We start from the raw sequence: 57671 nt of genomic DNA on the forward strand, positions 1-57671 counted from the left end.
GCGTACCGTGCAAGCCGCGGTGGCACCCAATGCAAAGCCCTCTGATATCGTTCAGCCAGGCCATATCTTTCCGCTGATGGCCGAGCCGGGCGGCGTGCTGCGCCGTGCCGGGCATACGGAAGCTTCGTGTGATTTGGCGGCACTGGCGGGCTGTGACCCTAGCGGTGTAATCTGTGAGATTATGAACGATGATGGCAGCATGGCGCGCCGCCCCGAGCTTGAAGCCTTCGCCCAGGAGCACGGTATTAAGATCGGTACCATCGCGGATCTGATTCACTACCGTATCGTTAACGAACAGACCATCGATCATCTGGAAGCGTCAACGGTCATGACCTCCCATGGCGAGCTTGAGCTGCACGTGTTCCGTGATCGTATCCAGGGCGCTCACCATTTGGCGTTGGTGAACGGTCAGCCCACGCCGGAACAGGCCACCACGGTGCGCGTGCATCTGACTGATACGCTGCGCGATGTAATGGGCTTGATGAAAGACGAACAGTGCCGCTGGGATGCCCATCGCGCGCTGGAAGAGATTGCCAGTGCCGCGCCAGGCGTGTTTGTGTTGATTGACGACGGCCGCCCGCACCAGGATTTGAAAGACCAGCTGGATATCTTTTTGGATCGCGTGCGCCAGCCGCGTACCAGCGACTCCGACGGTGCCGGTAACTACTTGACCATCGGCACCGGTTCTCAGATTCTGCGCTATTTAGGCGTGGGTAAAATGCGATTACTTAGTTCACCGTGGAAGTTTTCGGCGCTGTCCGGCTTTGACCTCGAAGTCGTAGAGCGTCTGGGCCCTAATGACACGGCGTATGAACCAACTTCTCAGCAGAACTAATTCAGCAGGAATAAATTGATGCACTCCCTCACTCAAGTTGAAGGTACGTTTGTTGATGTCGATGGCCGCTATGTCATCGTGGTCGGCCGTTTTAACCATCACGTGGTCGATAGCCTGGTGGAAGGCGCCGTCGACAGCTTGACCCGTCACGGTGTCGACGCCGAGCATATCCACATTGTTCACGTGCCGGGCGCCTGGGAACTCCCGCTGGCGGTGAAGCGCGTGTTGAAGGTAATGAAACCCGACGCAGTGATTGCCCTGGGCGCGGTCATTCGCGGTGGCACACCGCATTTTGAATACGTGGCGGGCGGCTGTAATACGGCGATTAATCACTTACAGCTTGAGTTTGATACCCCGGTGGCTAATGGTGTGTTAACCGTTGAAACCATTGAGCAAGCGATTGAGCGTGCAGGCACCAAGGCCGGTAACAAAGGCACCGAAGCTGCCATGGCCGCGATGGAAATGGTCTCTCTGCTCCGTGCGCTACCGTCAGGAGATACCCAATGAGCGAGCGTAAACCCTCTGCCGCTCAGCAGGGCCGCCACGCGGCGCGGGAATTAACGGTGCAGGGGCTTTATCAATGGCACATGACGGGTAAATCCATTACCACCATTGAAGCCGAGTTTCGTAGCCAGGTCGCCGACGATGACCTGGAAGATCACGAAAATTGGGTCAAGGTGATGGAGATCGCCGACAAGGCGCTGTTTCACGAGTTACTCCATAATACCGTGCGGTTCAAAGCGGAACTGGATCGTGAAATCTCCCCTGCTAGACCGCCGCTTAGAAGATCTCGATGCGGTAGAGTTGGCCATCCTACGGTTGGGCGCTTACGAGCTTTCCCGCCGCATGGAAGTACCTTATCGTGTCGTCATTAACGAAGGCGTTGAGCTGGCTAAGTCATTTGGCGCCACCGATGGCCATAAATACGTGAACGGCATTCTCGACAAGCTGGCTATTCGCTTGCGCAGTGCCGAGGTCAGCGCTCGTCGTCTCTGAACGCGAGCGGTATGACAATGCGTTTAAGGGGCCTTTGTGCTTGCCGAATTTGATTTGATTCGACGCTACTTTATGTCGTCGCAGGAGGCGTCGGCTGCGTCAAATGGCGTCACACTGGGATGTGGAGACGACGCCACGCTGCTGTTGCCGCAAGCAGGCCAACAGTTGGTCGTGAGCGTTGATACCTCGGTGGTGGATGTACACTTCCCCCGCGAAGCATCAGCATTTGCGGTGGGTCACCGTGCCTTGGCCGTTGCGCTGAGCGATCTGGCCGCCATGGGGGCGACTTCGCGTTGGTGTTTGATGGCGTTAACCCTTGATCAGCGCCAGTTTACCAATGATGAAGCCACCCATGCTTGGCTTACAGACTATGCGCGAGGCTTTCATACGCTTTGTCAGCAGCACGCCACCACGCTGGTGGGGGGCGATGTCACTTCCGGTGCGCTTTCCATAGGCGTTACTGTGATGGGTGAACTCCCGGTGGGCGAAGCCTTGACCCGTAGCGGTGCCCAGGCGGGAGATCTGATCGCTGTCACCGGTGCACTAGGTGGTGGGGCAGGCGGGCTGGCGCTTTGGCAGCAGGGCGAGCGCGATCTGGCGCATCCATTGTTAAGTCGCTACCTATTGCCACAACCGCGCTTAGCGGCGGGCCTGGCGTTGCGCGATTTAGCCACCGCTGCACTGGATATCTCCGATGGGCTACTGGCCGACTTGGCGCATATTCGCGACGCTTCGCAGGTCGGAGCCGTCATCGCGCTAGACGCCTTACCACTGGCGGACGAACTGGAAAGCTCCCTAGGTCGGGAAGCTGCACTAAAGGCGGCACTTTCCGGCGGGGATGATTACGAACTGCTTGTTACCCTCGGCGCTGACGACGTCGCAGAGGCGCAACAACGTTTAGCGCCATTGGGTCTCTCGCTGACCGTCATCGGCCACTGCAGTGAAGCGTTAGGCGTTACTGCCTCTGGCCAGAGTGAACTGAGTCGTTATGTCAGCGGCTATGCCGGCTGGCAGCATTTTAGTGGGGAAGCGCCATGAATCATGCACCGAAAAGTGTCTGGCGTCGCCCAACACATTTTTTTGCCTTCGGCTTGGGTAGCGGTGCTGTCCCTTGGGCGCCGGGTACCTTTGGCACGCTAGCGGCCATTCCGTTCTACTGGATGATGGCGGAACTGCCCCTGGGGTGGTACCTGAGTATTTGTTTTGTTGCCTTTATTGTCGGCGTTTGGCTATGTGATAAAACGTCCCACGATTTAGGGGTACACGATCACTCGGGTATCGTGTGGGACGAGTTTGTGGGTTACTGGCTAACCATGGCGGCGGTGCCTTTTTCGTGGGAGGCTGCGCTATGGGGATTTGTAGTATTTCGCATCTTCGATGTCTTTAAGCCCTGGCCGATTCGCTGGGCTGACCGCCGCGTGGCGGGCGGCTTTGGTATTATGATCGATGACGTGATGGCAGGGGCCTACGCCTGGAGTACTATGCACCTGTGGTTCTGGCTACACTAAACTTGGTAAGTGGTAAGTGGTAAATAGAGATCAGGAGCGGTTGATAACTTTTTTCGAGTGCATTGGCTGCAAGGCGTTGGCTTCAAGGAGGTAGCATGCGCAAGGAACGTCTGATTGTCCCCACGCTGGCGATTATAGCCGTAGTGTGGATGGCAGCGCAGCTACTCTCCAGTGTGCTGTTTGAGCGCAGTCTACGCCAAGCGCTCGAAGATCTGGAGGCGCGGGGCGAGTGGCGCGTCAATCGTACTGAGAGTCATCAAGGGTGGTTAAGCTCCCAAGGCAGGGTGATACTGTCACCGCTTTTGGGTCGACCCTGGCGCCTTGAGCTCACGTATAGCGCGCGGCACGGTATTTTAAGCACGGATGTCGAAGGCACCGTACTACCACGTCTCGATACCGTTCTGCAGCAAGCCGTGGGTGAGGTCACCGCCCCTCTGTGCCGCGTTGGCAGGGGCGCTATCACACCCTTAGCGGTCATAGCGAATTGCGCCTTGCCCTTGCCCCCTTTGTGATTCAACAAAATGGCCGCGATTTAGCCGTCCGCGGTGGTCGGCTGCGCTTGGAAGGCGTGTTTGGCGATTGGCGACTACGCGCGTTATTTGATCAACTTACCCTGACCGACGGTATGGCCCAGCTTGCGATAGGCCCCACGGTGCTCGAAAGCCGCTATACTTATATTGATGATGCTTACCACTTTGCTCAACGCGATCACCTGCATATTGAAACGCTGACGCTCAGCTACCCCTCCTACGATATCCAGTTTTCACCTCTCGATCTAAACAGCCATATGGTGCTGGATGAGAGCGAACTCCGTATCAAAGGCGAGCTTGAAGTGGGCGATGTGATGGTGCCTTCTCAAGCGCCTGATATGCCGCTGCTCAATGGCCGCATAGAGATGGAGCTTTCGCGTTTGAATGCCGATGCGGTTCGCCACTTGATTCGCCGTTTGCGCCAGGAAGCCGCCTGGGGAGACGCTAGTCTACCTATGGCCGAAGGGTTGCTGGCCCGTTTGGAGCCGGATCTGCGCAAAGTGCTTAGCGACTCGCCACGTTTAGATGTCATGACCATCGCCATCGACAGTCCGCTGTTGGGTATTCGCCTGGATGCGGATGGCGCGCTGTTTTTTGATGCCCGCCAGTTGGATGAGCTGAGTGTGGTTAACCTCGACAAAAAGAAAGAGCAGGCGAAATGGCTGGAGCGCATTGATGGCGACTTTACCTGGCACGATGCGCCTACCGTCGCCGCATTATGGTTAGGTCTGCCCCTGGGGACTCGGGAGCTGCAGTTTGATGTGGTGCGTGGCGTTTGGCGTATCAATGGGCGCCCGATGCCCGAGCTTTGGCCTCAATAATTTTAAAAGAAAAGTTTACCTACGGTCGCAGGGAGCGCCGCTAAACTGACTGTTCTACTCGCGAAGGGTTGAAGTTTTGGCCCATTGCCCGCATTCCATGGACAACACTAGGCGGTTCTCACCGCCGGTATCGGTTCATTGGAGGACGCATGAGCGACCAGGATTACGAACACGACGCTGAACATCTTGATTGGCAACTTGATGATGAGCAGTCATCCACTACTGATGACACCCCCGGTAGTGAAGAGAGTAGTGAAGACAGTGGTGCAAACCACTCTAACGAACAGACTGAAAAAAGCTCTCAAGAGCCCGATAGTAAGCAGGGAGGAAGTGAGTACCGCTCAGACGGCGAGCGGGTAAACTCTCTGGTGCCCGCTAGCGAAATGCTGCCCGAACGCATTTATCTCCTGCCTATTCATAACCGGCCGTTCTTCCCCGCCCAGGTACAGCCGCTGGTGATTAATCGTGAGCGCTGGGAAGAGACCATGCGCCGTGTGGGTAACACGCCGCACCACACATTGGGTGTTGCCTTTGTGGGCGAGCAGGGTGTCACCTCCCTGGATCACGAAGGTTTCCCGGAGATCGGTACTGCGGTCAAAGTGCACAAACTTAAGGGCGAAGACGATCAGATTCAGTTTATCGCTCAAGGGCTTCAACGCTTTAAAATTACCCGCTGGCTCTCCAAAGAGCCGCCTTACCTCGTCGAGGTGACCTACCCTAAAGAGCCGGTTGATGCGGAGAACGAAGAGACCCGCGCCTACGCCATGGCGATCATCAACGGCATTAAAGAGCTGCTGCCGATTAACCCGCTGTACGGTGAAGAACTCAAGCACTACCTCAACCGCTTTAGTCCTCATCAGCCGGGGCCGTTGACCGATTTTGCCGCCGCTATTACCTCCGCCAAAGGCCCCGAACTTCAGGATGTGCTGGCAACACTTTCGGTAGAAGAGCGGATGCAGAAAGTGCTGCCGCTGCTGCGAAAAGAGATCGATGTTGCGTTGCTACAGGGCGAGATCAGCGAGCAGGTAAACGCGCAAATGCAGGATCGCCAGCGCGAGTTCTTCCTGCGCGAGCAGCTCAAGGTCATCCAGCGTGAATTGGGTATCTCCAAAGGTGATCGAGAAAACGATGTAGATACCTTTAGAGCGCGTTTGGAGTCACTGGTAGTGCCCGAGCGTGTTCAATCGCGTATTGACGATGAGCTGAATAAGCTCAGCGTGTTGGAAACCGGTTCGCCGGAGTATGGCACCACGCGTAACTACCTGGATTGGTTAACCTCGCTACCCTGGGGAGTGACCAGCCAGGATCAGTTGGATCTACCCCATGCCCGCCAGGTGCTGGATCGCGACCACGACGGTTTGAAAGACGTTAAAGAGCGTATTATCGAATTTCTGGCCGAGGGTACTTTCAAAGGCGACGTAGGCGGCTCGATTGTATTGTTGGTAGGCCCTCCTGGGGTAGGCAAAACCTCCATCGGACGTTCGATCGCCGAAGCCTTAGGGCGCCAGTTTTACCGTTTCTCAGTCGGTGGTATGCGCGATGAAGCGGAAATTAAAGGTCATCGGCGTACCTATGTGGGCTATGCCCGGCAAACTGGTGCAAGCCTTTAAAGAGGTCGAGGTCGAAAACCCCGTTATCATGCTGGATGAAATCGATAAGCTCGGGCAGTCCTTTCAGGGCGATCCAGCATCGGCGCTGCTGGAAGTACTTGATCCCGAACAGAACGTCGATTTCCTTGATCACTATCTTGATGTGCGCATGGACCTCTCCAAGGTGCTGTTTATCTGCACTGCCAACACGCTTGATTCGATTCCAGGGCCGCTGCTTGACCGTATGGAGCAGATCCGCCTCTCCGGTTATATCGCTGAAGAGAAGCTGGCGATTGCCAAGCACCACCTGTGGCCGAAGCTGCTCAAGCGCGACAACCTGACGAAAAAGAGGATCAGCCTCTCCGATGCGGCTTTAAAGCAGGTCATTGAAGGCTACGCCCGGGAAGCCGGAGTGCGCCAGCTGGAGAAGCAACTGCACCGCATTGTGCGTAAATCGGCCGTTAAACTGCTCGAAGAGGAGTCTGAAACGGTCAAGATATCAGTTAAAAACCTGGAGGAGTTCTTAGGTGCGCCGATTTTCCGTAAGGAGAAAGTGCTTACCGGCGAAGGGGTAGTGACCGGCCTGGCGTGGACTTCCATGGGGGGGGCAACATTGCCCATCGAAGCAGGCAAAGTACACTCACTGGATCGTGGTTTTAAACTGACCGGTAAGTTAGGCGAAGTGATGCAGGAGTCCGCCAATATCGCTTACAGCTATACTCTGGGCCACCTGCAGGAGTATGGTGCCGATACCGACTTCTTTGACTCGGCGTTTGTACACTTGCACGTACCCGAGGGCGCCACGCCGAAAGATGGCCCTTCGGCGGGTGTCACCATGACCACGGCGCTGCTCTCGCTGGCCAAGCACCATGCGATCGATAGGCCTTTGGCGATGACCGGCGAACTAACGTTAACCGGCCAAGTGCTCCCCGTTGGCGGTATTCGTGAGAAAGTCATTGCCGCGCGACGCAGCGATATTTTTGAATTGATTTTGCCCGACGCCAACAAGCGCGATTACGAAGAGTTGCCGGACTACCTGAAAGAGGGCATGACGGTGCACTTTGCCAAGCGCTACCGTGATGTGGCAGATGTCGTGTTTGGCCGAAAATAGAGCGTTGATTTTATTTGCAGCAATGGCTATTTAACCTTTTAAAGCGTCTTACGAGAGTAAGGCGCTTTTTTTACATTTGTTCACTGGTTTGCCGAGATGATCTATAGCGATAATGACCTCTGCTTTTATAAAAATTAAGAATATCTAATTCTTGGAGAACTAATGCGCAATAACCAGCCCGTGACGCAGCGTGAGTATGTTCTGAGTGAGGAAGCGGTGCTTATTTCCCGCTCGGATTTAAAGGGCAATGTGACCTACGCCAACCCTACTTTTGTTGAGGTCAGTGGCTATAGCCGTGAAGAACTCATTGGCTCTCCCCATAACCTCCTTCGTCACCCTGATATGCCTGAAGCTGCTTACAAGGATTTCTGGAAAACCATCCAAGCGGGGACAACCTGGCAAGGCGTGGTTAAAAATCGGCGTAAAAATGGCGATCACTACTGGGTGAATGCCACCGTGGCGCCGCTGCGGGACGGTGAGCGCATCGTCGGCTACACTTCCGTGCGCCGCAAAGCGTCAGAAAAAGCCATTAACCAGGCAGAAAAAATCTATGCCGAGATTCGCGAAAAAGGTAAATCCCGCCACTACGCACTAGCCCATGGCACGCTGCGGCGTAAAGGCTTGACCGGAATGCTGTCGCGCTTTCAGTTCACTAGCCTGAAAGCCAAGCTCACCAGTATGGTGGTGGCGTCGCTGCTGCTACTCTGTCTTTCGGGTGGGTTGGGAGTCTCTGCGCTGTTACTCTCCGGCGAGCGGCTGGAAACCATTAATCGCTCAGGGTTGAGCGATGTCGCCTCGCTGCAGAATATCGAACGCTATATTGGTCAAACGGTTGGCACGCTGGAACCTGCGGTACGAAGCCCTCGTCGGGCTGACCTGGAGGCCGTCAACGCAGACATTGGCCAGTATACCGACGCCATGCAGACGCTGTGGGCGGGCTACTATGCGGATGCGACGGTCACTGATGAGACCGCCCAGGCTTTTGATAGTGCTCTGAATACCTGGATTGATGCGGTGCAAACCGCCCTTGTGGCGATTGAAGAGGGTAATGGGTTCGCGGCCTTTGAGGCCTTGAATGACGTGGTGGTGCCGACCACAGAGTCGCTGCGCGAGATGAACAGCACCTTGGTTGAGCAGGTACGTGCCGATGCCGAATTGCTGGTGACCGAGGCACAAAGCGGGCGTCAGCAAATGCTGATAGCGCAGCTGGTGCTACTGGCGGTAGGCTTTTTAGTCATGATCGGCTTGAGTGTAATGATTCTGAAATCCGTGTTTCGCAGCTTGTCGGGCGCGCGGTATATCACTTTCCAAATTGCCGCGGGTAACTTGGCCGCCCGTGAACGTCGTCAAACTAACGACGAGTTGGGCGAGCTGCTCTACTCCCTGGACACCATGCGTTTTAGCCTCTCCAGCATCGTGGGCGATGTAGAGAATCGTGTCTCAGTGGTTACTCCGGCGATTCAGCAGATAGCCGCTGAAAATGAGGAACTCTCTTCGCGCACTGAGCAGCAGGCGTCGTCGCTTCAGCAGACCGCTTCGAGTATGGAGGAGATGACCTCGACGGTTCAGCAGAACACCGATAATGCCCGCCAGGCGACTGATCTGGCAGTGCAGAACGCTGCCAGCACCAAGGAAACCGGTCAGCAAATGCAAAAGCTGGTGGAGCGCATGCAGCGTATCGCCCAGAGTGCTGAAAAGATGACCGAGATGATCAGCGTGATCGACGGCATTGCCTTTCAAACTAATATTTTGGCACTCAACGCCTCGGTTGAGGCTGCGCGTGCTGGTGAACATGGACGCGGCTTTGCGGTAGTCGCCAGCGAAGTGCGCAATCTAGCTGGTCGCAGCGCAGATGCCGCCCAGGAAATTCGCAAGATGATTGATAGCACTACTCAGGAAGTCAGCGGTGGTCGTAGTGCGGTAGAGCAGGCGGAGCGGGCGATTGAGGAAGTCTCTCAGCAGGTGAGTCGAGTCAGTGAGCTGATGGAGTCGATCAGCACTGCGTCCAGCGAGCAGAGCAGTGGGATCGGTCAAATTAACTCGGCGATTGCCGAAATGGATCTTGTGACCCAGCAGAACGCTTCAAAAGTTCAGTCGATTGCGGCGTCAGCGGACAATCTCTCCCTCGAAGCCTTTGAACTCGCTAACGTGGTCGATGCATTCCGTTTGGAAGGCGCTCAAGACGAGAACATCAAAGAGGCGCGGGCGAAGTTACAGCGCGCCAACCAGGCACTCAGTAAAGCAACTCAGCAATTGACAGCCCCTTCAGAGCAGCGTGCTAAGACACCCGCAACACAGCCTCGCGCTGACCAGTGGGAAGCGTTTTAGCCCGGTAGACGACACTGTTAGGTGCTTGATTTCCCTTTATTCGGTTTTATGACATGCCACCCTTCGCGGTGGCATATTTCATGCATTACCTCTAATTGAAAAGGCTTAGCGTTAGGAGCCTGTCTGGCTTGGCCGATCGTCGCGAGAAGCATAGATTCGCAGTAGATCAGTGTTAAGTCGGACAGGCTCCTAGGGAACCGCTAATCCTAAAGATGGCACAAGCCTTCAATAAAAAAGTAGGGGGTCTCAATGCATAATGCCGCACAAGCAGCATCCACTATTTATGAATTAGCCGATGACGAAGTGTTGATCTCACGCTCGGATCTGCAGGGCAGAATCACCTACGCCAACCAAACCTTCGTGGAGGTGAGTGGTTACACGCTGGACGAGATCATGGGTGAACCCCATAGTCTGTTCCGCCACCACAGCATGCCCAAGGCGGTTTTTCAGAACCTGTGGGAAACCATTGAAGCCGGTAAAACCTGGCAGGGGCTGATCAAGAATCGCCGCCAAACGGGAGAAGCGTATTGGATGCATACCACCATCGCGCCGCTGCTCGATGGTAACCGCGTGGTGGGCTATACCTCTATCCGGCGTAAAGCGGCGGATAGAGCCATTGCCCGGGCAGAGCGGGTATACGCTGCAATGCAACAGGGCAAAACACGTGGTTTCAAGCTGCATTATGGTGCAATACGCCACACCGGTCTGCGTGGATGGGTAAAGCGTTTTAGTTTCAGCAGTATGCAGGCCAAACTAATGGGCATGGTGCTGGCTTCGGTGGTTTTGCTAGTCATCGCAGGGGCGGCGGGGGTGTATGGCTTAACCAGTTCCGCTGAACGCTTACGCACTCTCAATCAAACGGGCCTTGAAGGCATTACCGACCTTCAGCAGATAGGCCAGCGGGTTAGCCAAGCCATTCAGGCGTTAGAACCGGCGGTGCGCAACCCGAGGCGGGCGGATCTTGATGCTCTTGAAAGCCAGTTAACCACCATGAGTGCCGACATTGAGCAGTCGTGGCAAGGCTATACTGCAGAGCGCGAAACCGGCGGTGTGCAAGAGGGCCTAGCGGCACATCTCACCACTTTTATTGAAAGTGCCGATACCACCCTGACGGCTATCCGCGATGGTAACGGCTTTGCTGCTTTTGAAGCCTTTAATGACAACGTGCAGCCCACCTCTGAAAGTATTAGTGCCACTATCAATGTATTGGTTGAACAGGAACGCACGGCTGCGCATACGCTGATGGACAATGCCGAACAGCAGCAACAGGTATTATTGTACGGTCAGTTGGGCGTGCTGCTGCTGGGTATTGTGTTAATGGTGGGGCTGAGCATGGCGGTACTCAAATCGCTGATTAAATCACTCAACGAGGCGCGCCGGGTAACGTTCCAAATTGCCGCGGGTAACCTCGCCAACCGAGTGACTTTAAAGCGTAATGACGAGTTAGGCGAGTTGCTGAGTTCGCTGGAAACCATGCGCGCTAGCTTATCGGGGCTGATTACCGAGGTGGGCAACAAAGTTGATGTGGTGACACCTGCGTCCGAACATATCAAACAGCAGAATGAAGACCTGGCATCGCGCACTGAGCAGCAGGCCTCCTCGCTTCAGCAAACTGCCTCTAGCATGGATCAGATGACGGCGACCGTGCAGCAAAACAGCGAAAACGCCCGTCAGGCCAATCAACTGGCCATGCAAAATGCCACCACCAGCCGCGAAACCGGCGAGCGCATGCAGGCGCTAGTCGAACGCATGGAGCGTATCGCTGCCAGCGCCGATAAGATGACCGACATTATTAGCGTCATCGACGGCATCGCTTTTCAAACCAATATTCTGGCGCTGAATGCCTCAGTAGAAGCTGCTCGGGCTGGCGAGCAGGGGCGTGGTTTTGCAGTTGTGGCAAATGAGGTGCGTAGCTTGGCCGGGCGTAGCGCTGATGCGGCTGGCGATATTCGTCGTTTAATCGACTCTTCCTCCCAGGAGATTAGCGGCGGTGCCCAGGCGGTGAAGGAGGCCGAAGCCGCTATCGATCAGGTAGTGACTCAGGTAATGAGAGTCAGCGATATCATGGAAGAGATCAGCACCGCCTCCGATGAGCAGAGCAACGGTATCGCGCAAATCAATACCGCGGTCGCGGAGATGGATCACGTTACCCAGCAGAACGCCTCCAAGGTACAGTCGATTTCCAGCGCTGCTCAAGACCTCACCCGCGAAGCGCTGAGCCTGGCCAACGTTATCGCCGCCTTTCGCTTAGAGGGTGCTGCAGAAGAGAGCAGCGAGACTGCCCGCAAGCGCTTGCTTAAACAAGCAGGGCTTGGCTCCACGCCCCCATTAGCGTCATCTCCCACATTAGCCTCGCCCCAAAACTCCCCGACTCAGCGTACTGCCCAAGCCCAGCCAGCCGAAGAGGCGTGGGCGACCTTCTGATGAATCGGCGCCATGGAGGGCGCTTTACTTCCTATCGGGTCCCGTGATTTAGCCTCTACATCCAGCCTCCACATCTAGTCTCTGCGCATTGCTCATGCCACAATCAAAAGCCACTGATATTTTTCAGAATTAGTCTAGCCTGCAGCCTTGCGTGCTGTGGGCTAATAAAAAATAGAGCCTAGCTATTTATTAGAGAGTAGAGGACACCATGCCAGAGTATCGCTCACGTACCACCACCGCTGGCCGCAATATGGCCGGTGCCCGCGCGCTGTGGCGCGCCACCGGTATGCAGGATGGCGACTTTCAAAAACCGATTATCGCGGTAGCCAACTCCTTTACCCAGTTTGTGCCGGGCCATGTGCATTTAAAGGATATGGGCCAGCTGGTGGCGCGGGAGATTGAGAAAGCCGGGGGCGTCGCCAAAGAGTTCAACACCATTGCGGTGGACGATGGTATCGCCATGGGCCACGACGGCATGCTCTACTCGCTGCCCAGCCGCGACTTGATCGCTGACAGCGTTGAGTATATGTGCAACGCCCACTGCGCCGATGCGCTGGTATGTATTTCCAACTGCGACAAAATCACCCCAGGGATGCTGATGGCCGCTCTACGCCTCAATATTCCGGTTATCTTTGTTTCCGGCGGCCCCATGGAAGCGGGTAAAACCAAGCTTCTCAACCACGGCCTGGATCTCGTCGATGCCATGGTGATGGCCGCCGACGACAGCGTGGATGATGACACCCTGGCAGAAGTAGAGCGCAGCGCCTGCCCCACCTGTGGTAGCTGTTCGGGCATGTTTACCGCCAACTCCATGAACTGCTTAACCGAAGCGCTGGGCCTGGCCTTGCCCGGCAACGGTACCGTCTTGGCGACTCACTCGGATCGTCGTCGCCTGTTTGAAACCGCTGGTCATCGCATTGTCGAGCTGGCCAAGCGCTACTACGAAGGCGAAGAAGCCCACCTGCTGCCACGTGCCATTGCCTCCAAGGCGGCATTCAAAAACGCCATGACCCTGGATATCGCCATGGGCGGCTCTACCAACACCATTTTGCACTTCCTGGCGGCGGCCCAGGAAGCCGAGGTGGACTTCACCATGGCGGATATCGATCGCCTCTCCCGTGAAGTACCCCAACTCTGCAAAGTGGCGCCCAATACCCAGAAGTACCATATCGAAGACGTCCACCGTGCAGGTGGCATTATGGCCATCCTGGGGGAACTGGATCGTGCCGGGGTGCTGGATACCTCGGTGCCCACCGTCTATGGCGACAGCCTGAAAGCGGCGCTGGAAGAGTGGGATATCATGCGCTCGCCAAGCGCGGAAGTGGTTGAGTTCTTTAAAGCCGGGCCGGGTGGCGTCCCTACCCAAGTGGCATTTTCCCAAAGTGCCCGCTGGCCGAGTTTGGATGGTGATCGTGCCACCGGCTGTATTCGCGATCTTGAGCATGCCTTCTCTCAGCAGGGCGGCTTAGCCGTGCTCTATGGCAATATCGCGCTGGATGGCTGCGTGGTCAAAACCGCCGGGGTCGATGACTCGATCCTGGTCTTTGAAGGCCCCCCCATGTGGTGGAGTCTCAGGATCAGGCAGTCGCCGATGTGTTGGCGGATAAGGTCAAAGAGGGTGATGTCGTCGTGATTCGCTACGAAGGCCCGAAAGGCGGCCCCGGCATGCAGGAAATGCTCTACCCAACTTCCTATCTTAAATCCAAAGGGTTAGGCAAGGCCTGCGCGCTACTGACTGACGGGCGCTTCTCTGGCGGCACTTCAGGACTCTCTATTGGCCATGTTTCCCCTGAAGCAGCGGCGGGCGGCGCGATTGGATTGATCGAGCAGGGCGACCTGATCCGCATCGATATCCCCAATCGGGCGATTAACGTCAAACTGACCGATGCCGAGCTGGCGGCCCGCCGCGAGGCAATGGACGCCAAGGGTGCCACTGCCTGGAAGCCTGCCGAGCAGCGTCCCCGCAAGATCACTCCGGCACTTAAAGCCTATGCGCTGTTGGCGACCTCCGCTGACAAAGGGGCTGTTCGGGATCTAAGCAAGCTCGACTGATATACGCAGCTGAAACATGCAGCTGAAACATGCAATAAGCCCGAGTAAGGAATCAAATGAAGGCGATTATAAACGTTGGATTAGTCGGCTACGGTTTCGCTAGCCAAACCTTCCACGCACCGCTGATCCAGGCCACGGAAGGCCTGGATTTGGTCGCGGTCTCTTCAAGCGATGCCGCCAAGGTGCAGGCGTCACTGCCGGATGTTGAGGTAGAGGCTCAGGCATTAGCACTTTGCCAGCGCAGTGATATTGACCTGATCGTTATTCCCACTCCTAACGATACCCACTTTTCCCTCGCCAAAGCCGCTCTCTCGGCGGGTAAGCACGTAGTGGTCGATAAGCCGTTCACGGTGACCCTGTCAGAAGCAAAGCTGCTCAAAAAATTGGCGGATGATAAAGAGCGTCTATTGTCGGTGTTTCACAACCGTCGTTGGGACAGCGATTTCTTGACCGTTAAGGCCCTACTTGAGGCGGGGACGCTAGGGCGACTGGTCAATTTTGAATCCCATTTCGATCGTTTCCGCCCGGAAGTGCGCGATCGCTGGCGCGAGAAGGCTACCCCTGGTGGCGGCATCTGGTTTGATCTGGGGCCGCATTTGCTAGATCAAGCCTGCGAGTTGTTTGGCATGCCCCAGGCTATTCTGCTGGAACTCGGCACGCTGCGAGATGGCGCCCAGGCTGACGATGACTTCCTCGCGCTGCTCGATTACGAAAGCTTTCGCGTTACCTTGGCGGCGGGCACGTGGTAGCCGAACCGACACCGCGCTTCCGGATTAATGGCACCCAAGGCAGCTTCATAAAATACGGCTTAGACCCTCAGGAGGATCGCTTAAAAGCAGGCGAAGTGCCGACACCCCAGTGGGGCGAAGATACTCAACATGGCACCCTGACACTGCGCGAAGGGGAGGGGGATAACGCACCGCTAACGCGTCGTGAACTTGCGACCCTGCCGGGGGACTACCTGGCCTATTACCAAGGCATTGCCGCAGCTATCCGCGATAAAGCACCGCTACCGGTAAGCGTCGACGACGCCCTGCGCTCAATGTCCTTGCTGGAAGCCGGGCTGGATAGCCACCGCCAGCGCCGCTGGATCGCATTGAAAAATCATCTTTAGAGAGAGGGGCGGGGGATTAGTCGCTTTTGCGTGTGAGGAGCCTTCTTATTATGTCATTGCGAGGAGCGTAGCGACGCGGCAATCTCAACCAGCGGCGGCAGTATAACCCCGAGATTGCTTCGCTTCGCTCGCAATGACAAAAATGAGGTAGCTTCGCTCACGATGACATCGACCCACCTTGAGCGAAGCTACTTCCTACTTAGATACTTCAAAGCAAATCCGTCGCACTATTGCGTTTCTCTTCCCGCAACCTATCCCGGGCGATATAGAGCGCGGCGATAGCGCGGGCTTCGTGAAAATCCTCGCGCAGTAGTAGGGCGGGTAGCTCCTCGATGGCGTGGGTTTCCACAATCAATGGCTCTGGCTCATCCCCTGGTAGGCGCTTGGGGTACAGGTCGGTGGCGAGGAGTACCTGCATACGGTGGCGCATATAGTTGGGTGCCAGCGAAAGCTCGACCAGCGGTTCAATGCGGTGAGCGCCAACGCCACACTCCTCCATCAACTCGCGGTTAGCCGCGGTAATGATATCTTCGCCAGGGTCGACTAATCCCTTTGGCAGGGTGAGCACATAATCTTCAAATCCAGCGGCGTATTCACGTATCAGCAGCACGTGGTCTGGGTCGGGCATCGCCACCATCATCACTGCGCCGCGGTCAGCGCCGGTCAAGCGCTCAAATTGGCGCTCTTCTCCGTTAGAAAAACGCAAATCAAGCGACTCAATCTGGAATAAACGGCTCTGGGCCACGCTCTTGCGAGCCAAAATTTGCGGCTTTTGCTGGTAGCCCGAACGCTTAGCACTGGCACCTTCAGGGTGATTGAAGGTGTCGCGAGTTGGGGGGGGCGTAGACATAAAAGTGGGCCTCCATGGCTGGTAAAAGGCGGTTAAGCTACAATAGCACGCTTACTCCTAACGTGACTGGAGCGGCAATGATTGATTGGCGCGAGATAGACACCGTCCTCTTGGATATGGACGGCACGCTGCTGGATTTACACTTCGACAGCCACTTTTGGCTCGAGCACCTGCCGCGGCGCTACCGCGAACTGCACCAACTGGATGAAGCCTCCCAGGAGGCGCTGCGCGCGCGTATTATCGGCGAGCAGGGCACCTTAAACTGGTACAGCCTGGCGTACTGGAGCCGCGAGCTGGGCGTGGATATCGTCGCTCTGAAGCGCGAAGTCCAGCACTTGATAGGCCTGCGTAGCGATGCTCTGGATTTCCTCAAATGGCTCAAACAGGCCCACCCGAGGGTCGTGCTCGCCACTAACGCGGATCGTGCGAGTCTTGCCCTGAAGCTGCCGCTCACCGGTTTGGAAAGTTACCTGGACGCGATCGTCTCTTCCGAGGACGTAGGAGCCGCCAAAGAGGAGCAGGCGTTTTGGTTTGCGCTACAAGACATCGAAGCCTTTGATCCCACGCGTACGCTGTTTATCGACGACAACGCCCGTGTACTCGAGAGCGCTCGTGAGTTTGGCATTAAGCATTTACTGGGCATTAAACAGCCCGACAGCCAGCGGCCTGAAAAAGAGCTGCAAGAATTTATTGCCCTCGATCGCTTTGCCCACCTGCTACCCGAACAGCTTCCTGAACAGGTGTCAGCAACCCAAGGAGTGCCTAAATGAGTGAGAGCGTACGCTTGGATAAATGGCTGTGGGCCGCACGTTTTTTTAAGACCCGCGCACTGGCTAAAAAAGCCATTGAAGGCGGGAAAGTGAATTACGACGGCGGTCGCGCTAAAACCAGTAAGCAGGTAGAGGTTGGTGCGCTTATTCGCGTGCCTCAGGGCTGGGAGATATTGGAGGTAGAGGTCTTATCGCTTTCGGATCAACGCCGCGGGGCACCAGAAGCGCGCACGCTCTATGCAGAAACCGAAGAGAGCGTGCAGCGTCGTGCTAAAGAGGCTGAAGCAAGACGCCTCACTAACGAAGCGATGCAGCATCCGCTCAAGCGCCCCGACAAAAAGCAGCGCCGCGATATCCAGCGCTTCCAGCGCCATCAGGGCGAGTAGATCCTCGCTGTTAAACGCTAGCCGTCCTTAAATACTTACTGTTCTAAAACACTAGGTTGCCAAATTATGTCCGATCAAATTCAACGTTTTATGTTCGATCACACCAATGTCCGCGGCGAGATCGTCACCCTGGCGGCCGCCTACCACGAAGTGCTGGATCGTCATGCCTACCCTCCGGCGGTGAATGAGCTGTTGGGCGAGCTATTAGCCGCCGTGGCGTTGCTTACCGATACCGTGAAATTGGATGGCACGTTGAGTATCGAGGTACGTGGACGCGGCGTTCTGTCACTGTTAATGGCCGAGTCCAACCCCGGTGGTGAACTGCGCGCGATTGCCCGCATAGCAGAAGACGCCGCACTGCCCAGCGAGCACGCCAGCTTCCGCGAACTGGTGGGAGAAGGCCAGATCGTGATTACCCTCGATCCCCGTGAGGGCCACCGCTATCAAGGTATTGTGGCGTTGGATCAAGAGACCCTGGGCGGCTGCCTGGAAGCCTATTTCAGCCAATCTGAGCAGTTGCCAACCCGCCTCTGGCTGGCCGCCGATGAGAAGCGTGCGGGCGGGTTACTGCTGCAGCGGCTACCAGAAGAGTCACAAAACCAGGATGTCGATGCCTGGGATCGCAGCGTACAGCTAGCCGATACGATCAAAACGGAAGAGCTGCTCGGCCTTGAGCAGCGCGAGGTGCTGCATCGTCTCTATCACGAAGAGACCGTGCGTGTTTTTGAACCCAAAGCACTGCGCTTTGGCTGCACCTGCTCCCGTGAGCGTATGAGCTACGCGTTGCACTCTCTGGGTAAAGAGGAACTGCGGGATATTTTGCACGAGCAGGGGGCTATTGATACCCAATGCCACTTTTGCCACACGAAATATCACTACACAGCAGCGGATATTGAAACTTTGTTGGACGACCCTGACGCGCCACCGCCCACGATTCACTAAGTGTGTAGTCGAAAGCGTATATCAGGGTGCTTACCAGCAGTGCTAGGAGCGCCAATGGATTCAATGAATTTGGTGTTTTGTGCAAACGGATGTTTGAATTTTTACTGCGCTGCAACACAAAATGTAGTGTCTTTGTAGTAGTTTAACTACAAGATATTTGATCTTCGCCCCCGTTTCCTGGGGGCTTTCTTTTTGCCATAATGCGCCGAACTTCAGCGCGCCCAGCCGGTTTCACAGTGGTTGGGATGAACATCAAGGCGTCGGTGACGCCCGGTAAATCGAGAGAAGCCCAGGAATCGAAATGACCACGACTCAAGCCGCTCCCCAATCCCACGTTAATCTCAGCAGCGCCGAACTAGTCGAGCGCGCAGTGGCACGTGGCGAAGGCCGCCTCTCAGCCAACGGCGCCTTGGTAGTCAAGACCGGCCTGCGTACCGGTCGCTCACCGAAAGACCGCTATATCGTTGATGAGCCCTCCACTAGCAGCCAAATCGATTGGGGCAACGTTAACCAGCCCTTCGACGCCGGCAAGTTCAACGCCCTGTGGGATCGAGTCAATGACCACCTGGTCAGCCAAGAGCATTTTGTCTCTGAGCTGCACGTGGGCAGTGATTCCACTCACTACCTGCCGGTGCGCGTCACCACCGAAACCGCTTGGCAAAACCTGTTTGGCCGCACCATGTTTGTACGCCCTCAGGCCTACAACCAAGCAGTTAAAGACGAGTGGACGATTCTTAACGCCGCAGGCTTTGAGTGTGACCCTACTCGCGATGGCACCAACTCTGACGGCTGCGTGATCATCAACTTCGCCGAGAAAAAAGTGCTTATCGCGGGTATGCGCTACGCCGGTGAAATGAAGAAAGCCATGTTCTCGGTGCAGAACTTCCTGCTGCCAGCTGCCGACGTACTGCCCATGCACTGCTCGGCGAACGTGGGTGAAGATGGCGAAACCTGTCTCTTCTTCGGTCTCTCTGGCACCGGTAAAACCACGCTCTCGGCGGATCAGGCGCGCTTCTTGATCGGCGATGACGAACACGCTTGGGGGGATGGGGTCGTCTTCAATATGGAAGGTGGCTGCTACGCCAAGTGTATCGATCTTTCCGAGAAGAACGAGCCGGTCATCTGGAACGCCATCAAGTTTGGCACCGTACTGGAAAACGTGGTGCTGGACGACCGTCGTGAGCCTGATTACGCCGACGATAGCCTGACCCAAAACTCCCGTGCCGCGTACCCGTTAGAGCACGTTGAGAAGCGCGTAGCGGAAAACCTGGCTGGCGAGCCGAATGCCATCGTGTTCCTGACCTGCGATATGTCCGGCGTGCTGCCCCCAGTGTCGATTCTTTCCAAAGAAGCCGCGGCGTATCACTTTCTGTCTGGCTACACCGCTAAAGTGGGTTCCACTGAAATGGGCTCCTCTGAAGGCTTGGCCGCCACATTCTCTACCTGCTTTGGCGCACCGTTCTTCCCGCGTCCTGCCCGTGAGTACGCTGATCTACTGATCAAGCGTGTCGAGAAAAAAGACGCCCAGGTATATCTGGTTAATACCGGCTGGACTGGCGGCGCTTACGGCGAAGGTGGCGCACGCTTCTCCATTCCGACCACACGTGCCATCATCAGCGCGATTCAGTCTGGAGTGCTGCGCGACATCGAGACCAAGCACATCGATGGGCTCAATCTGCAAGTGCCGCTTGCCGTGCCGGGCGTTGATTCCAGCCTGCTCGACCCGCGTGAAACCTGGCAAGACCGTGACGCCTACGACCGCCACCTCAAAGACCTGGCGACCAAATTCGTCGATAACTTCAAGAAATTTGAAGGCGTCAATGAGGCCATTATCCAGGCAGGCCCCCAACTGACCTGAGCATCAGTTGATGACTTGGACGTCAGTTGACCAGCGTGTCAGGCCGCTAGAAAAAGTAGCAGAAAAAAGTAGCGTGCCAGTGTAAGTAAGTCGCACCCAATAGCGACTAAACTACACAGAAATGATCGACCTCAGAATGGGACAGCGCCACGGCACTGTCCCATTTTTATTGGCTCTTTTGCTGGCCGATTATTTTCCTTGCCAATTTCTGGGGAGTGATTCTCATGAAAAGACGTCAATTTTTAGGCCTGGCCGGACTAACCGGCGCGGTCGGGGTGATACCTGGACTGTCATTTGGCTTTCCACGGCTTGACCTGGAAGCTGCACCAGGCCTGGAGCCACTGGAGTTGAGTGAAGCCGAATGGCGTGAACGACTCTCCGATGAAGCCTTTGATGTACTCCGAAAGGCAGGCACTGAGCCCGCCTTTTCAAGCCCGTTGGACAAGGAGTGGGGGGATGGTGAATACCGCTGCGCTGGCTGCGATCTGTTACTCTTCACCAGTGAAATGAAATATGATTCCGGTACCGGTTGGCCAAGCTTTTTCGAACACGTGGAAGGGCATATGCTGACCGAGCTGGACTTCAAGCTGGTTTGGCCCCGTACCGAATACCACTGCGCCCGCTGCGGTGGTCATCAGGGCCACGTCTTCGAAGATGGCCCCGAACCCACCGGCCTGCGCTGGTGCAACAATGGCGTTGCCTTGCGCTTCGTGCCTGCTGAATCGAGCTAGGCTGCCGAGCGGGGGGAGGATAGAACAATCATTAGGAGTGTTGCGTGAAAGGTTGGCTCCAACAACGATGGACTCGAAAGAAACTCGCCAGCATCCATAACCTGCATGATGTTGAGCGGCTGGCCCGAAAAGTGTTGCCCAGGCCAATTTTTGGCTATATCGACCATGTGGCCGAGGATGGGCGAACCCAGCGAGCCAACCTCACCGCTTTTGATGATTACCGCTTTTTGCCCAAGGCGTTTGTCAACGTCTCGCAGATTGATCTGCACACCGAGCTTTATGGCAAACACTACACTGTTCCGTTCGGTATCGCCCCCATGGGCATTAGTGCGCTGTCAACTTACCAGGGCGACTTAGTGCTGGCGCGGGCAGCAGCAAAGCGCAACCTGCCCATGGTTATGAGTGGTTCATCGCTTGTGCCCATGGAGGAGGTGGCTAAGGTGGAGGGAGCCGACTGGTTTCAGGCCTACCTGCCCGGTACCCCAGAAGGTATCGAGGCCCTGCTCGAGCGGATCAAGCGAGCCGGCTTCAAGAAGCTGGTGGTAACGCTTGATTACCCGGTGCCGCCCAATCCCGACAATTTCCGCCGTTCGGGGTTTTCATCCCCTCTCGAGCCAACCCTTCGCCTAGCATTTGATGGTCTGATACGGCCTGGTTGGCTATGCAATACCTTCCTGCGCACCTTGTGGAAGCACGGCATGCCGCATTTCGAAAACAACTATGCCGAGCGGGGCGCTCCCGTTATCTCCCGCCAAGCAGCGCGGGACTTTTCGGGGCGACGCCATTTTGACTGGGGTTATCTCGATCTTGTACGGCGCCTGTGGCCCGACACCTTGATCGTCAAAGGGATATTAAACCCGGAAGACGCAGTACGTGCTCAGCAGGCAGGGGTTGATGGCATTATTCTTTCTAATCACGGCGCTCGGCAGTTGGATTGCACCATTTCCCCGCTCCAGGTGCTACCCGAGATCAAGCGTCGCGTTAGTGATATCCCCATTATGATCGACAGCGGTTTCCGGCGCGGCACCGATGTGATCAAGCGCTGGCATTGGGGGCTGATTTTGTCTTTGTGGGGCGTCCTTTCAACTATGCCGCCGCCTGCGCAGGGCAGGCTGGGGTAGAGCATGTCGCTGATCTTTTGCAGCGTGAAATTGAGCGCAATATGGCTTTGCTAGGGCTAACCAGTCTCTCACAGCTAGACCGCTCCTGCCTTACCTATCAACAGTGTGATTACGTGCCTCGGCCATGTGCATAACGTGCACATCCCCTTGGAATCCCCACATCCATGTGCATGCGAGATTTAGTAGCGCGTGGTAAGCCTAAGGCGCACCCGCGGAAGCAGCGCGAAGCGGTGCCGGGGTTGGTTCGTATAGGCAGTGTTGGTTGGGTGCCATGGGGCGTCGTTCCGCCGCCTCCCGCGGGTGCCTCCAAACGCTCGCTGAGCTCGCTTTCTCGTTACCACGCGCTACGGGTTCTGCACCAAGCGAAATCGATGGGTTCTCGTAGCGCGTGGTAAGCGAAGCGCACCCGCGGAAGCAGCGCGAAGCGGTGCCGGAGTTTGGCTGAAGTGCCATTGGGCGTCGTGCCGACGCCTCCCGCGGGTGCCTACGAACGCTCGCTGAGCTCGCGTTCCTCGTTACCACGCGCTACGGGTACGTGCATCTAACTGATTAAAGCCTAAACCCTTCAACAATATGCTCGGCCAGGCTGTCGATAATCGGTGACTGGGTGGCGGAGGTGTGCTGCAAAACGATGGACGCTTCCGGCAGTTCGGGAAACCCTTCTTTTTTACCCAATATCTGCATGTCGGCGGTGACTAAACTGCGCATCCAGGCAGACACTGCCAAGCCCGCCCCCACAACCGCCTGTAACGTCGCCAAGCTCGGGCTGCTGTAAGCGACTCGATAGGCCCGGCCTGCGCGATCCAGTGCATTGCAGGCATGACGCCGACAAAAGCAGGGAGCCTCAAACATGGCAAGGGGTACTGGTGTCTGTAAATGTGTGCAATGGCTCTCAGCTGAGACCCACACGGTAGCCTCACGCCTTAAAATGGTGCCAACTTCGTCGCCTATCTCCCGTGTCATAATAATCAGGTCTAGGCTCCCTTGTGGCTGCTGAGAGAGTACCGACGAGGGGGCGCAGTGCACATCCACATCCACTAGCGGCCAGGCTTGGGAGAAGGTTTTCAGAATGCCGGGCAGAAAACGCATCACATAGTCATCCGGCACCCCCAGTCGCACACGGCCCACCATATCCGGCTGGCGCAGCAGCGTCAGCGCTTCTCCCTGCAATGAAAGAATTTTGCGTGCATAACCCAGCAGCGTATGCCCTTCGCTGGTTAACAGCAGCTGGCGATTCTGGCGCACAAACAGTGGGCGCTGAATAACATCCTCTTCCAGCCGCTTGATTTGCATGCTGACGGCTGATTGAGTGCGGTTTACCGTCCGAGCGGCGCGGGTGAAGCCGCCCTGGTCGACAATGGCCACAAAGGTGCGCAGCAGCTCATGATCGATGGTGGGTAGTGTGGCCATGGCTATCAATCTTTTTGATGTTGAACATAAGGAGTATTCGTTGGATTGATTTTAGGCGCTGTTCAATACTTCCTTCAACACTTATTCACCACGCCGCTGCTGGCGGCGAAGAGAGGTTGAAATGGAGCGCTCGCTACACTGCTTGCAGAACCAACAGTGCCAATCTGCTGAGAAGCAACCCAGCATCACCTGGCGGGAAAGAATTTATCGCTGGTACCAATTGCGTCGCGAGCGGGATTCCTTGCGCCATTTGAGCGATGACATGCTGAAAGATATTGGTATCAGCCGCGATGACGTACAGCGCGAGTCACGCCGCCCGTTCTGGGATGACCACGGGTGGCGACGCTGAAGCCGCAAGTCATGCCAGCCGTGGCGCGTTTGTGATACCTTGTTGGCACTAAAAAATGCTGCATGAGTTAGTTGCAATTTATGGATGTCAATCAGCGTATTATTTCCCGCCTGGCCACTGAGCTTGGTGTGCGTCCCGAGCAAGTGTCCGCCACGGTGGAGCTGTTGGATGGCGGCGCCACCGTGCCCTTCATTGCCCGTTACCGTAAAGAAGTCACCGGCGCGCTGGACGATATCCAGCTACGCCAGTTGGATGAACGGCTTCGCTATCTGCGTGAGTTGGAAGAGCGCCGCGCCGCGGTACTTGTCGCCATTGATGAGCAGGGCAAGCTCGATGCTACGCTGAAAGCCAGCATCGACGCTGCCGAGACCAAGCAACGCTTGGAAGATTTATACCTGCCGTTTAAGAAAAAACGCCGCACCAAAGCGCAAATCGCTCGCGAAGCAGGGCTTGAGCCGCTGGCGGATGCGCTGCTTGCCGATCCAACGCTTAATCCGGAAAGCGAAGCGGAAAACTATCTGCGCCCAGCAGAAGGCGATATTCCTGCCATCGAAGATGCCAAGGCCGCTCTGGATGGCGCCAAGCAGATCTTGATGGAGCGCTTCGCCGAGGATCCCGAGCTCATCGGCCAACTGCGCGAACGGCTGTGGCAAGAGGGCGAACTCAGTGCCCGCGTTCTGGATGGTAAGCAGCAGGAGGGCGCTAAGTTCTCCGACTATTTCGAACACGATGAGAAACTCGCCAAAGCGCCATCACACCGCGCCTTGGCAATGTTCCGGGCGCGTAACGAAGGTGTGCTGAGCCTGTCGATTCGTCTGCCCGGCGAAGACGAAGCCCTCATTCATCCCGCCCAACTGGCGATTGCCAAGCAGTTTGGTATCAGCGACCAGAGCCGCCCGGCAGATAAATGGTTAGCCGAAGTCGTCCGCTGGACCTGGCGGGTGAAGCTCTATACAGCACTGGAGACCGAGCTGCTGGGTCGCCTACGTGAGCAGGCTGAGCTTACCGCCATTGAAGTGTTTGCGGCTAATCTAAAAGACCTGCTGCTGGCCGCGCCGGGGGGCAGAAAGTCACCCTTGCCATCGACCCCGGCCAGCGCACCGGCTGTAAGGTTGCGGTGATCGATGCCACTGGGCAATTTGTTGATCACACCACTATCTACCCCCATGCGCCGCAAAACCAGTGGAATGAAGCCTTGAGCGTGCTGGCTAAGCTGGTGAAACAGTACGGCGTCGAGCTGATTGCGGTGGGCAATGGTACCGCCAGTCGTGAAACTGACAAGCTCGCGGGCGAACTACTAAAAGCCCTGGCGCCAGCGCACCGGTTAAGCAAAGTGATGGTCTCTGAAGCGGGCGCCTCGGTCTACTCCGCCTCTGAATACGCCTCACGGGAAATGCCGGATCTCGATGTCACTGTGCGCGGTGCCGTCTCTATTGGTCGCCGCCTGCAGGATCCGCTGGCCGAACTGGTTAAAATCGAGCCCAAGTCGATTGGCGTAGGCCAATACCAGCACGATGTCCCAAGTACAGCTGTCGCGCAGCCTGGAAGTCGTCATTGAGGACTGTGTTAACGCCGTGGGCGTCGACCTCAATACCGCTTCCAGCGCACTGCTTTCACGGGTAGCCGGTCTGAGCGCTGCGCTGGCCGAAAATATCGTTGCTCAGCGTAATGTCAAAGGCGCCTTCAAAAACCGTAAAGAGCTGTTAGAAGTGAGCCGCCTCGGTGCCAAAACCTTCGAGCAGTGCGCGGGTTTCTTGCGTATCCACAATGCCGATAACCCCTTGGATGCCAGCGCCGTTCACCCGGAAGCCTACTCACTGGTGGAACGTATCGCCAAGCAGAGCGGGCGTGAAGTACGCGGCTTGATTGGCGACAGCGCCGCGTTGAAAGCCTTAAAGCCCGCCGATTTTGCCGATGAGCGTTTCGGCGTGCCCACCGTCAGCGATATTCTCAAAGAACTGGATAAACCTGGTCGCGACCCTCGTCCTGAGTTTAAAGCGGCCGAATTCCGCGAAGGTGTCGAAACCCTTAATGACCTCAAGCTTTCCATGGTGCTCGAAGGCACAGTCACCAATGTGACCCACTTCGGCGCTTTTGTGGATATCGGTGTCCATCAGGATGGCCTGGTACATATCTCGGCGCTATCTGATCGCTTTATCGATGACCCCCGCAGCGTGGTGAAAGCAGGTGATATTGTCACCGTTAAAGTGATGAGCATTGATATCCCCCGCAAACGGGTAGGTCTATCGATGCGTTTGGATGACCAGCCTGAGGCTGAAAACGGTGCTAACAGCGGTGCCAATAAGAACAGTGGCTCGCCTAAAGATCAACACAGTGGTGCCCGTAAACCGGCTCGAAACCAGCGTAACAACGCAAATAAAACTGAAGCGCCGGAGCCCATGGGGGCGCTGGGTGCTGCGCTGTTGAAAGCGCGTGGCGGCAAATAGTCGCGCGCCCTGGAAGCGAAGGTGTCTTGAAAAAACGATCGTTGCCGCCATATCCTGTTTTCTGTTTTTGAATCAGCGATGATGGCGATGCCACCTGACTACACCAAGGCCCGCTCACGGCGGGCTTTACTGACAAGGAGTGTTCACCTTGCCTGAACCACTCACTGTGCCATCTGCGCTGACCGCGCAAGTCGAGCGCCTGATACCCAGTGCGCGACTTGGTCGGTTGGGCCGCCTGCGTCGTGGGCTTGAAAAAGAGGGACTGCGGGTCGATGCTACTGGCCACATTGCGCAAACGCCGCACCCGCACGCGCTGGGGTCGAAATTAACCCACCCGCATATCACCACCGACTACTCAGAGTCGCTGTTAGAGTACATCACGCCGGTTTACTCTCAGCCGGGTGAAGCGCTGTGCTTTCTATCTGACCTGCATACTTTTACTTATCATCACCTGCAAAACGAATGGATCTGGCCCGGCAGTATGCCCTCTAGGCTATCCGGCAACGACAGCGTGCCGATTGCCGATTATGGCAGCTCCAACGTGGGCACCATGAAGCATGTTTACCGCAAAGGGTTGGACATGCGTTACGGCCGCATCATGCAGGCGATTGCAGGCGTTCATTACAACGTATCGCTGCCTGATGATATGTGGCACGCCCTACGCGAGTTGGAAAAAGCCACCAATATCCCCTTCAACGACTATCGTTCCACCCGCTATTTCGGCATGATCCGTCACTTCCGCCGCCATAGCTGGTTGTTGCTCTATCTGTTTGGCGCTTCACCGGCCATCGATAAAAGTTTTTTGCCTGAAGGTAAGGTACCCGAAAAACTGCAGTCGCTTAGCGACGACACCTACTTTGCCCCATACGCGACGACTCTGCGGATGTCCGATCTGGGGTATCAAAACAAAGTACAGTCGCAGCTTAAAATCTGTTTTAACTCGCTCTCTAACTACGTTAATACCCTGCGGCACGCCATCTCTTCACCGTGGCCCGATTATGAAAAAATGGGCGTTAACGTGGACGGTGAGTGGCGCCAACTGAATGCTAATATTCTCCAGATCGAAAACGAGTACTACAGCGACATTCGGCCCAAGCGGGTTGCCAAACACAACGAAACGCCCAGCCAAGCCCTCGAAGCCCGCGGCGTGGAGTACATCGAAGTACGCTGTTTGGATTTAAACCCCTTCGACCCCCTGGGCGTTACTGAAGACCAGATGCGCTTTGTGGACACTTTTTGATGTGGTGCCTACTCAGCGACAGCCCGTGGATCTCCGACGAAGAGTGTGACCGCTTGGACGACAACCGCCGCTGGGTGGTGGAGCGCGGCCGTGACCCTGAACTCATGCTAATCAACCATGGTGAAACCACCTCGGTGCGTGAGTGGGGCGAACAAATTTTCGCCGAGATGGGCGAAGTTGCCCGCCTGCTGGATGCGGTCGAGGAGGGGAGCCCGCATGCTGATGCGCTGGCAAGCCTTGCACCACGTCTTGCAGACCCTTCGCTAACGCCTTCTGCCCAGGTGCTGGAACGGTTAAAAGCGCACGGCGGATCGTTAAGCGATTTGATGCTTAGCCTGGCCAAAGAGCAGGCCGAGCAGTTAAAAGCCGCGCCGATGCAGCGCAGTCGTGAAGCGCTGCTTGCTCAGCTGATTGAGACCTCGCACCAGCAGCAGCACGATATTGAAGCCGCTGATAAAGAGACCTTCGAAGAGTTCTTGCAGGCCTATTTCACTAAAGCTCGTGAGTCCCGCGCCATGTCGGCGCTGCCATCTGAGGTTAGACAATGATTCTGCACTCCTTTCGCTCGGCCGCCCTGGCTGGTTTAGCCTTCTGCGTTTTAATGATGGCGGTAGCCCTGGGGCTTGAGCACATCGGCGGATATGAACCTTGCCCGCTGTGTATCTTTCAGCGCGTCGCGGTGATCGCCGCGGGTATCGTATTCGCAATAGCTGCTATCCATAGTCCCGCCGGCGTGTGGGCAAAGTGATTTACGGGCTGCTGTCGCTGGCTGCTGTTGGAACAGGTGCCTTTATCGCCGGGCGTCACGTTTGGCTGCAGGGCTTGCCTGCCGATGAAGTCCCTTCCTGCGGTCCTGGGCTTGGCTACATGATAGATATCCTGCCATTGCAGGACGTGGTGGCCATGGTGTTAACCGGTTCTGGCGAGTGCGCCAATATCGATTTCTCGTTGCTCGGCCTATCACTGCCCGCCTGGACGCTAATCGGATTTGCCATTCTGGCAATCGCACCGCTGCGTATGCTGTTGATGAAAAGTCGGGGTTAGTAGGGCGTCAGCGATAAGGAGACGTACATGCTTTATCAACATTTTGCGACTCAAGAAGAGATCGATCGCGCCTACGACCCGATGATGGGTCGTGACCCGGCGGTGTTGGTAAAGGATTGGCGTGAGCGCAGTGAAGCATCAAGAGTTAACCACCGCACAACGCTCGATCTGCCTTATGGCCCAACGCTTGCGGAACGCATGGATATCTTTCATGCCGATGCACCTGATACCGATAGCCCAAAAGCGCCGGTGCACGTGTTTTTCCACGGCGGCTACTGGCGCTCGCTGAGTCATCGTGAATTTAGCTTTATCGTCGATGGCTTGGTTAACGCCGGGATCACCGTCGCGGTGGTTAACTACGCGCTCTGTCCGAAGGTACGCTTTAGCGAGCTGGTGCGGCAGAGCCAAGCAGCGGTGGCCTACGTTTATCGCCATGCTGCTGAATTGGGCGTTGATCCTGAGCAGCTGAGTATTTCGGGACACTCGGCGGGCGGGCATTTATGCGCGATGCTAATGTCGACGGACTGGGAGGGCGCTTTTGGCTTACCCAACCAGCTGATTCGCGGCGCGCTCTGTATCAGCGGTTTATACGACCTGCGGCCTTTTCCCTGGTCGTGGCTGCAGCCCAAGCTTCAGCTTAGCGGGCGCGATGTGCAGGAGTTCAGCCCCATATGGCTGCCATGCCGAGTACCTGCGCCTATAAAGCTGGTAGCAGGGGGCCTGGAGTCAGAAGAGTTCGAGCGCCAGATGAGCAGCTATGCTGAGCATTTGAGCCAGCAAGGCCAAACAGTGACTCAGCAGCTACTTTCCGACGTGGATCACTTCTCGATTCTTGAACACTATCTTAACGATGGCTGCTTCGTTGAGTGGATTAAAGATTTTCATGGGTTATAAGAACACGCCTTAGCTATGAGTGGAACGCAATAGCCTTCCGCGGGGGCGCTGTGAACCCTTCCCTGGGCGCTACTTTCGCCATCCATGGCGAAAGACCCCCGCTGCAGGCTATTCCGTTCTTGTGCTTAGTGTTATCTCTCAATAAGCAATTTTATACAGCCGGAATCACCGCAGTCGCTTCGATTTCCACCTTAGCCTGATCCTCAACCAGCCCCGCCACCTGAACCATCGTCATCGCCGGGAAATGCTTGCCCAGCACCTCGCGGTAGGCGGTGCCCACCTCCTTAAGCCGCGCCAGATACTCCTGCTTGTCCGTCACATACCAGGTCAACCGCACGATATGCTCCGGGCCTGCGTTCGCCTCTTTTAAGATCGCTACGATATTCTGCAGCGCCTGATTCACTTGAACGACAAAGTCATCGCTTTCAAATACCTGGTCGGCATTCCAACCAATCTGCCCACCTACAAACACACTCTGGCCTGAAGCCAGCACGCCGTTAGCGTAGCCCACCGCTGCTTTCCAATGCGAAGGGTGAAGAAGCTGATGAAAGTTGGCGTCACTCATTATGGCTATCCTTATAGGTTTTCGACGGTAAAGTGCTGGCGCATAGCCTCTGTCCAGGGCATTGGCTGACCGCTATTTAGATCCACATATACAAGGGTTGAACGACTGGTTAGACGTTTCTGATCACCGCAGTAAGCGATAATCTGAAGGGTAAGGCTGCTACGCCCAACGGCTTGAACCGCTAATTCAAAGGTGAGTCGTTCGCCTAACCGGCTCGGCGCATGAAACTGGGTGTCGATAGCGGCGGTGGGAACCCCGGTGCCGCTCTCCACATGCAGTTGGTTAAAGTCACGCTGAACGACCTCCTCAAACCAATCCTCCACCACGGAGTTAATCATCTCGAAATAGCGGGGGTAAAAAACGATACCCGCCGGATCACAGTGCTGGAAACGAACTTTTCGATGGGTAGTAAACGCCACTGTTTTCTCCTCCCTACACGCCCAGATAACGGTCACGCACAGTGCTGTCCAGCGCTGCGGGTTTGCCATCCCACACGGTGCAGCCTTTTTCCAGGATGGTGCAGCGGTCAGCAATGGGTAGAATTTCGCTTAATGACTTATCCACCAGCAGCGTGGCTTGACCTTGCTCCTTGAGCAGCCGAATCGCCCGCCAGATCTCCTGACGAATCACCGGCGCCAATCCTTCAGTGGCTTCATCTAGCACCAGCAAACGCGGATTGGTCATCAGCGCCCGGCCAATAGCCAGCATCTGCTGCTCACCGCCGGAGAGGGTCTTGGCCATTTGCGCGCGGCGCTCCTCCAAGCGCGGAAACAGCGTTTCTACTTTCTCCAGTGTCCACTCGCCCGGGCGGGCGGTCACCAATAGGTTTTCGCGCACCGACAAATTAGGGAAACAGCGGCGCCCCTCCGGCACCAAGCCAAGCCCCGCTTTAGCGATACGAAAAGCGGGTAAGCGGCGTATGTTCTGGGATTCAAACTCAATCGTGCCACGGCTGGCCGGAGTCAGACCGAATATCGAGCGAATGGTGGTGGTTTTACCCATACCGTTGCGCCCCATTAGGGCGACCATCTCACCGGCGTTAACGTCAAGGCTAACGCCAAATAACGCCTGAGAGGGCCCATAAAACGTTTCAATATCAGCAACCTTAAGCATCAGAATCCCCCAGGTAGGCTTCACGGACGCGGGGATCCTGCCTAATAGTGTGGCTATCCCCATGGGCGATAACGCTCCCGGATACCAACACAGAGATACGATCAGCCAGACGAAATACCGCCTCCATATCGTGCTCGATCAGCAGGATAGGCACTTCCAGCTTAAGCGCCTCCAGCAGCTCGGTCAGCTTTGCCGATCCTTCTGGACCCAAGCCGGCCATGGGTTCGTCCAGCAGCAGTGCGCGAGGTTTGAGCGCCAGAGCGCAAGCCACCTCAACCTGGCGGCGTTCCCCGTGGGAAAGTTCAAATACCGGCGTCCAGGCGCGGTGACTAAGCTGCATACGCGCCAGTGCTTCATAGGCTGGTTCAAGCAGTTGCCGATCGCGAGCAACGGGCTTCCAGAACCGAAAGCTGTGACTCTGCAGCGCTTGAACTCCCATCATCACATTGCGCATCACCGATAGCGGCTCCGCCAGCGAGGAGACCTGAAAGCTACGCCCCAGGCCCAGGCGCGCCCGTTGAGCGATACTCATGCTCGTGATCTCACTGCCTGCTAAGTAAACACTCCCTTCATCAGGGCGTATATTTCCCGCGATTTGGCCAATCAGGGTCGATTTCCCCGCGCCGTTGGGGCCAATCAAGGCGTGAATCTCCCCGGGTCTAAGATCCAACGAAACATCGTTGGTCGCCTGTAGTGCGCCAAAGCGCTTATGCAGGTTTTGTAGTGAAAGAACCACATCACTCATTGCGTTCCCTCCCGGCCAGCCAACCCATCACACCATGTTTGGCAAATAGCACCACCCCAAGCAGTACTAACCCGAGGAAAAGCTGCCAATATTGGGTGACTCCCCCCAGAAAGGTTTCCATCATCACAAACAGCACCGCACCGGCTAACGGGCCGTAAAGACGCCCCACGCCGCCTAAAATGACGATGACCATCAGTTCGCCGGAGAAGTGCCAACTCAGCATTGTCGGGCTAACAAAGCCATTTAGATCCGCATAGAGCGCACCAGCAAGCCCGGTAATCGCGGCAGAAATCACAAACGCCACCAAGCGAATGGGGTAGGGGCTGATCCCGGCAGTGGCAAGGCGTACATCGTTAAGCCGTGCCATGGTCAAGGCCGCACCAAAGCGCGATTTCATCATTCGTGAGGTAATTGCCATCGCTAACACAAGCCCGGTGAAGCAGATCAGGAAATAGGTGAGTGCATCGCTGCTATCGAGCATGTTGTTATTGAACAGGGGCAGGGTGTTGCGAATATAAATAGGCAGACCATCTTCGCCGCCATAGGTTGGCCAGGAGTTGGCAAAGTAGTAAATCATCTGCGCAAAGGCGAGGGTGATCATAATGAAATAGACCCCCGTGGTACGCAGTGAGATAGCGCCGATGACCAGCGCTAGCAGCCCGCACAGCAACATAGCGGCGAGCCATATCACCAGTAAATTGTCGCTGCCCGGCACGCTGAAAGGCCACGTCATAAATGGGGTCATATCAAAAGCGTGATAAGCACTGATGCCTGCCACATAGCCACCTAGGCCGAAATAGGCCGCGTGGCCAAAGCTCACCATGCCCCCATAGCCAATGGCCAGGTTAAGGCCAACGGCCGCCATGGCAATAATGGTGATACGCGAGGCCAGATTGACATAATAAATATGGCCCAAGAAATAGGCTGCTACAGGCAGTAACAGCAGTAGCCCGAGCAGGGCCATCTGAACCAGCCCTTTGCGGTCAAAAGGTTTATCCGCTCTTCGGGCGCTAGCGCAGCGTTCTTGGACAAGGAAGTGGTATTAGTCATGGGCAGAGAACAGTCCCTTAGGCTTGAACGCGAGAATGACGGCCATGAGGATATAGATCAGCATCGCGGCCAACGCCGAACCGACGCCGGTCGCCTCAGACGGCGGCATAAACGCTTGAAAGAAGATGGGCAGATAGACCCGACCCAAGGTGTCGACAATACCCACCAGCAGGGCACCGAGTAGCGCGCCTTTAATTGAGCCGATACCGCCAATGACGATTACGACAAACGCTAAAATCAGCACCGGCTCGCCCATACCCACCTGTACAGATTGCAATGCGCCTACTAAAGCGCCGGCTAAACCCGCTAACGCCGCCCCCAAGGCAAACACCAAGGTATAGAGTTTTGAAATATTGACCCCCAGCGCACCAATCATTTCGCGATCGCTTTCACCTGCCCGAATGCGCATACCGAGTCGAGTTCGCGAGATAAGCAAGTAAAGGGCAATCGAAATAGCGATACCCACCCCAATCAGCATCAGCCGATAGATGGGGTAGCGGGTATCACCTGGCAGGGTGACAAACCCCGTCAGCCAAGAAGGAGGACTCAACCATAACGGTGAAGAGCCGAAAATCCAGCGCGTGCCCTCCGAAAAAATCAGTATTAGTGCAAAGGTTGCCAATACCTGATCAAGATGAGGACGGTGGTAAAGTCGGCGTATCACCAACAGTTCTACCAGTGCACCTACCAGGGCGGCCGCGGTCATCCCAGCAGCCAGTCCAATCAGAAAAGAGCCCGTTGAGGCAGTCACCGCTGCCGTGGCGTAGGCGCCCACCATATAAAAAGAACCGTGGGCAAGATTGATCAGCCCCATCACCCCAAACACCAAGGTGAGGCCGCTGGCCATCAAAAACAGCATCGTGCCGAGCTGCACGCCGTTCAGTAATTGCTCTATCAGCAGAGTAACGGACACGTTGGGTATCCTTAGCGCAGGTAAAGAGAAAAGGCTGGGCGGCTACACCCAGCCGAGGCGAGCTTACATCTGGCACTGCTCGTAATAGACGTCTTGGATATCTTCGATTGCGACACCGATCAGGCGATTGGTGGGCTCGCCATCGTCACCCTCCACGACTTCGCGCACGTAAATATCCTGGATAGGGTGCTGGTTCGGGCCGAAGCGGAACTCACCGCGTACGCTGTCAAAGTCAGCGGCCCGCAGTGCTTCGCGGAAGGCGTCTTTGTCATCGGGGTGGGCAGTTTCAAGCGCGCTAAGAATCAGGTTGGCGGTGTCGTAACCTTGTGCCGCGTACAACGTTGGCGTGCGGTCATAGGCTTCCCGGAAGCCCTCAACAAAGCGATCGTTGGCCTCGTTTTCCAGGTCATAGGCCCATAGCGAGGTGTTGCGTGCGCCAATCGCCGCACTACCTACCGCTTTGATAAGAATTTCATCAAACGAGAAGGCGGCGCCAAAGATCGGCATATCGACACCGGAGCTTTCCCACTGCTTCATAAACGAGATGCCCATACCGCCGGGTAAGAAGAAGAACAAGCTGTCGGCATCGCTATCACGAATCTGGGCAATTTCAGCCGCGTAGTCGGTCTGGCCCATTTGGGTGTAAAGCTCGCCAACGACTTCACCCTCGTAAAGATGTTTGAAGCCTGCCAGCGCATCGGTGCCAGCAGGGTAGTTGGGCGCCATGATGATCGGGCGCTCATACCCCTCTTCGCGCATATACGCGCCCATGGCGCCGTGCAGGTTGTCGTTCTGATACGCCACGTTGAAGTAGTTCTCGTGGCACATGCGCCCTGCTAAATCGGAGGGCCCGGCATTAGGTGACAGGTAGAAGGTGCCCTGGCGTACCACCGAAGGAACGACCGCCATTGCCAAGTTTGACCAGATAATGCCGGTAAGAATATCGACCTCATCACGCTGCATAAACTCATTGGCCAGCGTACGCGCCAGGTCGGGGCGTCTCGCATCATCCTGAATCAGCACTTCCACGTCGTCGCGGCCCGACTGCTCAAGCGCCAGCATGAAGCCATCGCGAACGTCCACGCCCAGGTGCGAACCGCCGCCTGAGAGGGTGGTAATCATGCCAATTTTAACGTCATCAGCGTGAGCAGTGGTTACCAGGCTGGAGGAGAGCAGTAAGCCAAGGCCAAAGCGGGATATCATTTTCATGGATCATTCCTCATTTTTTAATCGTTTATTACTTAGAGGGTCATGCGTTGGTGTTGGTGCTATTGATGTTAGTGCTATTCACATTGATGCCAGGAGAGCCAGCACTCGGGTAATGTTCCTGGCTCAGCCGAAAGCGCTGAACCTTACCCGTGGATGTTTTAGGTAGTGCCTCGATAAATCGTATGGAGCGAGGGTACTTATACGGCGCGATGGTCTGCTTCACGAAGTCCTGCAACATTTGCTGACATTCTTCATCTTGCTGAAAACCATCGTTTAGAACAACAAAAGCCTCGACAATTTGGCCACGCTCCTGGCTAGGGGCACCTATCACCGCGCACTCTTTCACGGCGGGGTGGGCCAGCAGGGCTGCTTCCACCTCGGGGCCTGCGATGTTATAGCCCGCCGAGACGATCATATCGTCGTTGCGAGCGGCGAAGTGGAAGTAGCCCTCTTCATCCTGGTAAAACGCATCACCGGTGATATTCCAGCCCGCCTTTACATACTTTTGCTGGCGCTTGTCGGCCAGGTAGCGGCAGCCGGTAGGGCCGCGCACGGCCAGTTTGCCGACCGTGCCGCGAGGGACATCATTCATCTCGTCATCAACGATTCGTGCCTCGTAACCGGTCACCGGTTTGCCGGTGCAGCTGGGGCGATGGTCATTCAGGTGATTAGAGATAAAGATATGCAGCATTTCAGTTGCGCCGATGCCGTCGAGAATCGGTGTGCCGGTTTGCTTGATCCAGTCATGATAAATCGGTGCTGGCAGGGTTTCGCCAGCGGAAACCGCCACGCGCAGGCTGCTCAAATCCTCATGGCGAGTAGGTGCTGAGAGCATCGCCCGGTAGGCTGTTGGTGCGGTGAAGACCACCGTGGCCTGATACTCGCGGATAATGTCCATCATATTGGGCGGGGAGGCGTGTTCGAGTAGCACGGCGGTGGCGCCGAAGCGCAGCGGGAAAATGGCCAGCCCGCCCAGGCCAAAGGTAAATGCCAGCGGCGGCGAACCGACGAACACGTCCTCCGGCGTTACCTGTAGGACTTCCTTGGCGTAGCCGTCGGCAATGACCAGCAGGTCGCGGTGAAAGTGCATGGTGGCTTTGGGTGAGCCGGTAGTGCCAGAGGTAAACCCCAGCAGCGCCACATCGTCGGCGGCGGTATCCACCGCTTCAAAGGTGGCGGGTTTGCCCAGCGCTAAACGGTCAAGCTCTGCGTCGTGGTTAGCCGTGCCATCAAAGCCAACGACCCGTTTGAGCACCGGGCTGTGCTGTTGGCACTCAACCAGTTCATCGAGCAGACGGGTGTCGCACAGGGCGAGGCTGATTTCCGCTTTATCGATTACCTGGCATAGCTCTTTGGTGCGCAGCATCGGCATGGTGTTGACCACCACGGCACCCGCCTTGGTGGCGGCCAGCCAGCAGGCCACCATGGCCGGGTTGTTGGCGGAACGGATCAATACCCGCTGGCCGGGAACCACGCCCAGGTCTTCGACCAGCACGTGGGCAAGGCGGTTGGTCCACTCAGTGAGCTCTTGATAGGTGCGACGACGGCCATTGCCCGCTAAGGCAATCCGTTCACCGTGACCCTGGTCGAGCAGTCGATCGCAGAGCTCAACGCCCACGTTAAGTCGTTGGGGATAATGGTAGCCCGCGAGCAGGAACTCAGGCTGGCAATCAGTGGGTGGCAGGTTATCCCGCGCAAAAGTATCAGCATGGGCCGACTGGATGTACATGACCAACCTCCGTATTTGGTGTCGTTGTTTATTCCTGCCCAAGCCATATAGGAATCAGATCCTTCTCAGATGGTGGTCTGCACCTCTTTGGTCTCGAGAGCAGGCTTCCGCGAGGGCGCTGTGACCCCTTCCTTGGGCGCTACTTTTGACATCCCTGTCAAAAGACCCTCGCTTCAACCTGCTCTCTTCTCCCGTTAACGGAGATATTCAAAGACGTCATTTCCAACTGTGATGGCCCTGGGGCAGGGATACGGTGTCTGGCGTTGTGTTTTATTGTTTTTGAGAGCTACTGTAAGGTTTTTTGCTATTTACTCTTCCGCGAGCATGCTGCGGGCGATGACTACTTTTTGTACATCTGAGGCACCTTCATAAATACGCAGCGCGCGGATTTCCGGTAGAGGCTTTCGATAATATGGCCTTTGCGAACGCCGTCGCCGCCGTGAAGCTGTACTGTCTGGTCAATCACCTGCTGGGCCTGGTCGGTGGCAAATAGCTTGGCCATTGCCGCTTCGCGAGTTACCCGCTCCGCGCCTTGATCTTTCGTCCAGGCAGCGCGGTAAACCAGAAGGGCGGCGGCATCCACGTTTAGCGCCATATCGGCCAAGTGGCCCTGCACCATTTGTAGATCAGCAAGAGTGGCGCCAAACAGCTCCCGGGAGCGGCTGCGGGAGAGCGACTCTTCCAGTGCCCGGCGGGCGAAGCCCAGGGCTGCCGCGCCAACCGTGGAGCGGAAAACGTCCAGCACCGACATGGCGATCCGAAAGCCTTGCCCAGGCTTGCCGATCAGCGCGCTGGCAGGCAGCACCATATCGTTGAAGCCCAGCCGTGCCAGCGGGTGAGGCGCCACCGACTCCAGGCGCTCACGAATCTCCAATCCGGGGGTGTCGGCAGGCACTAAAAAGGCTGAAAGCCCTTTGGCGCCGGGACCTTCACCGGTGCGGGCAAAGACTGTGTAGATATCGGCAATACCACCGTTGGAGATCCAGGTCTTTTCGCCATTCAAACGGTAGCTATCGCCCTCGCGCTCAGCGGTGGTATCCAACTGGGCCACATCAGAGCCCGAGCGAGGCTCGCTCAGGGCAAACGCGGAAATTGCTTCACCACGCCGGGTTCTGTCCAGCCACTGCTTCTGTTCATCGCTGCCATATAGGCTGATCGCACCGGTTCCCAGCCCCTGCATGGCAAACGAAAAATCGGCCAGGCCATCATGGCGGGCCAGGGTTTCACGGATTAGGCACAGGCTGCGCACATCGATATGCTCGCCCGCAGTGCCTTCCAGAAACCCAGCTTTGCCTAAATCGCGTACCAGTTGAATGCAGGTCGCATCCACATCGCTGTGGTCGCGGGGTAGTTCAGTGCGGCACCACGCTTCGAGCTGCTCGGAAAGTTCGCGGTGTCTGGCCTCGAAAAAGGGCCACGCTAGAAAGCTCTTGTCGCTCATCAGTCCCCTTGAACTCAGGTTTTTGCTTGGCTACGAAGGCGTGGTAGGCGCGCTCGAAATCGTTGGTCTGCATGCAGATCGCCTGGGCCTGGGCTTCCGATTCGATGGCCTGCTCCAGGCTCATCGACCACTCCTGGTTTAGCTGGGTTTTGGTAATGCTGTGGCCGAAGGTGGGGCCCTGAGCCAGGCGGGTGGCGTAAGCAATGGCGTCTTCTTCCAGGGAGTCTGGTTCGACCACTCGGTTGTAAAAGCCCCACTGGAGGCCTTCCTCGGCACTCATGCTACGGCCGCTGTAGAGCAGGTCGGCGGCGCGGCCCTGGCCGATAATGCGCGGTAGCATGGCGCAGGCGCCCATATCGCAGCCTGCCAAACCCACCCGGGTAAAGAGGAACGCCGTGCTGGCGCGGGGGTGGCAAAACGAATATCCGAGGACATGGCAATAATCGCCCCAGCGCCGACGCAAATGCCGTCGACGGCGGCAATGATCGGTTTGCCGCAGTTCAGCATGGCCTTGACTAGATCCCCGGTCATGCGGGTGAACTCGAGCAGTCCCTTCATATCCTTGCCCACCAGGGGGCCGATGATTTCATGTACGTCGCCGCCGGAACAGAAGTTCTCGCCGTTAGAGGTAAACACCACGGCATGCACATCGGATGCATAGGCCAAGTCACGAAAGGTATCGCGCAGCTCGGCGTAGCTCTCGAATGTCAGCGGGTTCTTGCGCTCTGGGCGATTCAACCGGATAACGGCGACATCACCACTCATTTCCCAAATAAAGTGCTCGGGGGCCAGGTCAGCCATGCTCTTCATATTGTTGTTCTCGCCTGTCAGTGATTAGTGGGTATCGTCAAGAGAAGCCGGCAAGCGGTGGAGCAGCTCGCCGATATGATGGGCATCCTCTTCGGTCACCCCTTCGAACAGCGCATTGATCCAGCGCTCATGCTCAACGGCCATGGCCCTGAAGCTTTCGCGACCAGCGCTGGTCAGGCAGACCCGCGTGGCGCGTCGGTCGCCCTCAATAGCAATACGTTCCACGGCGCCATCCTCCACCAAGCGGTCAATAATGCCGGTGACGTTGCCGTTGGAAACCCGCAGCCGCTTGGAGAGCTCGTTCATTTTCAGGCCCTCCTCAGCGGCATATAGCGCGGCCATCACATCAAAACGCGGCAGTGTAGAGTCGTGCTCGGTTCGCAGCCGTTCGCGCAGCTCGGACTCCACCTGACGGGTAACCCGCAGCATGCGCAGCCATAAGCGCAGGCGCTCCTTGCTTAAGCTTTCTGCCGTCATACTTCACCCCCTGAGATGGAAATCGCCTGGCCGTTGATTGCGCCACTGTTAGGCCCGCATAGCCATAGAGCCGTCGCGGTGACCTCTGCAGGAGTGACTAATCGCCCTGTAGGGTTGGTAGATTGAAAATGCGCGGTGGCCTGTTCGGCGGATTGGCCTGTTTTGGTCACAATATTCTCCACGCTGGCGGCCAGTAACGGCGTGTCGGTAAAACCTGGGCAGAGCGCATTAACGGTCATATCGCGAGTGGCGGTTTCAGTAGCCAGAGAACGCACCAACCCCACTACTCCATGCTTTGCCGCGCAGTAAGCACCCACATAGGCGTAACCTTTCAGGCCCGCGGTGGAGGCAACGGCGATAAGGCGCCCGCCGTCGTTCAACTGCTTCAAACCCTCACGCAGGGTCAGAAACACTCCGCTAAGGTTTACATTCAACATACGTTGCCACTGCTCGAAAGAGGTCTTGGCGAACGGCGCGCTCTCTGCCGCCCCGGCGTTGGCAATAACGATATCCACATTGCCGATCTTCTCGAAGAGCGCCACCATGGCGGCTTCGCCGGTGACATCGACCACGGCGGTACGAATGCCATCATGCTGCTCGGCAACGGCTTGAAGGGCTGCCTCGCGGCGGCCGGTAATCGTGACCTCGGCGCCCGCCTGGGCAAAGGCCAGGGCCATATCGGCACCGATACCGCTGCCGCCGCCGGTAATCACCGCCCGCTTGCCTGCCAGGCTGTTCGCTGCCGAGTTTCTTTCGGATTGGCTCATACCCAACCCTCGCCACGTTCAGCCAAGCGCTGTAGCTGATCGGCCCCTGCCCGGTAGGGTGCTGGCCACTCCACCTCACTATCACCCAACCCCGCAGCAACGTGCAGCAGCCAGTAAGGATCGGCGAGATGAGGGCGGGCGATACAGACTAAGTCGGCGCGTCCGGCCATCAGGATCGAGTTCACATGGTCGGCCTGATAGATATTGCCCACCGACATGGTGGCGATAGGCGTCTCGTTACGAATCCGGTCAGAGAAGGGCGTTTGGAACATACGCCCATAGACCGGTTTGGCCTGGGTCGAGGTTTGTCCGGCAGAGACATCGACAATATCCACCTCCGCATCGCGCAACCGTTTGGCGATCTCCACCGCATCGTCTGGGGTGATGCCTTCATCGCCGCACCAGTCGTTGGCAGAAATACGCACCGAAAGTGGCTTATGGGCAGGCCAAACGCGGCGCACGGCGTTGATCACTTCAAGCGGGTAGCGCAGCCGGTTATCCAGCGAGCCTCCGTACTCATCGTCACGATGGTTGGTTAATGGCGTGATAAACGAAGAGAGCAGGTAGCCGTGGGCGGCGTGGACCTCGATCATGTCAAAACCCGCGCGATCGGCCATCTGCGCCGCACTGACAAACTCATCGCGCACCCGATCCATATCATCGCGGTCCATTGCCTTGGGCACTTGGTTACGCGCTGACCAGGGCTGTGCTGAAGCTGCCAATATTGGCCAATTGCCATCCGTAAGCGGGGCATCCATCTCTTGCCAGCCCAACTGAGTAGAGCCCTTTGCTCCTGAATGGCCGATTTGGGCGCATAGCTTGGCCTGGGTTTCCGTGTGCACGAAATCGCAAAGACGCTTCCACGCCACTTCATGTTCGGGCGCGTACAAGCCTGGGCAGCCGGGGGTGATTCGCCCACTGGGGCTGACGCAGGTCATCTCTGTATATACCAGGCCTGCGCCGCCCTTGGCGCGTTCGGCGTAGTGGCTAAAGTGCCAATCGGTAGGGCAGCCATCGACGGCTTTGTACTGCGCCATGGGAGAGACCACCACGCGATTAACCAGCGTCATATCGCGCAGTTGATAAGGGGCAAACATCGGCGCGCGAGCACTGCCAGGGCCTGCCGCCTGGGTTTGGAACCAGCGCTCTGCACTTTCTAGCCATTGTGGATCGCGTACCCGCAGGTTTTCGTGACTGATGCGCTGGGAGCGGGTCAATAGCGAGTAGTTGAACTGTACCGGGTCGAGATCCAGGTAGCGCTCGATTTGCTCAAACCACTCGGTGGAGTTGCGCGCGGCGGACTGTAAGCGCAGCACTTCGAAGCGGCGATCCTCTTCGTAGCGAGCAACGGCAGCTGCCATGCTGCTTTCGCTGTGCAAGTAATTAGCCAGTGCAATGGCACTCTCCAGCGCGAGCTTGGAGCCGGAGCCAATTGAAAAGTGTGCGGTGGCGGCGGCGTCACCCATCAAAACTACGTTCTCATAGCTCCAGCGTTCGCAGAGTACCCGTGGAAAATTGATCCAGGCGGAGCCGCGTATATGGTTAGCATTGGTCATCAGCGCGTGGCCGTCGAGATGCTTGGCAAAGATGCGCTCGCAGACTGCAATCGACTCCTGCTGGTTCATTTCGCCAAAGCCAAACGCCTGCCAGGTGGCTTCACTGCACTCGACAATAAAGGTCGCCGTATCCCTATCAAACTGATAAGCGTGGGCCCACACCCAGCCATGCTCGGTCTTCTCGAAAATAAAGGTGAAAGCATCGTTGAAGGTTTGATGGGTACCCAGCCAAACGAACTTGCACGCTCGTACATCAATGTCGGGCTTGAAGTGATCGGCGTAGGTTTGGCGGGTGAGAGAATTAAGGCCATCGGCGGCCAAGACCAAGTCATACTCACGCCGGTACTGCTCAATGGAGGCTTCTGTAATATCGGTTTCAAAGCGCATCTCCACGCCGAGCTCGCGAGCGCGTTCCTGTAGCAGAATCAGCAGTTGGCGGCGGCCAATGCCACAAAATCCATGGCCTGTAGAGACGGTTTTGGCGCCTTTATGAACGACCGCAATGTCGTCCCAATAGGCGAAATGCTCACGAATGCGCTCTGCACTGACCGGGTCGTTGGCCGCCAGGTTGTCGAGGGTTTCGTCTGACAGCACCACGCCCCAGCCGAAGGTGTCGTCTGCACGGTTGCGCTCAATCACCACGATCTCATGGGAGGGATCGTGTAGCTTCATGCTGATAGCGAAATAGAGGCCAGCAGGCCCTCCACCCAGGCAGGCGATTCTCATTTTTATTCTCCACGGAAAACACTCTCTTTCCTGAAGATAGGAGAGGGTTCTATAAAATTCAAGTATAAATTTTTTAAGCTTAAAGTATTTTCTGTGAGTAGGCGTGCGAGCGTTTAAAGCCCTCATGCGGCTGTGCTCGCAATGGTGGCCGGAAGATGAGAGCATAAATAGACGCAGGAATATGGCAGGGGCTGCCGCTTGAGAGCGCTGGTTATCAGCCATAGAAGAAAGCGTTATGGGCAGTGAACTTTTAGTACCATGGAAACCGTACTTGCTGGGATTGACAGAGGTAGTGGGAGGCGCGACTCTAAGCCTATTATTTGATCTGAGCGTTTGATAGTAGTTATTAATAGCAGTTAAAGGTGACTTTAAGGAGAAAGCCCCATGCTCGAAGATTGCAAAAATGCCCTGGAGCGCTGGGGAGGCGTGCATTCCCTGATTGACCGCTGGCTGGATCAGCGCCGTCAGCTATTGATCAGCTTTATTGAGCTAAAAGAAGCGTGTGATGCTGAATTGGAAGCAGTGAGCAAAGCGCCTATCGATACGTTTAGTGAAAAGCTGATGGATTACATCAGCGCCGGTCACTTTGAGATTTACCCCCAGCTCTCGGAAGAGGCACGGGCCTTTAGCGACGAGGGCGCGCTCGTTATCGCGGAGAAGTTGCTCGAGCGTTTAGAAATGTCCACCGAGATGGTGTTGGAATTCGATACCGATTTTGGCTCCACGCTTAGCTGCGAGCAAAATATCGCCCGCCTACCTGCCTGGATCGACCGCTTAGCCCGGGGCCTTACCGAACGCTTCGCGCTGGAAGATCAATTGATCGCGCGCTTACACGCCGCACACAGCCCGCAGCACACCAAAGCCCCCGCTTAAGTAAGACCTTCCATTAGACAGGCGCCGCTATGCGGCGCTTTTGCTCCATGGTAATCCCGCTTCAACCCGGCACCTCTGCGCGCTGCTTTCGCGGGTGCGCTAACGCTTACGCCGCGCTACTAAATCACGCGTGCACATAACGCGGTGGGTGCCCAATACCTTATAATCGATTCACCATTCACCATTCACCATTCACCATTCACCATTCACCATTCACCATTCACCATTCACCATTCACCATTCACCATTCACCATTCACCATTCACCATTCACCATTCACCATTCACCATTCACCATTCACCCCCTACGACGAAGCTTACCCCCAATCACCAACATACACGGCGTGAGCAAGAGCGTTAGCGCGGTGGCGAAGGTGAGGCCGCCGGCTATGGCGCTCGACATCTGCGTCCACCACTGGGCGGAGGGCGCATTAAAGCCCAGGGCAGGGGTGAACAGGTCTACATTGATCCCCAGCACCATCGGCATGAGCCCCAATACCGTGGTAATCGCCGTTAACAGCACAGGGCGTAGGCGTAAACAGCCCGCTTCAAGGGCGGCTTCGCCGGGTGTCATACCCTGGCCGCGCAGTTCGTTGTAGGTATCGATCAAAACAATGTTGTTATTGACCACGATACCCGCCAGAGCAATCACGCCCATCCCCACCATGACAATGCCAAACGCCTGGCCGGTAATCAGTAGGCCCATGAGCACCCCCGCGGTGGAGAACACAATCGCCGAGAGCACCAACCCGCTTGATAAAAGCTATTGAACTGGGTGACCAGAATCAGCGCCATCAAACCGATAGCAATCAAGAAGGCACTGGCTAAGAACTGCATCGACTCCTGCTGGTCCTCCTGCTCACCCGCCACGTTGACCATTAGGCCATCAGGCAAACTGCCGCTGCTTGCGGCTAGCAGGGCAGTTAGGCGCTCATCAGCGAGATAGCCCGGTGCTAAGTCAGCCTCAATGGTAATCGCCCGGCGACCATTGATGCGATTAAGGGTGCCGACCTTCGGCGCCGGTTCCAGAGTCACAAAATTCGAGATCGGCACTTGGCCCCGCTGAGTGTTGATGGTCAAGCGCTCAAGCTGATCCAGCGAACGCCAGTTTTGCGGCAGACGCACGCGGATATCTACTTCATCGCTGACTTCCGGCGGGCGATAGCTAGCCACCTGAAGGCCGGTCGTCAGCAGTTGCACCGCGCTTCCAATGGTCGTTACATCGGTACCCATGCGCGCCGCCGCTTCGCGATCCACGTTAACCTGCCACTCCACGCCCGGAAGGCTGCGGTTATCCTCAATGTCGGTAAAGCCACTCAGCTCGCGCATTAGTTGGGTTATCTGGTTAACGCCTGCATCGGCGACGTCGGGATTCGTGGCGCTGACCTCAAGCACGATTGGCTTACCGCCGCCGGGGCCCATCTCCTGCTCCTGAAACTCCAGCGTAATGCCGGGAATATCTCCGGCGCGCTCGGCCATGTCGTCCAAAATGGCCTGGGCAGGGCGACGTTCATGCCAGTCGATAAACTGGAACTGCAGCATGCCAATCACGTCGTTGCCCATCTGCTGGTTAGGCACTGCAAAGGAGCGTGCATACAACGCTCGCACTTCACTCATGCCGGATAGTTTGGCTTCCACCCGTTGCACAATGGCGTCGGTCTCCACGGCGGAAAAGTCGCCTCGTGCGCGCACCAACACCTGGGCGCTGTCAGGCTCTACGGCTGGGAAGAAGTCGACACCGTGGTTAAAGCGCGCATAGCCGGTATACAGCAGCGCCATTAACAATACGGTCACCAGCAGTACCCAGGCAGGGTGCATAAGTAGCCTTGCCAGCAGGTGGCGATAGCCACGCCCAAAGGAAGTCGTCGCCTCATCAGGGTTAGCGTCTGTCGTCGTTGCGGTGGTACGCGTAAACAGGCGCCCAAGAGTAGGTAAGAACACCAACGCCATGGCCAGCGATGCCAGCAGGCACAAAATTACCGTGGCTGGCAGGTACTTCATAAACTGGCCGACCACGCCGGGCCAGAACAGCAGGGGAATAAAGACCGCCAACGTAGTGGCCGTAGAGGCAATCACCGGCCAGCTCATTCTTGAAGCAGCGTTGAGCCACGCCTGATGAGGCGTTTGGCCATCGCGCAGATGGCGGTCGGCAAGCTCGCTGACCACGATAGCGCCATCCACCAGCATGCCCGCCACCAGAATCAGTGCAAACAGCACCACGATATTGAGCGTAAAACCAAATGCCCATACCAGCAGAATACCGGTTAAGAAGGCACCGGGAATGGTAAGCCCCACCAGCAGCGCCATGCGCCAGCCCATCACCGCCACCACTACAATCAGCACTAGCACCACGGCGGTCAGTACGTTGTTGAGCAGCTCGGAGAGCATGTTCTTAACGGTGGTCGACTCATCCAGAATAGTGGTGAAACGCAACTGCTCGGGAAGTAAGTCATCTGCATCGGCTAAGCGGTCACGCACCGCGCCAATGGTGGCGATGATATTCGCCCCGGCGCGTTTGGAAACTTCCAGCACCACCGCTGGTTGGCCATCGATGCGGGCAAAGCCTTCGGGGTCTTTATAGGTAGGGTTGATCCAGGCCACATCGCCAAAGGTGACCACACGATCCTCATCGACCTTGACCGGCATATTCATAACATCGTCAAGGGACTCGATAATACCGGGGACTTTCAGCGCCAGGCGCCCCGCGCCGGTATCCAAACTGCCCGCTGCCACCAAGCGGTTATTGCGCGATACCTGATTAAATAGCGTGTCAAAGTCGACGCCGTAGCTTTCCAATACCAGCGGATCCACGACGATCTCCAGCAGATCTTCCCGCTCACCGGCAATATCGACTTCCAGCACATCGGCAATACCTTCGATCTCCTCCTGCAAGCGTCGGGCAATCGTCATGCGCTCACGGGTATCCAACTGCCCGGAGAGGCCAATGGTCAACACCGGAAACTCCGAGACGTTGACCTCCATCACCCGCGGCTCATCGGCCTCGGAAGGTAGTTCGCTGCGGGCAATATCCACCCGGTCACGTACATCGGTTAGCGCGGTGTCGGGATCAAAGCCGGGGTCGAATTCCAGAGTAATCGAGCCATGCCCCTCGCTGGATTGGGCGGTGAACTTGCGCAACCCTTCAATGCCACGCAGTTCCTGCTCCATGGGGCGAATCAGCAGCCGTTCGCCATCCTCGGGGCTCACCCCCTCCAGTGTCAGCGAGACATAAATCATCGGAATGGTGACGTCGGGGTTAGCTTCTTTAGGAATCATCTGCCAGGCAGTGATGCCCGCCAATAGAAGACTCACCAGTAGCAGTAATGTCGTGCGAGTGTGGGCTAGCGCCGCATTAATCAACTGGCGCATGAACGCTATCCTGTTCCGCCGGCTGTGAAATAATCGCCTCTTCAACAGGCACCGGGGTCACTGTCTCACCGATATCTACCATGCCAGCGCCCAACGTGATCAGGCGTAGCGGGTCGGGTAGGCCAGTCACGTAGGCGTGCTGCGTATCGGCACTCACCAGCTCCACGGTGGTCTGCTGTACTGTGTCGTTCTCATCCAGGTGCTTGACCGCCAGTTGGCCTTCGCTATTCAAACTCAGCAGCGCAGGCGAAAGGGTATGCACCTGGCGGGGTGGCAGCGTAATGGTCAGCTCCGCACTGCCGCCTGCTAAGCGTTTACCGGCCGGGTTATCCAGCGTGGCTTCGATATAAAAGCTGCGAGTGGCCTCTTCAGCGCGGTGACTAACAAAGGTCAGCTCACCTTCGAGGTGGTCGCCATTGAGTAGCCGCGCGGTCACCGGTAACCCCTCGCTTAAATCGCCCACTTGCTGCTGAGAAACCCAGGCCGCACCTTTCAAACGGCGGTCATCGACCAGTTGGCCCCACTCTTCACCGGGCTGTAATAGGTCGCCTAGCTCCACCTGAACGCGGTTCAGCACACCATCGAAAGGTGCGGTGGGTCGGCTGTCGTCCAACTGCTTCTGCAGTTGCGCCACGGAAGCAGCGCTGGCGCTTAGTGCGCTCTGCAGGCGCAGTAACTCGGGCTGGGAAATCAGCTCCCGCTGGCGCAGGTTGCGAGCCCCGGCATACTCCGCCTCGGCCACGGCTAGTTCATCCCGGGCCTGCTGTAGCTGCTCGGGCAGAGCGTCATTATCCAGCACCAGTAGCGTATCGCCCGCCGCAACGCGGCTACCTTGCGCGATCGGCTTCTCAGCCACAAAGCCTGCGACGTTGGCGCGCAGGGTGGTTTCGCGCTCTGCCGTCAGTTGGCCCTGGACGATTTGCTGAGGAATAAACGGCGTGCTCTGCTGCACGACAATTTCAACCCGCGAACCTGCTTCGCTGCGCGCGGGTGCGTCTGGGGGCGTGGTTTGAAAGCGCTGAAAATTACCAAAAGCGAGCCATATCACTAGCGCCAGCACCAGTAGGCTAGCCAAGGCATAAGAAACGGGATTTTTCGCATGGAGCGTCCATGTCCTTAGCAAAACAAGAAAGGAGGCCATAAAGCCGAAGATACCATAGCGCAACTCAGCCTTTTCAGCGAGTAGCAAGCCATTGAGCGGATAGCAAGTATGGTAAATGGGTTGTAGTCTCATGTCTGATTGAGTTTTTTCCCGGCTGGGCATACCATCTTTGCGTCTTGAGTTCTGTTAAGCCACTCCTCAGGCGAGAACCATCCCTAGGCGAACCAATCAAGGAGCAATGATGAAAGATCCAGTACGTATTGCGATACCGGCGGCGCCGGTCAGATCAGCTACTCTCTTATTTTCCGCATCGCCGCTGGCGACATGTTGGGGCCGGATCAGCCTGTCATTCTCCAGCTTCTGGAAATTCCCCAGGCAATGGACGCCCTGAACGGCGTGGTAATGGAAGTTAACGACTGTGCCTTCCCGTTGGTACAAGACATCGTTGCCACTGATGATCCGAACGTAGCGTTCAAAGACGCTGATTTCGCCCTGCTGGTTGGCGCACGTCCGCGTGGCCCAGGCATGGAGCGTAAAGACCTGCTGGAAGCCAACGCAGCGATCTTCTCCGTTCAAGGTAAAGCATTGAACGATCACGCCAGCCGTGATGTGAAAGTGCTGGTCGTCGGTAACCCGGCCAACACCAACGCGCTGATTGCTTCCTGCAACGCGCCGGATCTGGACGCAGGTCAGTTCACCGCCATGACGCGTTTGGATCACAACCGTGCCCTGACCCAGCTGGCACAGAAAACCGGTAAGCATGTCACTGACGTTGAAAACATGATCATCTGGGGCAACCACAGTGCCACCCAGTACCCGGATCTGGCTCAGTGCAAAGTCGACGGCAAAGCAGCGTTCGATCTGGTTGAGCGCGATTGGTACGAAAACGACTTTATCCCCACCGTGCAGCAGCGCGGCGCGGCGATCATCAAAGCACGTGGCGCTTCTTCTGCCGCTTCTGCTGCCTCTTCCGCCATCGACCATATGCACGACTGGGCGCTGGGTTCCAAAGGCATCGTCAGCATGGCAATTCCGTCTGACGGCAGCTACGGCATTGACGAAGGCATCATCTACTCCTACCCGGTACGTTGCCAGGGTGGCAAGTATGAAATCGTTCAAGGCTTCGAAATTGACGAATTCAGCCAAGAGAAGATGAAAGCCACCGAGAAAGAACTGCGCGAAGAGCGTGCAGCAGTCGAGCACCTGCTCGGCTAAACGCGCCCGCTGACGCTTTTACACTAGCGCCAGTTAACGCCAAACCCCGCAAGCTTAGCTTGTGGGGTTTTTTGTTGGGTGAGATTTAACAGCATGAAACGGTACCGAGGTTGGTGTGGGGTACCATGGCCATTTGCATAGCGTGCACACGCCCTTGGAATCCCCACCTTCATGTGTCTGCGACATTTAGTAGCGCGTGGTAAGCGAAGCGCACCCGCGAAAGCAGCGCGGAGCGGTGCCGGGATTATAAGTCCGTTCGTTAGTGACTCGAATTTTTGACAGAAAGAGTGTCAAATGGCGAGGTAAGCTATTTATTTGTAAGGGGGATTGAAATGCATGCGATTGAATTTGAGGCAGATATTCAGAATGGGGTAGTTAAAATCCCCGATGAATATGCGCATTTAAAGAACAGACATGCCCGAATCGTTGTTTTGTATGAGAATACAACGGAGGAGGAGAGCTCCTCTGTTAAGCAATTTGGAATAGATTTTACCTCTGTGAAAGCTCCGTCTCTGACAGCACATGACGGCGTCGAATACCAAAGGAATTTGCGGGATGAGTGGTAGCTATCTCCTCGATACCAATGTCTTCATTAATGCCATTGAACGTCAGTTGTGTCTGCCAGCTGCCCATTACGCCTTTTCTGTCATCACTGAGCTTGAGCTTCTGGCCTTTCCCGGTTTGCTCCCAGAGGACGAGCAGGCGATTAAGGTGATATTGGCCCAGCTAACAAGAGTGGAACTGGATCATCAGGTCAAAAACGAAACCATCAAGGTACGACGAAGTACTCAAATGAAACTGCCGGATAGTATTATCTCTGCTTCCGCATCTGTAGCAGCAGCAACGTTGGTCACAGATGACGTTAAGTTAGCAGATAAACATGCTGGCAATGTGATTTCGCTTGATACTCTCCTAAGCCGTTAAATATTTACCTGCGTGTGGCAATTATTGATACCAGGGCGCGTGTGGTGCCATTGGGCGTCGTTCCGCCGCCTCCCGCGGGTGCCTCGAAACGCTCGCTGAACTCGCTTTCTCGTTACCACGCGCTACGACAATCACTCGATTTCGGTGGCATGATAACGTGCTACGGCCATTTGCATAACGTGCACACGCCCTTGGAATCCCCACCTGCATGTGCCTGCGAGATTTAGTAGCGCGTGGTAAGCGTCAGCGCACCCGCGAAAGCAGCGCGAAGCGGTGCCGGGGTTGGTGTGGGGTACCACTGGGCGTCATCCCGCCGTCATCCTCAAGTGCCTCGGTTGCTCGTTACCACGCGCTACGAAACCTATACTCCTGACGACTCACGACTCACGACTCACGACTCACGACTCACGACTCACGACTCACGACTCACGACTCACGACTCACGACTCACGACTCACGACTCACACAACCTAATCCCGCAAACTCATAATCCGCCATTGGCGTTCTTTGGCGATTTCGCGCAGGGTGTCGTCGGGGTCTACGGCGACGGGGTGCTCGACTATTTCTAACAGCGGCAAATCATTGTGCGAGTCGCTGTAGAACCACGCGCCTTCCATGGTCAGGTCTTGATCTTCCAGCCACTTTTCTAAGCGGGTGACTTTGCCTTCGCGGTAGCTGGGAATGCCCGAAACGCGCCCCGTGTAGCGGCCCTCTTTGACCTCCGGGTTCACCGCGATTAAGTGATCGACCCCCAAACGCTCGGCAATTGGGGCGGTAATAAAGCGGTTGGTGGCGGTAATAATCAGCAGCGTGTCGCCTTTGGTGCGGTGGCGTGCCAGAAGCTCTTCGGCTTTGGGCAGAATATTGGGTTCGATCTTGCTGGCCATGAACTGCTGGTGCCATGCTGAAAGCTGTTCCGGCGAATTATCAGCCAGCGGTTTAAGCGCCATCTCCAAAAAAGCAGCCATATCCAGGGTGCCCGCGTTGTAATCAGCCATGAAGCGCTCATTGGCTTCCCGGTAGGCAACCGGGTCGACTGCCCCTTGTTCGAGTAAAAACTCGCCCCAGGCATGATCGCTGTCGATGGATAGCAGTGTATTATCCAAATCGAATATGGCCAGACTCACGGCGCTCCCCTTTTTTTAGTCAGTGGATAGTAGACAGTCGTTAGTGCTCTAAAGACGCTAGTTAGGCAAATAGCGGACGCGGATTATCGCAGAGTCGCCTCGTCATTCCCACCAACGTACGTGCTTCGCTCTACGCTGATACGCAACCATTCACCACTTAGCGTTATATTGTATTGATACACTTGTCACCCTTGTGGAAAAATGGGGACAACTGAAAATTTATTAAGGTGATGTCCGTGATCGACGCTGACGGCTTTCGCCCCAATGTTGGCATCATTATTGCCAATGGCCAGGGGCAGCTGCTTTGGGCGCGTCGGGTAGGACAAAATGCGTGGCAATTTCCCCAGGGGGGCATCAATGCAAGCGAGACGCCACAACAAGCACTTTTTCGTGAACTTTACGAAGAGATCGGCCTAACCGCCGACGATGTTGATATTGTTGCCTGCACCCGGGGCTGGCTACGCTACCGTCTGCCACGACGTATGATTCGCACACATTCGCGTCCGGTCTGTATAGGCCAGAAGCAGAAGTGGTTTTTACTTAAAATCCGTTGCCAGGAAAGCCAGATCTGTATGACGGCAACCCCAACCCCCGAGTTTGATGGGTGGCGGTGGGTGAGCTACTGGTACCCGCTAGGGCAGGTAGTGCCTTTTAAACGAGAGGTATATCGGCGCGCGTTGCGGGAGTTGTCTCCCCGCGTGCAGCGTCTGGCACAGGATGACGATTAGGGCGATTGGCCGCTGCCCAGGGTAGGGCGGCAGCAGTCTGCCAGAAAATTCCTCAGCGAGGCAAATAATAGTGAAAAGTAAAACGTCCATGCTTGAGGTGCTGCGCCGGGTGATTCAGGAAGTGAACGGCGCGCGCACCCTCGACGCCGCGCTGTCCACGATGGTACGCCGAATTCGTAAAGCGATGCAGACTGATGTGTGCTCTTTCTACCTTTACGACAAGGAGCTTGAGTCGCTGGTGCTGATGGAGACCATTGGCCTGCGCACCCAGGCAGTAGGGCGCGTAGTACTGCCGTTAGGCGAAGGCCTAGTGGGCTTGGTGGCCAAACGCAGCGAGCCGCTTAACCTCGAAGACGCCCAGACCCACCCGCAATTCCGCTACTTTGAAGCTACCGGTGAAGAGCGCTACTCCAGCTTTTTGGGTGTGCCGATTATTCACCAGCGCCACATGCTGGGCGTATTGGTGGTTCAGCAAGCCGAAAAGCGCCGCTACGACGATGAAGACGAAGCCTTTCTGGTCACCATGGCCGCGCAGTTGGCGGGGGTGTTGGCGCATGCTTTAGCCACGGGCAACCTGCTGCGCCCGGCGCTTGCCGGAGGGCAGGCAATGTTTAAAGGCGTTGCTGCCTCGCCTGGCATGGCCATGGGGGAAGCAGTGGTGATTACCCCGCCCGCGGATTTAAACAGCGTGCCGGATCTGATACCCCGCGATCAGGATTATGAGGTCGCCCGCCTCAAAGAAGCCATTGGCAAAACCCGCAACGAAATTCGTGCCGCGGCCGAACGTTTGGCAAGCAGGATCTCTGCTCAAGAGCTGGCGCTGTTCGATGTTTATCAGCAGATGCTCGGCGAAGCCGCGCTGGCTGATGAAGTGGAAAAACGCATTCGCGAAGGCCAGTGGGCACCAGGCGCTCTGGCCGATGTAGTGCGTCGTCACGTCCAGTATCTGGAGCGGGTAGACGACAACTACCTGCGTGAGCGAGCGGCAGATATTCGTGATCTTGGCCGCCGGGTACTTGCGCATCTGCAAGAAGATACCCCATCCACGCCGGAAACCTACCCCGATAACGCTATTCTGGTCGGTGATGAGATCAGCGTGGCCATGCTGGGTGAAGTCCCCCGCGAAAAGCTCAAAGGGCTGGTCTCGGTACGCGGCTCCAGCACGTCCCACGTGGCGATTGTCGCCCGGGCCATGGGCATCCCGACAGTGTTGGGCATGGTGGATTTACCGCTGCCGCGCCTAGGCGGGGCGCCGGTGGTGCTGGATGGTCACCGTGGTCGCCTGTTTGTGCGCCCGGCGCCTGAACTTACTGCCCGTTATGAAAGTCTGATCGCCGAAGAAGAGGCGCTCAGCGAACTGCTTGAGCACGAGCAGGATCTGCCCAGCGCCACGCCCGACGGTCACACGATGCCGCTCATGGTCAATACCGGGTTAGCGGTAGATGCCACCGCGCTGCTTAAAAGCCGTATCGGTGGAGTGGGCCTCTATCGAACCGAAGTGCCGTTTATGATTACCGAACGCTTCCCCGGCGAGAAAGAGCAAACCAAGCTTTATCGTGAGCAGCTCGAAGGCTTTGCCCCGTTGCCGGTGGTGATGCGCACATTGGATATCGGCGGTGACAAGGATCTGCCCTATTTCCCCATTGAAGAGGCGAATCCGTTTCTAGGCTGGCGCGGTATGCGGGTAACGCTGGATCACCCGGAAGTGTTAATGGTGCAACTGCGCGCCATGCTCAAAGCCTCGATCGACCTGGATAACCTCTACGTTCTCTTCCCGATGATTACCAACGTCGAAGAGGTCGATGAAGCGCTGCGCCTGCTTGATCGCGCCATTTTAGAGCTGGGCGAAGAGGGGATTACTGTCGTCAGACCTAAAGTGGGCGTGATGATTGAAGTGCCCGCCACTATCTATCAAATGGACGCGCTGGCGAAGCGAGTCGACTTTTTCTCAGTGGGCAGCAACGATCTAACCCAGTACTTGCTGGCGGTAGACCGTAACAACCCGCGCGTATCGAGCCTTTACGATGCGCTGCACCCGGCGTTGCTCGGCGCTCTGCTGGAACTTGCTAACGATGCGACGCGGCTCGATAAGCCCATTTCGCTCTGTGGTGAATTGGCCGGAGACCCGGCTGGAGCGCTGTTGCTCATGGCCATGGGCTTTACCAGTCTTTCCATGAATGCGCCAAGCCTGCCCAAAGTGCGCGCGGCCATTCGCCGGGTGCCGTTCAGCGATGCCGAGCAGTTGCTCAAAGAAGTGATGGAGCTAGACACCCCTGCCCAGGTGCATACCCATCTAGAGGGACGCATGGATGAGTGGCAGCTATCGCACCTGATGCCGCCCCGTGACTAACTTTTTTTGCAAATACTAGAAAGTGGATTCAAGCGAACTGCTGGGCAACGCTAAAGAGGTTTCACCCTCAAAGCGCCCCAGCGGCCCAAAGCGCTGTTCGGTAACTTCGATGTGCCCGTCGCTATCCAGAGTGAGCCACGAGGTGGCGCGGGTGCCATAGCGCTCGCCGACAATAAACGCCGCTGAAAGCTGGCGCTCCAATTCAAGCCCCACGCCGGTATCCGGCAACTCCTCGATAGCCGCTTCTTGTGGATTTTGCATAGCGCGCTGAACGCCACTAGGCCATGCCTGGAACGGGTCTGGCTGTAAAAGAGTGTGCTCAAGCGCAGTGCGTACATGTAGAAGCTTTGGCCAGGGTGAGTTGAGATCAGCGTTGGAGAGGCCATGAACCCCGGGAGCTACCTCAGCGAGAGCCAGACGATCTCTGCTGCGGTGTAGGTGCCAAAGCCGTTGGGGCGTGGCGACCAATAAATTAAAGCCCGCGTAGCGCATTGCCTCGCCCTGGCTGAGCGCAGTTAGCCACGCTTCTATATCGCTACATTGCAGGGCATCGGCGACCAGCTCCCCCCTGCTTGGCGCGCCGGGTGGTGTGCCCAATTGCGGGTCACGTACGTTGGTTAACGCGGCCACTACACCGCCGCGCTTGGCTGCCAGCCATGAGCCACCGGCCTCTAAATCGCGGCCACCGACAATGGCCGAGTTATCTTGCCACTCACCCAGCGGCGCGGTGGGGCGCGCATGGAACTCATCACGGTTACCCATTAGCCGCAAAGGCATGGGGGTGCCGGGTTGCCAAGCAAACGATATCAAGCACATAACAAACTCGCAGGCGAAAAGGATGAAAAACGTTCAACGCAAGAGCCGCATGACAGTAACGAAGCGTAGACGTACACTGACATTAGTATCATGTTTGTAGCATAAATCGTCACACCGAATGGGTGTGGGGCCTTAAACAGCGGTCACGTTATCAGCGGCCATACGGCCAATAGGAAGGCGAGATCATGCAGCGCTATCAAAGGGAGCACTTTTGGAATGCCATTGTTTGGCCTCTGCTGTGGCCACTGCTGCTTGTGCAAGCAGCATTAATCGTGCTCTGCGTGGTGGTTGGCGCCATGATGTGGTGGATGTCGCCCAGCTACGTCTCTTGGAGCACCATGTTGTGGCTAATGGCGGCGCTGCTTATCGGCAGCAGTTTGAATGTCGGCGCCTTCCTGATGTTGGTTAAAGCGCATGCTCGGCGTCAAGATAATCGCTTTATGCAAGAACTCACCGAACTTGAACGGCACAGTCAAGCACTATGCGCTACCGCTGCGCGTTCACTGCCCGAGCATAAATGTTCCCCGCCGGATGTCGCCGACGAATCTCATCTACCCCTTCAGCGGCTGGCCAGCGTTAATGAAATCCTCGCCGGTCTTGAGCGCTGCATGCACTGCTCCCAAGTGGCCACTGCCGCTACTAAGAACACCCGGCAGGAGCATGAGCAAACCCTGCTGGACGATCTTCAGCACCAGCAACGGCAGCTCAAGCACTTGATCGCCGGTCGTGAAAGGGCGCGGGAAGAGTCACGATTAAAATCAGGCTACTTAACGCTGCTGCAGCGTGAAACGGATAGCTTGTTAGACCATTTAAACAGCATGGTTGATAAAGAGCTCACCGATAACGGTGGGCAAAATATCATGGAAGTGTATGAGCACCTATCGGATATCCGCGCGCTACTGACCAATCTTGTTCAACAAAGCGCTGAGGGAGGAGTTGAACCAGGTTCTGAACAAAATTCTTTGAGTGGTGAGGCACAAGGGAGGAGTGGTGATCGCCCGGGGGCGCCGCGCACTTTACGCGTATTGGTCGTCGACGACGGCCGGTAAATTTGATGCTGGCCCGGCAGATGCTGGAAACCCAGGGCCTACAGGTGGAAGGCGCTAGCAGCGGTGAACAGGCGTTGGAACGCCAGCAAAACGCGATATTTGATCTGGTATTTATGGATATTTTTATGCCTACTCTGGACGGGCTCGAAACCACCCGGCGCTGGCGCGAGTACGAGCGCAACCATGGCGTTAGTCAAAGCGTGTTGGTCGCACTAACGGCCAACGTCGACAATGCCGGGCGCGACGCCTGTCTAGCCGCCGGTATGGATGACTTACTTGCCAAGCCTTACCAACCCCAAACCCTCATGAATATGATTGCTTACTGGTTTCCAGGCACGATTAAAGCGGTTCCGTCTGAATGACCATCGTCACGGCGCTATCGATTTATTTAACCTTAGGCGCCGTTGCGGGCACCATGGCAGGTGTATTTGGCGTGGGTGGTGGGCTCATTATCGTTCCTGTCTTGGTCTTCGCGTTTGGTCTGCAGAACATCGCCTCTGAAATTGTCATGCATTTAGCCATTGGCACCTCTCTCGCCACCATTCTCGTCACCGGTTCATCGTCCACTCTTGGCCATTATCGGCGCGGCAGCATTCACCGTGGGTGGCTTAAAGCGTTGCTGCCTGGCTTAGTATTAGGTTCCATCGCTGGGGCGTTTATTGCCGACAACCTCTCCGGCACGGCGCTGGGAACTATGTTTGGCATCTTTGTTCTACTCATTGCCGCTAAAATGGTGTTTGGATTAACGCCTAAGCAGGGCAGTGCCTCACCCGGCAAATGGATAATGACGCTCGCCGGTGGCGTGATCGGCGCTGTTTCAGCACTGTTCGGGATTGGCGGAGGCGCCATGACAGTACCGCTACTATCACGCTGTGGTGCCAGCATGACTCAAGCGGTGGGCACGGCAGCGGCGGTAGGGCTACCCATCGCGCTGGTGGGGGCTCTGGCGTTTATCGTGGTGGGCTGGGGTAATCCACTGCTGCCCGCCTGGACAACTGGCTTTGTTATGTGGCCAGCGTTTTTCAGTATCGTGGTCACCAGCGTTCCATTTGCCCGCTTAGGCGTTAAACTTGCCCATGTTTTGCCCGCTCATGTGCTACGTCTCTCCTTCGCGTTACTGCTGGCAGTGGTAGGGGGGCGTTTCCTGCTCACCTAGCCTGTGACCGTTTTACGTGCTGAGTGGGCGTCTTGCATATTTCCTTTGGTCAGATTAGAGAGTGTAAATGATTAATTACCCAACGATTGACCCAGTGGCTATCTCCTTGGGGCCGCTGCAAGTCCATTGGTATGGCCTTATGTATGTGGTGGGATTTGTCGCCGCCTGGTGGCTTGGCTGTCGGCGCGCATCGCGTATTGGTCTCAATAATGACGATATCGGTGATTTGCTCTTCTACTGTGCCATCGGTGTCGTGGCTGGAGGGCGCTTAGGGTACGCGCTGTTCTACGGGCTAGGGCAGTGGACAGCCGACCCGCTGTGGATCTTCCGCGTATGGGATGGCGGCATGAGCTTTCACGGCGGCCTACTCGGGGTACTCCTCGCCGCCTGGATATTCGCTCGGCGTAAGCAACTGGCTTTTTTAACGCTCACCGACTTTATCGCTCCTCTGGTGCCGATTGGCTTGGGGGCCGGGCGTATCGGTAACTTTATTAATCATGAGCTACCGGGCC

39 protein-coding genes and 12 pseudogenes (2 of these 51 running past the window's edge) are annotated in these 57671 nt (G+C 56.5%); 31 read left to right on the forward strand and 20 right to left on the reverse strand.

Annotation, left to right across the window (positions count from 1 at the left end; genetic code table 11):
- From ribBA to FDY98_RS07750, 11 genes and pseudogenes are all read left to right on the forward strand, one after another.
- On the forward strand, positions 1-835 hold the 3' portion of the coding sequence (ribBA, locus tag FDY98_RS07700) for a bifunctional 3,4-dihydroxy-2-butanone-4-phosphate synthase/GTP cyclohydrolase II (RefSeq protein WP_027958809.1). It extends 332 nt beyond the left edge of the window; only the last 835 of its 1167 coding nucleotides appear in the window; the start codon falls outside the window, past its left edge; its stop codon occupies positions 833-835.
- An 18-nt stretch (positions 836-853) separates the two neighbouring features.
- Positions 854-1342, forward strand: a complete 489-nt coding sequence (ribH, locus tag FDY98_RS07705; protein ID WP_007114490.1) for a 6,7-dimethyl-8-ribityllumazine synthase — start codon at positions 854-856, stop codon at positions 1340-1342.
- Positions 1339-1831 (forward strand): annotated as a pseudogene (gene nusB / locus FDY98_RS07710) (transcription antitermination factor NusB). Before ribH ends, nusB begins: the two are co-directional and overlap by 4 nt.
- 36 nt (positions 1832-1867) lie before the next feature.
- Positions 1868-2869 (forward strand): thiamine-phosphate kinase, encoded by a 1002-nt coding sequence (gene thiL / locus FDY98_RS07715; RefSeq protein WP_027958810.1) that lies wholly within the window; start codon positions 1868-1870, stop codon positions 2867-2869.
- Entirely contained in the window at positions 2866-3339 is a 474-nt protein-coding gene (locus tag FDY98_RS07720; RefSeq protein WP_009288468.1) for a phosphatidylglycerophosphatase A family protein, read from the forward strand. Before thiL ends, FDY98_RS07720 begins: the two co-directional genes overlap by 4 nt.
- 95 nt (positions 3340-3434) lie before the next feature.
- A pseudogene (locus tag FDY98_RS07725) lies at positions 3435-4690 on the forward strand (DUF945 family protein).
- Positions 4691-4839: 149 nt separating this feature from the next.
- Positions 4840-7390: pseudogene (gene lon / locus FDY98_RS07730) on the forward strand (endopeptidase La).
- Between the two features lie 162 nt (positions 7391-7552).
- Positions 7553-9718 carry a methyl-accepting chemotaxis protein gene (locus FDY98_RS07735; protein ID WP_022519720.1) on the forward strand — a complete coding sequence of 722 codons (2166 nt, stop codon included), beginning with the start codon at positions 7553-7555 and terminating at the stop codon, positions 9716-9718.
- Between the two features lie 249 nt (positions 9719-9967).
- On the forward strand, positions 9968-12142 hold the full coding sequence (locus FDY98_RS07740) for a methyl-accepting chemotaxis protein (protein WP_027958814.1): 2175 nt from the start codon (positions 9968-9970) through the stop codon (positions 12140-12142).
- Positions 12143-12350: 208 nt separating this feature from the next.
- Positions 12351-14194: pseudogene (gene ilvD, locus FDY98_RS07745) on the forward strand (dihydroxy-acid dehydratase).
- A gap of 56 nt (positions 14195-14250) precedes the next feature.
- Positions 14251-15308: pseudogene (locus tag FDY98_RS07750) on the forward strand (oxidoreductase).
- Positions 15309-15516: 208 nt separating this feature from the next.
- Here the strand turns inward: FDY98_RS07750 and nudE are convergent.
- Positions 15517-16158 (reverse strand): ADP compounds hydrolase NudE, encoded by a 642-nt coding sequence (gene nudE / locus FDY98_RS07755; protein ID WP_022519716.1) that lies wholly within the window; start codon positions 16156-16158, stop codon positions 15517-15519.
- A 77-nt stretch (positions 16159-16235) separates the two neighbouring features.
- Between nudE and yrfG the strand changes: the two genes are divergently transcribed.
- From yrfG to FDY98_RS07785, 6 genes and pseudogenes are all read left to right on the forward strand, one after another.
- The gene (gene yrfG / locus FDY98_RS07760; RefSeq protein WP_027958816.1) at positions 16236-16928 is read left to right on the forward strand and encodes a GMP/IMP nucleotidase; all 693 of its coding nucleotides are present in this window, start codon (positions 16236-16238) and stop codon (positions 16926-16928) included.
- On the forward strand, positions 16925-17314 hold the full coding sequence (locus tag FDY98_RS07765) for an RNA-binding S4 domain-containing protein (protein WP_022519714.1): 390 nt from the start codon (positions 16925-16927) through the stop codon (positions 17312-17314). Before yrfG ends, FDY98_RS07765 begins: the two co-directional genes overlap by 4 nt.
- A 66-nt stretch (positions 17315-17380) precedes the next feature.
- Positions 17381-18256 carry an Hsp33 family molecular chaperone HslO gene (gene hslO / locus FDY98_RS07770; protein ID WP_022519713.1) on the forward strand — a complete coding sequence of 292 codons (876 nt, stop codon included), beginning with the start codon at positions 17381-17383 and terminating at the stop codon, positions 18254-18256.
- 301 nt (positions 18257-18557) lie between these two features.
- Entirely contained in the window at positions 18558-20114 is a 1557-nt protein-coding gene (locus FDY98_RS07775; protein ID WP_027958817.1) for a phosphoenolpyruvate carboxykinase, read from the forward strand.
- A 224-nt stretch (positions 20115-20338) separates the two neighbouring features.
- Positions 20339-20845 (forward strand): peptide-methionine (R)-S-oxide reductase MsrB, encoded by a 507-nt coding sequence (msrB, locus tag FDY98_RS07780; RefSeq protein WP_022519711.1) that lies wholly within the window; start codon positions 20339-20341, stop codon positions 20843-20845.
- Between the two features lie 167 nt (positions 20846-21012).
- Positions 21013-22100: pseudogene (locus tag FDY98_RS07785) on the forward strand (alpha-hydroxy acid oxidase).
- 415 nt (positions 22101-22515) lie between these two features.
- Here the strand turns inward: FDY98_RS07785 and FDY98_RS07790 are convergent.
- Complete coding sequence (locus FDY98_RS07790) at positions 22516-23376, reverse strand: LysR substrate-binding domain-containing protein (RefSeq protein ID WP_027958819.1); 861 nt, start codon at positions 23374-23376, stop codon at positions 22516-22518.
- A 121-nt stretch (positions 23377-23497) separates the two neighbouring features.
- On the opposite strand from FDY98_RS07790, the gene FDY98_RS07795 reads away from it, so the two are divergent.
- The 5 genes and pseudogenes from FDY98_RS07795 (at position 23498) to FDY98_RS07815 (ending at position 29350) form a co-directional block, all read left to right on the forward strand.
- Positions 23498-23725 (forward strand): DUF1127 domain-containing protein, encoded by a 228-nt coding sequence (locus FDY98_RS07795; protein ID WP_027958820.1) that lies wholly within the window; start codon positions 23498-23500, stop codon positions 23723-23725.
- Between the two features lie 80 nt (positions 23726-23805).
- Positions 23806-26172: pseudogene (locus FDY98_RS07800) on the forward strand (Tex family protein).
- 148 nt (positions 26173-26320) lie between these two features.
- Positions 26321-27960, forward strand: a pseudogene (gene gshA, locus FDY98_RS07805) (glutamate--cysteine ligase).
- Positions 27957-28456: pseudogene (locus tag FDY98_RS07810) on the forward strand (disulfide bond formation protein B). The pseudogenes gshA and FDY98_RS07810 overlap by 4 nt, the downstream one beginning before the upstream one ends.
- Before the next feature lie 27 nt (positions 28457-28483).
- A complete protein-coding gene (locus tag FDY98_RS07815) occupies positions 28484-29350 on the forward strand; it encodes an alpha/beta hydrolase (protein ID WP_009288480.1) in 867 nt (288 codons plus the stop codon).
- Between the two features lie 151 nt (positions 29351-29501).
- On the opposite strand, the gene FDY98_RS07820 is transcribed toward FDY98_RS07815, so the two are convergent.
- From FDY98_RS07820 to FDY98_RS07880, 14 genes are all read right to left on the reverse strand, one after another.
- Positions 29502-29915, reverse strand: coding sequence for a RidA family protein (locus FDY98_RS07820; protein ID WP_027958823.1), 414 nt, complete (start codon positions 29913-29915; stop codon positions 29502-29504).
- 11 nt (positions 29916-29926) lie between these two features.
- Positions 29927-30334: an acyl-CoA thioesterase gene (locus tag FDY98_RS07825; RefSeq protein WP_027958824.1), complete on the reverse strand. Its 408-nt coding sequence runs from the start codon at positions 30332-30334 to the stop codon at positions 29927-29929.
- 13 nt (positions 30335-30347) lie between these two features.
- Positions 30348-31028: an ABC transporter ATP-binding protein gene (locus tag FDY98_RS07830; protein ID WP_035538356.1), complete on the reverse strand. Its 681-nt coding sequence runs from the start codon at positions 31026-31028 to the stop codon at positions 30348-30350.
- Positions 31021-31773 (reverse strand): ABC transporter ATP-binding protein, encoded by a 753-nt coding sequence (locus FDY98_RS07835; RefSeq protein ID WP_027958826.1) that lies wholly within the window; start codon positions 31771-31773, stop codon positions 31021-31023. The genes FDY98_RS07830 and FDY98_RS07835 overlap by 8 nt, the downstream gene beginning before the upstream one ends.
- On the reverse strand, positions 31766-32737 hold the full coding sequence (locus FDY98_RS07840; RefSeq protein ID WP_340146829.1) for a branched-chain amino acid ABC transporter permease: 972 nt from the start codon (positions 32735-32737) through the stop codon (positions 31766-31768). The genes FDY98_RS07835 and FDY98_RS07840 overlap by 8 nt, the downstream gene beginning before the upstream one ends.
- Before the next feature lie 78 nt (positions 32738-32815).
- Positions 32816-33736 carry a branched-chain amino acid ABC transporter permease gene (locus FDY98_RS07845; RefSeq protein WP_009288482.1) on the reverse strand — a complete coding sequence of 307 codons (921 nt, stop codon included), beginning with the start codon at positions 33734-33736 and terminating at the stop codon, positions 32816-32818.
- Positions 33737-33799: 63 nt separating this feature from the next.
- Positions 33800-34945, reverse strand: a complete 1146-nt coding sequence (locus tag FDY98_RS07850) for an ABC transporter substrate-binding protein (protein WP_009288483.1) — start codon at positions 34943-34945, stop codon at positions 33800-33802.
- Between the two features lie 40 nt (positions 34946-34985).
- Positions 34986-36674 carry a benzoate-CoA ligase family protein gene (locus tag FDY98_RS07855; protein ID WP_035538353.1) on the reverse strand — a complete coding sequence of 563 codons (1689 nt, stop codon included), beginning with the start codon at positions 36672-36674 and terminating at the stop codon, positions 34986-34988.
- Positions 36675-37014: 340 nt separating this feature from the next.
- Positions 37015-38115 (reverse strand): acyl-CoA dehydrogenase family protein, encoded by a 1101-nt coding sequence (locus tag FDY98_RS07860; protein ID WP_340146830.1) that lies wholly within the window; start codon positions 38113-38115, stop codon positions 37015-37017.
- A complete protein-coding gene (locus tag FDY98_RS29385) occupies positions 38027-38470 on the reverse strand; it encodes an enoyl-CoA hydratase-related protein (RefSeq protein ID WP_442907949.1) in 444 nt (147 codons plus the stop codon). The genes FDY98_RS07860 and FDY98_RS29385 overlap by 89 nt, the downstream gene beginning before the upstream one ends.
- A complete protein-coding gene (locus FDY98_RS07865) occupies positions 38392-38925 on the reverse strand; it encodes an enoyl-CoA hydratase-related protein (RefSeq protein WP_442907950.1) in 534 nt (177 codons plus the stop codon). Before FDY98_RS07865 ends, FDY98_RS29385 begins: the two co-directional genes overlap by 79 nt.
- A gap of 24 nt (positions 38926-38949) precedes the next feature.
- Positions 38950-39402: a MarR family winged helix-turn-helix transcriptional regulator gene (locus FDY98_RS07870; protein WP_027958830.1), complete on the reverse strand. Its 453-nt coding sequence runs from the start codon at positions 39400-39402 to the stop codon at positions 38950-38952.
- Positions 39399-40169, reverse strand: coding sequence for an SDR family NAD(P)-dependent oxidoreductase (locus FDY98_RS07875; RefSeq protein WP_035538349.1), 771 nt, complete (start codon positions 40167-40169; stop codon positions 39399-39401). The genes FDY98_RS07870 and FDY98_RS07875 overlap by 4 nt, the downstream gene beginning before the upstream one ends.
- A complete protein-coding gene (locus tag FDY98_RS07880; protein ID WP_155705746.1) occupies positions 40166-42451 on the reverse strand; it encodes a bifunctional salicylyl-CoA 5-hydroxylase/oxidoreductase in 2286 nt (761 codons plus the stop codon). Before FDY98_RS07880 ends, FDY98_RS07875 begins: the two co-directional genes overlap by 4 nt.
- Before the next feature lie 384 nt (positions 42452-42835).
- On the opposite strand from FDY98_RS07880, the gene FDY98_RS07885 reads away from it, so the two are divergent.
- Positions 42836-43324, forward strand: coding sequence for an Rsd/AlgQ family anti-sigma factor (locus tag FDY98_RS07885; RefSeq protein WP_009288487.1), 489 nt, complete (start codon positions 42836-42838; stop codon positions 43322-43324).
- A 297-nt stretch (positions 43325-43621) separates the two neighbouring features.
- Here the strand turns inward: FDY98_RS07885 and FDY98_RS07890 are convergent.
- A pseudogene (locus FDY98_RS07890) lies at positions 43622-46692 on the reverse strand (efflux RND transporter permease subunit).
- Positions 46676-47926 carry an efflux RND transporter periplasmic adaptor subunit gene (locus FDY98_RS07895; protein ID WP_442907951.1) on the reverse strand — a complete coding sequence of 417 codons (1251 nt, stop codon included), beginning with the start codon at positions 47924-47926 and terminating at the stop codon, positions 46676-46678. Before FDY98_RS07895 ends, FDY98_RS07890 begins: the two are co-directional and overlap by 17 nt.
- 109 nt (positions 47927-48035) lie before the next feature.
- On the opposite strand from FDY98_RS07895, the pseudogene FDY98_RS07900 reads away from it, so the two are divergent.
- From FDY98_RS07900 to FDY98_RS07910, 3 genes and pseudogenes are all read left to right on the forward strand, one after another.
- A pseudogene (locus tag FDY98_RS07900) lies at positions 48036-49009 on the forward strand (malate dehydrogenase).
- A 332-nt stretch (positions 49010-49341) separates the two neighbouring features.
- Positions 49342-49575, forward strand: coding sequence for a hypothetical protein (locus FDY98_RS07905; RefSeq protein WP_155705747.1), 234 nt, complete (start codon positions 49342-49344; stop codon positions 49573-49575).
- Positions 49565-49933, forward strand: a complete 369-nt coding sequence (locus tag FDY98_RS07910) for a PIN domain-containing protein (protein WP_138800623.1) — start codon at positions 49565-49567, stop codon at positions 49931-49933. Before FDY98_RS07905 ends, FDY98_RS07910 begins: the two co-directional genes overlap by 11 nt.
- Before the next feature lie 470 nt (positions 49934-50403).
- Here the strand turns inward: FDY98_RS07910 and FDY98_RS07915 are convergent, their stop codons facing one another.
- On the reverse strand, positions 50404-51060 hold the full coding sequence (locus tag FDY98_RS07915; RefSeq protein ID WP_009288657.1) for an HAD family hydrolase: 657 nt from the start codon (positions 51058-51060) through the stop codon (positions 50404-50406).
- Between the two features lie 236 nt (positions 51061-51296).
- Here FDY98_RS07915 and rppH point away from each other — a divergent pair, with 236 nt between their 5' ends.
- Complete coding sequence (gene rppH / locus FDY98_RS07920) at positions 51297-51788, forward strand: RNA pyrophosphohydrolase (protein ID WP_155705748.1); 492 nt, start codon at positions 51297-51299, stop codon at positions 51786-51788.
- An 88-nt stretch (positions 51789-51876) separates the two neighbouring features.
- On the forward strand, positions 51877-54138 hold the full coding sequence (gene ptsP / locus FDY98_RS07925; RefSeq protein ID WP_027958836.1) for a phosphoenolpyruvate--protein phosphotransferase: 2262 nt from the start codon (positions 51877-51879) through the stop codon (positions 54136-54138).
- A 15-nt stretch (positions 54139-54153) separates the two neighbouring features.
- Here ptsP and FDY98_RS07930 read toward each other — a convergent pair whose 3' ends face one another.
- Complete coding sequence (locus tag FDY98_RS07930) at positions 54154-54954, reverse strand: NRDE family protein (protein ID WP_155705749.1); 801 nt, start codon at positions 54952-54954, stop codon at positions 54154-54156.
- Positions 54955-55139: 185 nt separating this feature from the next.
- Between FDY98_RS07930 and FDY98_RS07935 the strand changes: the two are divergent.
- From FDY98_RS07935 to lgt, 3 genes and pseudogenes are all read left to right on the forward strand, one after another.
- Positions 55140-56365 (forward strand): annotated as a pseudogene (locus tag FDY98_RS07935) (response regulator).
- On the forward strand, positions 56362-57159 hold the full coding sequence (locus FDY98_RS07940) for a sulfite exporter TauE/SafE family protein (protein WP_155705750.1): 798 nt from the start codon (positions 56362-56364) through the stop codon (positions 57157-57159). Before FDY98_RS07935 ends, FDY98_RS07940 begins: the two are co-directional and overlap by 4 nt.
- Positions 57160-57226: 67 nt before the next feature.
- A protein-coding gene (lgt, locus tag FDY98_RS07945; RefSeq protein WP_155705751.1) for a prolipoprotein diacylglyceryl transferase crosses the window boundary here: on the forward strand, positions 57227-57671 show its 5' portion. Its footprint extends 350 nt past the window's final position; only the first 445 of its 795 coding nucleotides appear in the window; the start codon lies at positions 57227-57229; the stop codon falls past the right edge of the window.

It is taken from the genome of Halomonas sp. PA16-9 (assembly GCF_009728585.1).
Taxonomy (GTDB): domain Bacteria; phylum Pseudomonadota; class Gammaproteobacteria; order Pseudomonadales; family Halomonadaceae; genus Vreelandella; species Vreelandella titanicae.

Bases quoted from the DNA above. Each gene is read 5' to 3' on its own strand.
- ribH (WP_007114490.1), top strand. From the start codon at position 854: ATGCACTCCCTCACTCAAGTTGAAGGTACGTTTGTTGATGTCGATGGC.
- FDY98_RS07720 (WP_009288468.1), top strand. From the start codon at position 2,866: ATGAATCATGCACCGAAAAGTGTCTGGCGTCGCCCAACACATTTTTTT.
- FDY98_RS07735 (WP_022519720.1), top strand. From the start codon at position 7,553: ATGCGCAATAACCAGCCCGTGACGCAGCGTGAGTATGTTCTGAGTGAG.
- FDY98_RS07740 (WP_027958814.1), top strand. From the start codon at position 9,968: ATGCATAATGCCGCACAAGCAGCATCCACTATTTATGAATTAGCCGAT.
- nudE (WP_022519716.1), bottom strand. From the start codon at position 16,158: ATGTCTACGCCCCCCCCAACTCGCGACACCTTCAATCACCCTGAAGGT.
- yrfG (WP_027958816.1), top strand. From the start codon at position 16,236: ATGATTGATTGGCGCGAGATAGACACCGTCCTCTTGGATATGGACGGC.
- FDY98_RS07765 (WP_022519714.1), top strand. From the start codon at position 16,925: ATGAGTGAGAGCGTACGCTTGGATAAATGGCTGTGGGCCGCACGTTTT.
- hslO (WP_022519713.1), top strand. From the start codon at position 17,381: ATGTCCGATCAAATTCAACGTTTTATGTTCGATCACACCAATGTCCGC.
- FDY98_RS07775 (WP_027958817.1), top strand. From the start codon at position 18,558: ATGACCACGACTCAAGCCGCTCCCCAATCCCACGTTAATCTCAGCAGC.
- msrB (WP_022519711.1), top strand. From the start codon at position 20,339: ATGAAAAGACGTCAATTTTTAGGCCTGGCCGGACTAACCGGCGCGGTC.
- FDY98_RS07790 (WP_027958819.1), bottom strand. From the start codon at position 23,376: ATGGCCACACTACCCACCATCGATCATGAGCTGCTGCGCACCTTTGTG.
- FDY98_RS07795 (WP_027958820.1), top strand. From the start codon at position 23,498: ATGGAGCGCTCGCTACACTGCTTGCAGAACCAACAGTGCCAATCTGCT.
- FDY98_RS07815 (WP_009288480.1), top strand. From the start codon at position 28,484: ATGCTTTATCAACATTTTGCGACTCAAGAAGAGATCGATCGCGCCTAC.
- FDY98_RS07820 (WP_027958823.1), bottom strand. From the start codon at position 29,915: ATGAGTGACGCCAACTTTCATCAGCTTCTTCACCCTTCGCATTGGAAA.
- FDY98_RS07830 (WP_035538356.1), bottom strand. From the start codon at position 31,028: ATGCTTAAGGTTGCTGATATTGAAACGTTTTATGGGCCCTCTCAGGCG.
- FDY98_RS07835 (WP_027958826.1), bottom strand. From the start codon at position 31,773: ATGAGTGATGTGGTTCTTTCACTACAAAACCTGCATAAGCGCTTTGGC.
- FDY98_RS07840 (WP_340146829.1), bottom strand. From the start codon at position 32,737: ATGGCCCTGCTCGGGCTACTGCTGTTACTGCCTGTAGCAGCCTATTTC.
- FDY98_RS07850 (WP_009288483.1), bottom strand. From the start codon at position 34,945: ATGAAAATGATATCCCGCTTTGGCCTTGGCTTACTGCTCTCCTCCAGC.
- FDY98_RS07855 (WP_035538353.1), bottom strand. From the start codon at position 36,674: ATGTACATCCAGTCGGCCCATGCTGATACTTTTGCGCGGGATAACCTG.
- FDY98_RS07860 (WP_340146830.1), bottom strand. From the start codon at position 38,115: ATGAGCGACAAGAGCTTTCTAGCGTGGCCCTTTTTCGAGGCCAGACAC.
- FDY98_RS29385 (WP_442907949.1), bottom strand. From the start codon at position 38,470: ATGGGCGCCTGCGCCATGCTACCGCGCATTATCGGCCAGGGCCGCGCC.
- FDY98_RS07865 (WP_442907950.1), bottom strand. From the start codon at position 38,925: ATGAAGAGCATGGCTGACCTGGCCCCCGAGCACTTTATTTGGGAAATG.
- FDY98_RS07870 (WP_027958830.1), bottom strand. From the start codon at position 39,402: ATGACGGCAGAAAGCTTAAGCAAGGAGCGCCTGCGCTTATGGCTGCGC.
- FDY98_RS07875 (WP_035538349.1), bottom strand. From the start codon at position 40,169: ATGAGCCAATCCGAAAGAAACTCGGCAGCGAACAGCCTGGCAGGCAAG.
- FDY98_RS07880 (WP_155705746.1), bottom strand. From the start codon at position 42,451: ATGAGAATCGCCTGCCTGGGTGGAGGGCCTGCTGGCCTCTATTTCGCT.
- FDY98_RS07885 (WP_009288487.1), top strand. From the start codon at position 42,836: ATGCTCGAAGATTGCAAAAATGCCCTGGAGCGCTGGGGAGGCGTGCAT.
- FDY98_RS07895 (WP_442907951.1), bottom strand. From the start codon at position 47,926: ATGAGACTACAACCCATTTACCATACTTGCTATCCGCTCAATGGCTTG.
- FDY98_RS07905 (WP_155705747.1), top strand. From the start codon at position 49,342: ATGCATGCGATTGAATTTGAGGCAGATATTCAGAATGGGGTAGTTAAA.
- FDY98_RS07910 (WP_138800623.1), top strand. From the start codon at position 49,565: ATGAGTGGTAGCTATCTCCTCGATACCAATGTCTTCATTAATGCCATT.
- ptsP (WP_027958836.1), top strand. From the start codon at position 51,877: ATGCTTGAGGTGCTGCGCCGGGTGATTCAGGAAGTGAACGGCGCGCGC.
- FDY98_RS07930 (WP_155705749.1), bottom strand. From the start codon at position 54,954: ATGTGCTTGATATCGTTTGCTTGGCAACCCGGCACCCCCATGCCTTTG.
- FDY98_RS07940 (WP_155705750.1), top strand. From the start codon at position 56,362: ATGACCATCGTCACGGCGCTATCGATTTATTTAACCTTAGGCGCCGTT.